Annotated in this window: 52 protein-coding genes (2 of these 52 only partly in view); 28 read left to right on the forward strand and 24 right to left on the reverse strand. The window is 68.6% G+C overall.

Going from position 1 to position 55,475, the window contains the following annotated elements:
* The 6 genes from SFB74_RS08430 to SFB74_RS08455 form a co-directional block, all read right to left on the reverse strand.
* Window positions 1-11 carry the beginning of a MolR family transcriptional regulator gene (locus SFB74_RS08430; protein ID WP_432730342.1) on the reverse strand. 520 nt of this gene lie to the left of the window's left edge, so only the first 11 of its 531 coding nucleotides appear in the window; its start codon is at window positions 9-11; the stop codon falls past the left edge of the window.
* A gap of 1 nt (window position 12) precedes the next feature.
* On the reverse strand, window positions 13-372 hold the full coding sequence (locus SFB74_RS08435; protein WP_432730343.1) for an NIPSNAP family protein: 360 nt from the start codon (window positions 370-372) through the stop codon (window positions 13-15).
* Window positions 373-416: 44 nt separating this feature from the next.
* Entirely contained in the window at window positions 417-800 is a 384-nt protein-coding gene (locus SFB74_RS08440; protein ID WP_432730344.1) for a 2OG-Fe(II) oxygenase, read from the reverse strand.
* On the reverse strand, window positions 797-1,309 hold the full coding sequence (locus SFB74_RS08445; protein WP_432730345.1) for a VOC family protein: 513 nt from the start codon (window positions 1,307-1,309) through the stop codon (window positions 797-799). Before SFB74_RS08445 ends, SFB74_RS08440 begins: the two co-directional genes overlap by 4 nt.
* 172 nt (window positions 1,310-1,481) lie before the next feature.
* Window positions 1,482-2,204 (reverse strand): hypothetical protein, encoded by a 723-nt coding sequence (locus SFB74_RS08450; RefSeq protein ID WP_432730346.1) that lies wholly within the window; start codon window positions 2,202-2,204, stop codon window positions 1,482-1,484.
* 128 nt (window positions 2,205-2,332) lie between these two features.
* Window positions 2,333-8,359 carry an alpha-2-macroglobulin family protein gene (locus tag SFB74_RS08455; RefSeq protein ID WP_432730347.1) on the reverse strand — a complete coding sequence of 2,009 codons (6,027 nt, stop codon included), beginning with the start codon at window positions 8,357-8,359 and terminating at the stop codon, window positions 2,333-2,335.
* A gap of 186 nt (window positions 8,360-8,545) precedes the next feature.
* On the opposite strand from SFB74_RS08455, the gene opgC reads away from it, so the two are divergent.
* Window positions 8,546-9,688, forward strand: a complete 1,143-nt coding sequence (opgC, locus tag SFB74_RS08460; RefSeq protein WP_432730348.1) for an OpgC domain-containing protein — start codon at window positions 8,546-8,548, stop codon at window positions 9,686-9,688.
* 15 nt (window positions 9,689-9,703) lie between these two features.
* On the opposite strand, the gene SFB74_RS08465 is transcribed toward opgC, so the two are convergent.
* The 3 genes from SFB74_RS08465 to SFB74_RS08475 all read right to left on the reverse strand — a co-directional run bounded on the left by SFB74_RS08465 (window position 9,704) and on the right by SFB74_RS08475 (window position 11,943).
* Window positions 9,704-10,462 carry an SGNH/GDSL hydrolase family protein gene (locus SFB74_RS08465; RefSeq protein WP_432730350.1) on the reverse strand — a complete coding sequence of 253 codons (759 nt, stop codon included), beginning with the start codon at window positions 10,460-10,462 and terminating at the stop codon, window positions 9,704-9,706.
* A gap of 115 nt (window positions 10,463-10,577) precedes the next feature.
* The gene (locus SFB74_RS08470; RefSeq protein WP_432730351.1) at window positions 10,578-11,333 is read right to left on the reverse strand and encodes an anti-sigma factor; all 756 of its coding nucleotides are present in this window, start codon (window positions 11,331-11,333) and stop codon (window positions 10,578-10,580) included.
* A 34-nt stretch (window positions 11,334-11,367) separates the two neighbouring features.
* On the reverse strand, window positions 11,368-11,943 hold the full coding sequence (locus SFB74_RS08475) for an RNA polymerase sigma factor (RefSeq protein ID WP_432730352.1): 576 nt from the start codon (window positions 11,941-11,943) through the stop codon (window positions 11,368-11,370).
* Between the two features lie 166 nt (window positions 11,944-12,109).
* On the opposite strand from SFB74_RS08475, the gene SFB74_RS08480 reads away from it, so the two are divergent.
* Both SFB74_RS08480 and SFB74_RS08485 read left to right on the forward strand, forming a co-directional pair.
* Window positions 12,110-12,649: a hypothetical protein gene (locus tag SFB74_RS08480; protein ID WP_432730353.1), complete on the forward strand. Its 540-nt coding sequence runs from the start codon at window positions 12,110-12,112 to the stop codon at window positions 12,647-12,649.
* A gap of 41 nt (window positions 12,650-12,690) precedes the next feature.
* Window positions 12,691-14,013, forward strand: a complete 1,323-nt coding sequence (locus SFB74_RS08485) for a hypothetical protein (protein ID WP_432730354.1) — start codon at window positions 12,691-12,693, stop codon at window positions 14,011-14,013.
* A 12-nt stretch (window positions 14,014-14,025) separates the two neighbouring features.
* Here the strand turns inward: SFB74_RS08485 and SFB74_RS08490 are convergent, their stop codons facing one another.
* Genes SFB74_RS08490 through argH form a run of 3 tightly spaced genes read right to left on the reverse strand, consistent with a single transcriptional unit; the run spans window position 14,026 to window position 17,606 of the window.
* Window positions 14,026-14,694, reverse strand: a complete 669-nt coding sequence (locus SFB74_RS08490; RefSeq protein WP_432730355.1) for a hypothetical protein — start codon at window positions 14,692-14,694, stop codon at window positions 14,026-14,028.
* 4 nt (window positions 14,695-14,698) lie between these two features.
* Window positions 14,699-16,174, reverse strand: a complete 1,476-nt coding sequence (locus SFB74_RS08495) for a rhomboid family intramembrane serine protease (RefSeq protein ID WP_432730356.1) — start codon at window positions 16,172-16,174, stop codon at window positions 14,699-14,701.
* Window positions 16,175-16,208: 34 nt separating this feature from the next.
* Window positions 16,209-17,606 (reverse strand): argininosuccinate lyase, encoded by a 1,398-nt coding sequence (gene argH, locus SFB74_RS08500; protein ID WP_432730357.1) that lies wholly within the window; start codon window positions 17,604-17,606, stop codon window positions 16,209-16,211.
* Between the two features lie 57 nt (window positions 17,607-17,663).
* On the opposite strand from argH, the gene SFB74_RS08505 reads away from it, so the two are divergent.
* The 5 genes from SFB74_RS08505 to SFB74_RS08525 all read left to right on the forward strand — a co-directional run bounded on the left by SFB74_RS08505 (window position 17,664) and on the right by SFB74_RS08525 (window position 23,367).
* Complete coding sequence (locus tag SFB74_RS08505; RefSeq protein ID WP_432731900.1) at window positions 17,664-18,737, forward strand: sensor histidine kinase; 1,074 nt, start codon at window positions 17,664-17,666, stop codon at window positions 18,735-18,737.
* Window positions 18,734-19,480 carry a LytR/AlgR family response regulator transcription factor gene (locus SFB74_RS08510; RefSeq protein WP_432730358.1) on the forward strand — a complete coding sequence of 249 codons (747 nt, stop codon included), beginning with the start codon at window positions 18,734-18,736 and terminating at the stop codon, window positions 19,478-19,480. The genes SFB74_RS08505 and SFB74_RS08510 overlap by 4 nt, the downstream gene beginning before the upstream one ends.
* Window positions 19,477-20,730, forward strand: coding sequence for an AI-2E family transporter (locus tag SFB74_RS08515; protein WP_432730359.1), 1,254 nt, complete (start codon window positions 19,477-19,479; stop codon window positions 20,728-20,730). The genes SFB74_RS08510 and SFB74_RS08515 overlap by 4 nt, the downstream gene beginning before the upstream one ends.
* A 106-nt stretch (window positions 20,731-20,836) precedes the next feature.
* Window positions 20,837-22,018, forward strand: a complete 1,182-nt coding sequence (locus SFB74_RS08520) for a DUF1624 domain-containing protein (protein WP_432730361.1) — start codon at window positions 20,837-20,839, stop codon at window positions 22,016-22,018.
* Entirely contained in the window at window positions 22,015-23,367 is a 1,353-nt protein-coding gene (locus tag SFB74_RS08525; protein ID WP_432730362.1) for an OprD family outer membrane porin, read from the forward strand. Before SFB74_RS08520 ends, SFB74_RS08525 begins: the two co-directional genes overlap by 4 nt.
* Window positions 23,368-23,381: 14 nt before the next feature.
* Here the strand turns inward: SFB74_RS08525 and SFB74_RS08530 are convergent, their stop codons facing one another.
* The 3 genes from SFB74_RS08530 to SFB74_RS08540 form a co-directional block, all read right to left on the reverse strand.
* Complete coding sequence (locus SFB74_RS08530; RefSeq protein ID WP_432730363.1) at window positions 23,382-23,849, reverse strand: winged helix-turn-helix transcriptional regulator; 468 nt, start codon at window positions 23,847-23,849, stop codon at window positions 23,382-23,384.
* Window positions 23,850-23,936: 87 nt separating this feature from the next.
* Window positions 23,937-25,190, reverse strand: a complete 1,254-nt coding sequence (locus SFB74_RS08535; protein WP_432730364.1) for an MFS transporter — start codon at window positions 25,188-25,190, stop codon at window positions 23,937-23,939.
* An 11-nt stretch (window positions 25,191-25,201) separates the two neighbouring features.
* Entirely contained in the window at window positions 25,202-25,735 is a 534-nt protein-coding gene (locus SFB74_RS08540; RefSeq protein WP_432730365.1) for a GNAT family N-acetyltransferase, read from the reverse strand.
* A gap of 49 nt (window positions 25,736-25,784) precedes the next feature.
* Here SFB74_RS08540 and SFB74_RS08545 point away from each other — a divergent pair, with 49 nt between their 5' ends.
* Window positions 25,785-26,708, forward strand: coding sequence for a LysR family transcriptional regulator (locus SFB74_RS08545; protein WP_432730366.1), 924 nt, complete (start codon window positions 25,785-25,787; stop codon window positions 26,706-26,708).
* A gap of 24 nt (window positions 26,709-26,732) precedes the next feature.
* Here the strand turns inward: SFB74_RS08545 and SFB74_RS08550 are convergent, their stop codons facing one another.
* From SFB74_RS08550 to ppc, 4 genes are all read right to left on the reverse strand, one after another.
* Window positions 26,733-27,983 carry an MFS transporter gene (locus SFB74_RS08550; RefSeq protein ID WP_432730367.1) on the reverse strand — a complete coding sequence of 417 codons (1,251 nt, stop codon included), beginning with the start codon at window positions 27,981-27,983 and terminating at the stop codon, window positions 26,733-26,735.
* 182 nt (window positions 27,984-28,165) lie between these two features.
* Window positions 28,166-28,708 (reverse strand): hypothetical protein, encoded by a 543-nt coding sequence (locus SFB74_RS08555; protein WP_432730368.1) that lies wholly within the window; start codon window positions 28,706-28,708, stop codon window positions 28,166-28,168.
* An 8-nt stretch (window positions 28,709-28,716) separates the two neighbouring features.
* On the reverse strand, window positions 28,717-29,118 hold the full coding sequence (locus SFB74_RS08560; protein WP_432730369.1) for a GFA family protein: 402 nt from the start codon (window positions 29,116-29,118) through the stop codon (window positions 28,717-28,719).
* A 130-nt stretch (window positions 29,119-29,248) separates the two neighbouring features.
* Window positions 29,249-32,092: a phosphoenolpyruvate carboxylase gene (gene ppc, locus SFB74_RS08565; RefSeq protein WP_432730370.1), complete on the reverse strand. Its 2,844-nt coding sequence runs from the start codon at window positions 32,090-32,092 to the stop codon at window positions 29,249-29,251.
* A gap of 103 nt (window positions 32,093-32,195) precedes the next feature.
* Here ppc and hemC point away from each other — a divergent pair, with 103 nt between their 5' ends.
* The 4 genes from hemC to SFB74_RS08585 are packed head-to-tail and all read left to right on the forward strand — an operon-like array spanning window position 32,196 to window position 36,279.
* On the forward strand, window positions 32,196-33,101 hold the full coding sequence (gene hemC, locus SFB74_RS08570; protein ID WP_432730371.1) for a hydroxymethylbilane synthase: 906 nt from the start codon (window positions 32,196-32,198) through the stop codon (window positions 33,099-33,101).
* A gap of 16 nt (window positions 33,102-33,117) precedes the next feature.
* Window positions 33,118-33,891 (forward strand): uroporphyrinogen-III synthase, encoded by a 774-nt coding sequence (locus tag SFB74_RS08575; RefSeq protein ID WP_432730372.1) that lies wholly within the window; start codon window positions 33,118-33,120, stop codon window positions 33,889-33,891.
* Window positions 33,888-34,985, forward strand: a complete 1,098-nt coding sequence (locus SFB74_RS08580) for a uroporphyrinogen-III C-methyltransferase (protein WP_432730373.1) — start codon at window positions 33,888-33,890, stop codon at window positions 34,983-34,985. Before SFB74_RS08575 ends, SFB74_RS08580 begins: the two co-directional genes overlap by 4 nt.
* Window positions 34,986-34,995: 10 nt before the next feature.
* A complete protein-coding gene (locus SFB74_RS08585; protein WP_432730374.1) occupies window positions 34,996-36,279 on the forward strand; it encodes a heme biosynthesis protein HemY in 1,284 nt (427 codons plus the stop codon).
* A 7-nt stretch (window positions 36,280-36,286) separates the two neighbouring features.
* On the opposite strand, the gene SFB74_RS08590 is transcribed toward SFB74_RS08585, so the two are convergent.
* Entirely contained in the window at window positions 36,287-37,834 is a 1,548-nt protein-coding gene (locus tag SFB74_RS08590) for an MFS transporter (protein ID WP_432730375.1), read from the reverse strand.
* Window positions 37,835-37,954: 120 nt separating this feature from the next.
* On the opposite strand from SFB74_RS08590, the gene SFB74_RS08595 reads away from it, so the two are divergent.
* A complete protein-coding gene (locus SFB74_RS08595; protein WP_432730376.1) occupies window positions 37,955-38,830 on the forward strand; it encodes a LysR family transcriptional regulator in 876 nt (291 codons plus the stop codon).
* Between the two features lie 47 nt (window positions 38,831-38,877).
* On the opposite strand, the gene SFB74_RS08600 is transcribed toward SFB74_RS08595, so the two are convergent.
* On the reverse strand, window positions 38,878-42,039 hold the full coding sequence (locus SFB74_RS08600; protein WP_432730377.1) for an Rne/Rng family ribonuclease: 3,162 nt from the start codon (window positions 42,037-42,039) through the stop codon (window positions 38,878-38,880).
* A gap of 553 nt (window positions 42,040-42,592) precedes the next feature.
* Here SFB74_RS08600 and SFB74_RS08605 point away from each other — a divergent pair.
* Genes SFB74_RS08605 through SFB74_RS08620 form a run of 4 tightly spaced genes read left to right on the forward strand, consistent with a single transcriptional unit; the run spans window position 42,593 to window position 45,763 of the window.
* The gene (locus SFB74_RS08605; protein WP_432730378.1) at window positions 42,593-43,690 is read left to right on the forward strand and encodes an RluA family pseudouridine synthase; all 1,098 of its coding nucleotides are present in this window, start codon (window positions 42,593-42,595) and stop codon (window positions 43,688-43,690) included.
* A complete protein-coding gene (locus tag SFB74_RS08610; protein ID WP_432730379.1) occupies window positions 43,683-44,354 on the forward strand; it encodes an HAD family hydrolase in 672 nt (223 codons plus the stop codon). Before SFB74_RS08605 ends, SFB74_RS08610 begins: the two co-directional genes overlap by 8 nt.
* A gap of 19 nt (window positions 44,355-44,373) precedes the next feature.
* Window positions 44,374-44,745, forward strand: coding sequence for a Rieske (2Fe-2S) protein (locus SFB74_RS08615; protein WP_176664443.1), 372 nt, complete (start codon window positions 44,374-44,376; stop codon window positions 44,743-44,745).
* Between the two features lies 1 nt (window position 44,746).
* The gene (locus tag SFB74_RS08620; protein WP_432730380.1) at window positions 44,747-45,763 is read left to right on the forward strand and encodes a S49 family peptidase; all 1,017 of its coding nucleotides are present in this window, start codon (window positions 44,747-44,749) and stop codon (window positions 45,761-45,763) included.
* A 16-nt stretch (window positions 45,764-45,779) separates the two neighbouring features.
* On the opposite strand, the gene SFB74_RS08625 is transcribed toward SFB74_RS08620, so the two are convergent.
* The 3 genes from SFB74_RS08625 to SFB74_RS08635 are packed head-to-tail and all read right to left on the reverse strand — an operon-like array spanning window position 45,780 to window position 48,285.
* Window positions 45,780-46,931, reverse strand: coding sequence for an MFS transporter (locus SFB74_RS08625; protein ID WP_432730381.1), 1,152 nt, complete (start codon window positions 46,929-46,931; stop codon window positions 45,780-45,782).
* A gap of 2 nt (window positions 46,932-46,933) precedes the next feature.
* Window positions 46,934-47,707 carry an SAM-dependent methyltransferase gene (locus SFB74_RS08630; protein ID WP_432730382.1) on the reverse strand — a complete coding sequence of 258 codons (774 nt, stop codon included), beginning with the start codon at window positions 47,705-47,707 and terminating at the stop codon, window positions 46,934-46,936.
* Window positions 47,704-48,285, reverse strand: coding sequence for a Maf family protein (locus tag SFB74_RS08635; RefSeq protein WP_432730383.1), 582 nt, complete (start codon window positions 48,283-48,285; stop codon window positions 47,704-47,706). The genes SFB74_RS08630 and SFB74_RS08635 overlap by 4 nt, the downstream gene beginning before the upstream one ends.
* Before the next feature lie 82 nt (window positions 48,286-48,367).
* Here SFB74_RS08635 and SFB74_RS08640 point away from each other — a divergent pair, with 82 nt between their 5' ends.
* The 10 genes from SFB74_RS08640 to rpoE all read left to right on the forward strand — a co-directional run.
* Entirely contained in the window at window positions 48,368-48,925 is a 558-nt protein-coding gene (locus tag SFB74_RS08640) for a YceD family protein (protein WP_432731901.1), read from the forward strand.
* A gap of 164 nt (window positions 48,926-49,089) precedes the next feature.
* On the forward strand, window positions 49,090-49,272 hold the full coding sequence (gene rpmF / locus SFB74_RS08645) for a 50S ribosomal protein L32 (protein ID WP_007830466.1): 183 nt from the start codon (window positions 49,090-49,092) through the stop codon (window positions 49,270-49,272).
* Between the two features lie 61 nt (window positions 49,273-49,333).
* Window positions 49,334-50,431, forward strand: coding sequence for a phosphate acyltransferase PlsX (gene plsX, locus SFB74_RS08650; RefSeq protein ID WP_432730384.1), 1,098 nt, complete (start codon window positions 49,334-49,336; stop codon window positions 50,429-50,431).
* Window positions 50,431-51,408 (forward strand): beta-ketoacyl-ACP synthase III, encoded by a 978-nt coding sequence (locus tag SFB74_RS08655; protein ID WP_432730385.1) that lies wholly within the window; start codon window positions 50,431-50,433, stop codon window positions 51,406-51,408. Before plsX ends, SFB74_RS08655 begins: the two co-directional genes overlap by 1 nt.
* 62 nt (window positions 51,409-51,470) lie before the next feature.
* The gene (gene fabD / locus SFB74_RS08660; RefSeq protein WP_432730386.1) at window positions 51,471-52,424 is read left to right on the forward strand and encodes an ACP S-malonyltransferase; all 954 of its coding nucleotides are present in this window, start codon (window positions 51,471-51,473) and stop codon (window positions 52,422-52,424) included.
* Between the two features lie 27 nt (window positions 52,425-52,451).
* A complete protein-coding gene (fabG, locus tag SFB74_RS08665) occupies window positions 52,452-53,195 on the forward strand; it encodes a 3-oxoacyl-ACP reductase FabG (protein ID WP_019654121.1) in 744 nt (247 codons plus the stop codon).
* Window positions 53,196-53,294: 99 nt separating this feature from the next.
* Window positions 53,295-53,534 (forward strand): acyl carrier protein, encoded by a 240-nt coding sequence (acpP, locus tag SFB74_RS08670; RefSeq protein ID WP_007830471.1) that lies wholly within the window; start codon window positions 53,295-53,297, stop codon window positions 53,532-53,534.
* A gap of 99 nt (window positions 53,535-53,633) precedes the next feature.
* Window positions 53,634-54,878, forward strand: a complete 1,245-nt coding sequence (fabF, locus tag SFB74_RS08675; RefSeq protein WP_432730387.1) for a beta-ketoacyl-ACP synthase II — start codon at window positions 53,634-53,636, stop codon at window positions 54,876-54,878.
* A gap of 13 nt (window positions 54,879-54,891) precedes the next feature.
* The gene (locus SFB74_RS08680; RefSeq protein ID WP_432730388.1) at window positions 54,892-55,374 is read left to right on the forward strand and encodes a hypothetical protein; all 483 of its coding nucleotides are present in this window, start codon (window positions 54,892-54,894) and stop codon (window positions 55,372-55,374) included.
* A gap of 10 nt (window positions 55,375-55,384) precedes the next feature.
* Window positions 55,385-55,475: the start of an RNA polymerase sigma factor RpoE gene (gene rpoE, locus SFB74_RS08685; protein WP_432730389.1), read on the forward strand. The gene runs 581 nt beyond the window's last position; 91 of the gene's 672 nt are visible here — the first part of the coding sequence; the start codon lies at window positions 55,385-55,387; its stop codon lies off the right edge, out of view.

The following is a 55,475-nucleotide window of genomic DNA, read 5'->3' on the forward strand; positions in this document are numbered from 1 at the left end:
TGAAGGGGCATCTCAGGGGGCTCCTGGTTCGTCGGTGGGGTTCAGGGAACGCATGCTGGCGATGGTTTCGTCCGAAACCCACAGCAGCGTGTTGAGGTAAGTCTCGATGCGGTCGACCAGCGCGCCGCGCGGGCCTTCGCGCCACTCGGCCGATCCGTAGAAGGCGGACTGCTGCGCGTCCAGCGCCTGCCGGTCGGCATAGGCACGCACGAGGTGGTAGCTCTCTTCCTCGTGGTCGCTCCGGCCGTAGGTGACCACGTCCATGCCCTTGCTGCGCAGCATGGGCACGGCGCGGGTGTGCATGGCTTCGTGGAACGCGGCGAGCGTGCCGGGCTTGAGCCTGTAGGTGCGGATCTCGATCAGCCGGGTCATGGCGGGGCCTCCTTCGGGTCGATGGTTCCGGGCGGATGCATCGGTCAGCCGGACTTGCCGGCAAGCACCCACCCCAGCGAGAAGACATAGCGGCTGCCGCCCACCACCCGCGTCACGCTGTGCTCGCATGCATCGGGGCGGAACAGCTTGATGCGCCGCGTCGCGAAGATCGGGTCGGCGCACACGAACTCGCCGCCCGAACGCGGCGATTTCAGCACGATGTTCAGCCGGTAGTGCCGCCCGGCCTGCACCGGGTCGGTATGCGGCGGAATCTCCGAACCCTCGGGATAGCGGATGAGATAGCTGTCGAACGGCAGCGGCCAGCGCGCTGTGAGCAGCAGCATCTTGTCGTAGCCCGTGCCCTGGCGGCCGCGCTGCCAGCGGAAGGCCAGCGAGAGGTAGCTGCGAAGAGAAGCGGCGAAGCTCATGCGGGCGGCTGGATCAGGTCCCACTTGTTGCCGCAGAGATCCAGGAAGACCGCCACCGTGCCGTGCGGCTCGTGGCGCGGCTCCTCGAGAAACCGGACGCCGTGGGCCTTCATGTGCGCATGGTCGGCGGCGAAGTCCGCCGTGTGCAGGTACAGGAAGACCCGGCCACCGGCTTGCCTGCCGACGCAGGCCTCCTGCTCCTGCGTGTCGGCCCTGGCCAGCAGCAGCGCGGCGCCTGCGTTGCCCGTGCCGTGCGCAGGCGCGACCACCACCCGGCGCTTGCCCGGCCCGCGCGACGTGTCCTCGACCAGTTCGAAGCGCAGCGCCTCGGTGAAGAAGCGGGCGGCCTCGTCCTGGTCGCGCACCAGCAGGGTGACGGTGACCAACCGGCGTGCAACGGGAGAAAGGGCCATGGCGTCGTCGCGCTCCTTGAAATACGTGCTGTCTTCCGCGATGGCAACGCAGCGATCGAGCAGGCCGGCTGCGTGCACCTGCTGCGTAGTGTCCACCTGAAAGACGTTCCTGCGGCAATCGGCGCAGTAGCGAACGCCGGGCGTGCCGGTTTCCTCGAGCGAGTCCCAGGGTTTGGCGCACGAGAGCGATCCGTCTCCCGGTGCTTGCGATGCCGTGCCCCCGAGAGCGGGGGCGCGGCCGATGCGAACCCTTTTTCTCAGACCGGCCTCAGCAGAAAACGATCGCCGTCCGGTGCTCGATGCTCAGCCGCGCCGATTCGTACAGCAGCAGCCAGGACACGTATTCGCGGTACAGGCCGTTGTCGTCGTCGATGAGCGCGTCGATGCGTTCGGCTTCCTCGTCGGAGAGCTTGCCGTTCTCGAGGCGGATGCCCAGGGCGGGGGCCACGAACACGAGTTCTTCCAGCAGGCGCTGGGAGGAGCCGAGCATGCCGCCGGGCAGGCCGTTCAGCTCTTCGAGGTCGGCGTCGCCTTCGGCCTCGTAGTCCTCTTCATCCTTTTCCTTTTCCTCTTCCTCATCCTCGTCGCTGCCGTCCCCGTCGAACAGCACTTCCTGGAAGTCGATGGGAACGTAGAAGCCTTCGGCGTCCGAGTGGCACAGCAGGTGGCTTTCGGAGCCGTCGAGCAGGGCCTGGATCTTCGGGTCGGCCGTGGGGTCGACATCGTCCGCGAGCGGCGTGGCCACCCAGTCGGGCGACAGCACGCGGTGCGCGTAGGCGCGGCGCAGGTAGTGGATGAAGGAGTAGGGAAACCCGTCGATCGACGCGCGCGAATCGAGTTCGAGCGGGCCGCGCGGTTCCGTGTGAGGGGGAAGCCCCGCGGCGGCCAGCACGCGGTTGACTTCGGCCAGTTCTTCCTCGAAGCCCTCGGCGCTTTCGGGATCGTCCTCCAGCAGTTCGGCGAGCATGCCGACGCAGACAGCCAGGCCCATGGTGTTTTCCTCCAGGTTGTTGGTTCGCCGCGATGGTGACGGCGGCCGGTGAAGGAGCGATGACCGACGCTCCCCACCGCACCCAGAGGCCCGCCTGCCCGAAGGCGCCGGCAGGCCTTCGGGCTTGCTTACTTGGCGGCTTCCACCTTCACCCGTGCGTTCGGCGCCTCGCCGAACATCTCGGGCGCGTACATCGCCTCGACGCGGCTGGGCGGCAGCGCGAAGTCGCCGACGTTGTTCAGCCGCACGGTGTATTCCATCTTCACCACGCCCTTGGGCAGGTACTCGTAGTAGCTGCGGAAGGCCTCGAAGCTGCGTTCCTCGAAGGCGGCCCAGCCGGAGCCGCTCTTCTTCTCTCCCTGGGTGGCGATCTGCGAGTCGCGGCCCAGGCCGCCGCCGAGGATGGTGGCACCGCCCGGGATCGGGTCGCTGATGACGACCCAGGTCATGTCGGCGCTGGCGTTCACCTCCAGCGTCACGCGCAGCACGTCGCCGCGCGTGTATTTGCCGGCGGTGGCCTGCTCGACCGGGGTGATGGTCTTCTTGATGGCGTAGCCGGCCGCGAACGGCGCCTTCAGCTGCACGGCGGCGATGGACTGCAGCGTGAGCCACGGCTTGCCGGTGCCCTGCTGCGTCACCAGCAGCGTGTCGCGCACCGGGGCGCCCGACGGCGATGCAGCCCACGGCAGGAACATCGTGTTGTTCTTCAGGTTGCCCGGCGAGGCGGGCGCGCCGAAGAAGGTGGTCTGGTTGGGCGCACCGGCAGCGTCGCTGGTCTTCACGCGCTCGACCTTGCTCCAGTCGACCTGCGCCTTCACCGCGCCGAGCGTGGCGGCGGTGACGCCGGCCACCGGCGTGCTCTCGAACACCTTGCTGAACTTCTCCAGCGCCAGACCGCCCCACAGGTTGGCGGTGGTGGTGTGCCATGCGCCGTTCTGCTGGCGGCCGATGAAGCCGTTGGCCAGCTTGCCGATGTCGTCCTTCCAGGCCGGGTCATCCATCACGCTGAGCAGCAGGCGGGCGGTGTTGACGTCGCCGTTGGTCATCAGCCACCACCAGTAGTCGTCCTGCTCGGTGCTGAAGATCAGCTTCGTGCCCTGGTACGACAGGCGCGCCTTCAGCACGTTGTTGGCCTCGTCCAGGCGCTGCTGGCGCTGCGGCACGTCGTTCACGCGCTTCAGGATGTTGAGCCAGTCGATCACCGCGCTGGTGGGCCACTGGTTCGGCGCGATGGTGATGCTGCCGACCATGCTGCCCTTGGCCTTGCCGTAGCGCGAGAGCGCTTCGAGCGCGGCCAGCTTGCGCACGTCGAGGTCCTTGCGCGGGCTCCAGAACTCGCGCGTGATGCGGCCTTCGACGAAAGCGATCAGGCCTGACTCCATCGGCGCGCGCACGTCGTCGGCGAGCGCGAAGGCGGGGTTGAGCTGGGCGGCCTCGTTGGTCGCCGCGAGCAGGTACGAGGTGAGGATGTCGCTGCCGCGATTGGCCTCGCCGTCGCGTGGCGGGAAGTAGTTGGCCAGGCCGTCGCTGTCGAGGTAGGTCGGCAGCGTCGCCAGCACGCCCTGCCACATCTTGGCGTCGCGCAGGCCGACCGACTTGCTGGTCTTCTGTTCGAGGCAGATGAAGGGGTAGTTGGCGAACCAGTCGCGCACGCCCGGCAGGCCTTCGGCCAGCTTGGGCTGCAGCGAGAGCTTCAGGCCGCCGCGGCCGGGCAGGGCGTCGGCGGGCGGCGCCACGTCGAGCGTGAACGGACCGTCGACCTGCACCAGCGTGCCCTGCTGCACCGTGAGCGGCACCGAGGGCACGATGCGCTGGCGCACCTTGAGCGCGTCGCGCGCGCCGCCGACGGTGTCCTTCGCTTCGATCTCCCAGATGATGGCTTCGGCGCGCGTCTGCGCGAGCTGCGCGGGCGCGGTCACGGTCCATGCCACTTCGCGCGCCTCGCCGGCCGGGATGTCGACCGTCTGCGGCTCCAGCGTGAGCAGGGTGGCGCGCGGCGTGGCCTCGACCTTCATCGGCTTCTGCGTGGTGTTGCGCAGCGTGACCTGGGCGCGGAACTGGTCGTCCTCGCGCACCAGAGGCGGCAGGCCGCTGATGATCTGCAGGTCTTGCGTGGCCTGGATGCTGGCCTGCCCGGTGCCGAACAGGTTGGCGCCCGAGTCGGCCACGGCCACGATCTTGAAGGTGGTGAGCGCGTCGTTCAGCGGCACCGTCACCACGGCCTGGCCGTTGGCATCGAGAACCACCTTCGGGTTCCACACGAGCAGGGTGTCGAGCAGCTCGCGCGTCTGGCCCTTGCCGCCGCCGCCGCCCGCGGGCACGGCCTTGCGGCCGTAGTGGCGCCGGCCGACGATTTCCATCTGCGCGGTGGAGGTGCTCACGCCCCAGCTGCGTCGCTGGAGCATTGCGTTGAGCAGGTTCCAGCTGTCGTTGGGCATCAGCTCGAGCAGGGCCTGGTCGACCGCTGCCAGCGCCACTTCGGCGCCGGCGGCCGGCTTGCCGTCGGGCAGCTTGGCGCTGATGGTGACCTGCGCCTTGCTGCGGATCGGGTAGCTGGGCTTGTCGCTGGTGACGGTCACGTCGAGCTGGTGGGCGCGCGTGCCGACGCGGATCTCGGCCATGCCGAGGCGGTAGGCGGGCTTGCTCAGGTCGACCATGGCGGTCGGCGCCACGTATTCCTTGCCTTCGTACCAGAAGGCCGTCCACCACTCGCGCGGCGACTTGAAGCCCCAGGTGAAGAAGCTGTACCACGGCACTTCGCGCAGGCGGCCGCGCAGCGCGAGCACGCTCACGTAGGCGTTCGGGCCCCACTCGGGCTTCACTTCGAGGGTGACGGTCGGGTCCTTGCCGTCGAGCTTGACCACGTGCGTCTCGATGATGCCCTCGCGCTCCACCGCGACCAGCGCGGTCGCGAAGCGGAAGGGGCTGCGCACCTGGAACTTGGCGATCTCGCCGGGCTGGTAGCTCTTCTTCTCGGGCAGCACGTCGATGCGGTCGTTGTCCTCGCCGCCGAACCAGAGCTCGCCCTGCTTGGTCACGTAGACCGAGCTCACGGCGCGGGCGTCGCGGCCTTCGCCGTCGGTGGCGCTGGCGATCAGCTCGACCTCGCCGGCCTCCTTCAGCTCCGATTCGCACAGCAGCAGGCCGCGCGCGTCGCTCTTGCCGCTGCAGACGGTGCCGATGTCCTTCGTCTCGGTCTTGTTGTCGTAGGTGTAGAAGCCGCCCACCATGCGCTTGCGGCTGGTGGTGGTGATGCGGGCCACGGCGCGCACGTTGAGCGTCACGTTGGCCTGGGGCTTGCCCGAGAGGTCGAGCGCGAGCGCCTGGAACTTCAGCTTCTGGGCGGTGGAGACCCAGCCCTCGGTCTTGATGCCCGCGATGACCGAAGCCGGCCACAGCGTCTGCGTGCTGCGGATGGTCTGCACCTCGCCGTTCGGGTCGGCATACGTGGCTTCGAGCAGCAGCTCGCGCGCGGCCTTCACCTTCGGCACCTTGTCGATGGTGACCTTGCCGGCGCCGTCCTTGTTCAGCGTGAGCGGCAGCTTGTCGGCGATCACGCGGGTGTCGTTCACGCTGTTGAGGTCTTCCTCGCCCGAGCCGGCCTCGGCCGCTGCGGTGACGGCGGTGGCCGCCTCGCTGCCGTCGCCCTGCGTGGAGCGCGGCGGGTTGAAGCTGAAGGCGTCGTAGTCGGAGAAGCTCAGGCTCTTGCCGCGCACCATGGCCGACACGCGCACCGGCAGGTTGGCCGCGCCGCCGCCCGAGACGTAGTTGATCTGCACGTCGGTGGGCACGCTGGTGGCCGCCACCAACGGCTTCTTGTCGGTGGGCGCGATGCGGCCCTCGAGCACGGGCAGGCGGAATTCCTCGACGCGGAAGCTGCCGGTGGAGAAGCTGCGGCCGTAGCCGTCGTCGCCATCGCCTTCACCCTCGCCGTTGGCGTCCTTGCCGCCGCCGGTGCGCAGCATGACCTCGTACACGCCGAGCTTGGCGGCCGGCGGAATGGCGAAGCTGTTCTCGGCGCTCAGGCCGCCGGTGGCGGTCTTGCGCCAGTTCAGCGGCTGCGTGAAGCGCTGGCCGCTGCCCACGTGGGTGATGACCAGCGTGTCGGGGCGGTTCTCGGGCAAGCCGAAGCCCTTGCTGGTCTGCGTGCGGATCAGGCTCTTCATCGACACCGTCTCGCCGGCGCGCAGCAGCGTGCGGTCGAAGATGGTGTGGGCGACGCGGTCGGCCTCGGCCTGCAGGCTGGTCGGCACGTTGAAGCGCCAGGGCTCGATGCCGCGCTGCCAGTCGCTCCAGGTGAAGGCGAGGTCTTCCACGCCCTTTTCGTCCTTGGCGCGGGCGCTGACGAACCATGCGCCGCTGTCGTATTCGTTCGGGCCGTTGCACGAGGGCGCCTGCGGCGAGACGCCGCTGAGCATGACGACGCCGTTGGCGTCGGTGGTGCCGCTGGCCACGGCCTTGCCGTCGCAGCTGGAGACGCGCACTTCGGCGCCGGCCACGACCTTGCCCTTGTCCAGCGTGGTCACCCATGCCATCGAGTTCTCGCGGCCCAGCTTGAAGTGCACCGCCAGGTTGGTGGCCAGCGCGGTGGTGCGCACGTACATCGTGCGCCCGGCGTTGTAGCGCTCGTCGAGCAGGGCCTCGCCCAGCTTCTGCGAGGCGATCTCGAGCACGTGGAAGCCCGGCGTCAGCGGGATGCCGATGACCTCGAAGGGGCGCGGATCGCCCGAGTCGGCCTTGGGCATGTCGAGCGCCTTCACGCCCGGCTGGCCGGCCAGCAGCGACAGCATGCGGGTCTGCAGCGTGGTGCGGTCGTCCTTGTCGATGACCGGGGGCAGCGGGCCCTTCACGTCCTTGCGCGCCTGTTCGCGCGAGACGGTGAAGTTGTCGTAGCGGCGCACCTTGCGGAACCACGCGATGATTTCCGCGTCGGTCTTCGGGTTCATGTCGCTCACCTTGCCGGGCGCGAGGTCGTTCACCATCAGCTTCGGTTCCACGCGGCGCACGGTGACCGGCATCATGGCCGGCGTGTCGGGCTCGGCCAGGCGCTCGACCACGCCGAAGGGCGAGGCGGCGAACTTGGCCAGCGGCGGCATCGCGCCGGTGGCCACCTTCATCGGGAAGTTGCCGGGCGTGGCCAGCGGGCGGCCCGAGGCGTCCTCGAACTTCGAGGGCAGCTCGATGCTGTATTGCGCGCTCTCGGCCAGCGGCGGCTCGAAGCTCACGCTGTTGACCACGTCGTCGTCGCTCTGCGAACCGCCCTCGTTGTCGAGCTTGGCCTTGATGGTCTTGTCGCCCTTGAGCTGGATCTGCGAGGCCAGCTTGCGCGTGACGGGCGCGTTGAACTGCAGCTGCATCGGGCGCAGCGGCAGGCAGGCGGCCTGCGCGTTCTCGCGCTCGCAGGTGAAGGAGGCGGCGAAGGGCTCGCGCACCTGGAACTCGAGACGGCGTTCCACGTTGTTGGGCACGCCCGAGGGCGTGGCCACGCCCTTGCCGTAGACGATCTGCACCTTGGCGCCGGGCGTCAGCGTGCGGTTGCACTGCATCGTGACGAAGCGCAGCGGGTCTTTCTCGGCCGACTTCTCGCGGCCGAAGGCCTTGAGCAGGCCGGCGCGCTGCTCGCCGTCGAGCAGCTTGACGGGAATGCGCTCGCCCACGCCGTCGGCCGTGCACCAGACGTTCTGGCGCACGCTTTCCAGCGTGGCCGCGCCGTTGAGCTCCAGCATGAACATCTGCTGCTCGTCGATGCGGCTGTAGCTGCCCGGCATGTAGTTGCGCACGAAGGGGCCGCCGGTGTTGAACTGGTAGCGCTCGGGGCCGGTGAGCTCGCCCGAGGCGGGCTTGAAGGTCGGAATGCGGGTGACCGTGCAGCGCACGCCGGGCGGCAGGTCGTTCTCGAAGTCGTAGACCCAGGCCTTGGCGTCGGTCCAGCGGCCTGTGCCCTTGGCGGCCTGGGCGTCGTTGCAGCTCACGGTGAGCGGGGCGGGGGCCTTGGGGTCGCCGAAGTTGACGGCCGGCTGGTCGAACTTGGCGACCACCTGGCGAACGCGCGCCACTTCGCCCTGTGGCGAGAGGCTGACGATCTGGAGGGCATGGCTCGCGCCGGACGCAAGAACGCCGCCGGCAAGGAGCAATGTTGGAAGGAAACGGTTCACTTTTTTGTATCTCCACCTGAGAGGCAGCGCGCAGCGTAGCCGATTTGCACGACGGTTCGGGAGTGCCAACAGTCATAGGCTGTTGGTCCGACTGCCGGGCGCGGCGGGCTTTACACAGCTCTTCTTACAATCGACGCCGTCGTGCGTGCGCCGCGCGGACCGCAATCAAGACCTCGCCGCCGACCGATGAAACGCTACTGGGAAATAGACGCCTTGCGCGGGCTGATGCTCGTGCTGATGACCGTCACCCACCTGCCCACCCGGTTGACCGACCCGCTGGGCCAGCCCTTCGGCTTCGTCTCGGCCGCCGAGGGTTTCGTCCTGCTTTCGGCCTTCGTCGCCGGGCTGGTGTACAGCCGCATCGGGCATGTACGCGGCGTCGATTCGATGCGCCAGGCTTTCTGGCGGCGGGTGCTGAAGGTCTACCTGGCCCAGGCGGCGACCCTGCTGTTCCTGTTCACCGTGATCACCGCGGTGGGCCTGCACATCGACCAGCCGGCGGTGAAGAACCTGGTGTCGTATTACCTGGCGGAGCCGCGCGAGGGCTTCATCTACGGGCTGCTGCTCATCTACGAGCCGGCGCTGCTCGACATCCTGCCGATGTACATCTTTTTCATGCTCATGAGCCCCTGGGTGCTGGCCTTCGCCATGCGCCACGGCTGGACCTGGGTGATGGTGGTGAGCGCCACCGTCTGGGCGGCGGCGCAGTTCGGCATCAGCGAATGGGTCTACGGGCTGGCGGTGCGCTACCTGGGAATGCCGGTGCCGTTCCACGAGATGGGCGCGTTCAACACCTACGCCTGGCAGTTCCTGTGGTTCGCGGGGCTTTGCATCGGCGCGACCCGCAACGACCCCGACGCGCGGCCGCTGCGTTTTCCGGCATGGCTGCTGGCGCTGGCCGCGGGCATCGCGCTCTACGGCTTCTACTGGCGCCACACCGGCATCAACGGACAGGCGCCGTTCGGCGGCGATGTCGAGCTGAACCTGTTGTTCGACAAGTGGCAGCTCGGCCCGCTGCGCCTGGTCAATCTGGTGGCGCTGGGCATCCTGGCGGTGCGCTTCGGGCCCTGGCTGATGCGGCGGATTCCGAGGATGCGCTGGCTGGAGGCGATGGGCTCGGCCTCGCTGCCCGTGTTCTGCGCGCACCTCGTCGCGGTGCTGCTGGTGCTGGCCTTCTACGGCGACAGCCAGACCGCGCGGCCGTGGTGGGGCGACGGCCTGCTGCTGGCGGCGGTGTTCGCGGGGATGTACTTCGTGGCGCGCTTCACGCGCGGCGCCGATGTGCCGCCGCCGGCGGACGACGTGCCGTCCGAGCCCGCGCCGGCCTGACCGGACTCGCCCGGCTCAGGGCAGGCCGGCCGTCGGCGCCGGGGGCGGGCTCGGCAGGTGCGGCGCGATCACCGAGTGCCAGAGCCTGTATCCCTCGTCCGTCAGGTGCAGCCTGTCGCCGCGGAACAGCTCCATGCGCGGGCGTCCGTCGGCGCCCAGCATCGGCGTGTAGATGTCGATGAATTCGCTGTTGGGCAGCAGGTTCAGGTAGGCCGCGACGACGTGGTTGGTCTCGCGGATCTGCGGAAGAAGCTGCTCGCGCGAAGGGCTGGGCTTGACCGAGATGAAGCTGATGCGCGTGTCGGGCAGTTCGGCGCGCACCGCGTTGGCGAAGCGCGCGAAGCTGTCGAGCACCTGCAGCGGCGTGCGGCCCTCGGCCAGGTCGTTGTCGCCCGCATACACCATCACCTGGCGCGGCTTGTAGCGCACCACGAGGTCGCGCGCGAACAGGGCGCAGTCGGCCAGCGTGGAGCCGCCGAAGCCGCGATTGACGACGCCGCCGGGCACGCGCGCGAAATCCTGCGAGAGGCGCGTCCACATACGCACCGTGGAACTGCCCACGAACACCACGCCGCCGGGCGCCGGAAAGCGCTCCTGGTCGGCGCGCGCGAAGGCTGCGAGCTCGTTGTGCCAGCGGTCCTTGGCGGCCAGGTAGTCGCGGGCGGCCGCGGCTTCGGCGGCGGCGGTTTCGGACTCCTGGGGGAAGAAGCTGGCCTGGGCATTCGCGGCGAGCGCCGAGGTCAGCAGTGCGACCGCGGCGAGCGCGGTTTTCATCGGATGCATCGGAAGGACGGAAAAGAAGGGCGGAAGGCGGCGGGAAGGCGGCGGTTGGGCGGATTTTCCCTCACGACGCCCCAGCAGCCGCGATCGTTGACAGCCAGGCCCCCGGCTAGAGGGTTTTCTCGATGAGCGCGCCCTTGAACAGGATCGGCCCCTTCGGCCCGCTGCCCGGCGGCACGCCGCCCTTGGCCTCGAGCGAGATCGCCAGGGCCGGCACGGCCACGTCGGACGCCGACGCCGCCAGGCGCAGGCCCGGCGCGTTGCCGAGCACGCCCAGCGAACGCGGCGCGCCGCCCGGGGGCAGGGCCCAGAGCTGCAGCGACTTGTCGTCGCCCTCCCTGTAGCCGCCCACGCGCTGCAGCACCAGCTGCTTCTTCTTCGGATCGAAGGTCACGAGCATCGAGGCCGCTTCCTTGTCGTCGCTCAGCACGGCCACGTACTGCACCGCCGGGGCGTTCTGCAGCTGGTCGCGCAGGTTCAGGCCGACCGTCACGGCCAGCACGGTGGCCAGCGCGCCGGCGGCGGTGGCGGTGCGCCACAGCGCGAGGCTGCGCAGCCAGCCGCCCTGTCGGCGGGACTCGCCGGCAGCCGTGGCCGCCGCCCGCTGGCGTTCCAGGGCGAGCGCCGCCTGCTCGGCGTCGATCATGTTGCGGATGCGGGTCCAGACGGCCGGATCGGGCACGACCGGCGACTGCAGCTCGGTCATGCTCGCGAGGCGGCCTTGCCACACCAGCGCGGCGGCGCGCACCGGCGCCTGTTCGCGGGCCATGGCCTCGAAGCGGCGGCGGGCGCCGCCGCGCAGGGTGCCGAGCGCATGGCTCGCGGCCAGCAGCTCCAGCAGTTCGGGGTGTGCGATGAGATTCATGATGGGGAAACCGCCTTCTTCTTCGTCACCGCTCTCACGCAAAGCGTCCCATGCAGGTACGCAGCTTTTCCAGCCCGCGCCGTATCCACGTCTTGACCGTGCCCAGCGGCAGCCTGAGCTGCTCTGCCAGCTCGCCGTGGCTCATGTCGCGTAGGTAGGCGAGGCTCACCACCTCGCGCTGCCGGCCCTCGAGCTGGCTCAGGCACTGGTGCAGCGCCCAGGCCTGCTCGCTGGCATCGGCACTGGCGGCCGGGTCGGGCGCGTCCGATTCGAGCTGGTCGGCCATCTGCTCGTCGAATTCCTGCGTGAGCTGGGTCCTGTCGGCGGCGCGGCGGCGCAGCAGGTCGAGTGCCCGGCTGCGCACGATGAGCCCGAGCCAGGCCAGCGGCGGGCTCAGCGAAGCGCGGTAGTCGCCGGCGGCTCGCCAGACGGTCAGGAAGCTCTCCTGGAGCACGTCTTCCGCCCATTCGCGCTGCCGTACCACGCGCATCGCCAGCCCCATCAGGCGGGGGGAGGTGCGGTCGTACAGCTGTCGCAGGGCGGCTTCGTCGCGATGGCCGATCCGGTCGATCAGCGCCATCAGTTCGGCGTCGGGGCTGGGTGCAGGCATCCGCGGATTGTGGGGCATCGATGCGCATGCCCGGTATACGGAGCGGCCCGGCCGCCGGATTCAGTGCCAGGCCCGGCGCGACACGCAAATGAGGTCTTTTGGAAACATTTGTGAACGTATACTGCGCCGCAAAACCGAGGGACCGCGCGTACGCGGACGGAGAAGAATGAAGCAAATTGCGATCGTGATCGCGCTCTGCGTGGGTGCGTGGTACTTCCTTGTCGGCGGCCGCAAGCTCGACGAGCCGATGGTCCACGACTACTACCGCAAGGAGGCGCGCGCCATTTCCGAGCGCGACGCCGAGAAGCTCTGCAAGCAGCTCAGCAAGAAGGCCGTCATCGAGAGCAGGACGACCATGATGGGCCGCACCGAAGAGGCCACGCACGACCGCGACGGCGCCTGCGAGGCTCAGCGCAAGACCTTCGAGACCCTGCGGATGGTCGGCGACCGCATGGGCGCCGTCCTTTCCTTCGACTACGACTACCACATCGATTCCGTCGAGGTGGCTCCCGACCGCAAGAGCGCCGTCGTCAAGGGCACCAGCGTGCTGCAGATGGGCGACTCGGCCTTCCAGGTCAAGACCAGCTTCACCCAGCGCCTGGAGCGCGAGCTCGGGCAGATGCGCCTGGTGCACGCCCAGGAAGCCTCGGTCGTCCGCCTGGGCGGTCGCGGCGCCATGAGCCAGAGCGACTTCTTCCGCAAGTAGGAAGACAACACAACAAGCAAAGAAGAAAGACGGGAGTTGCCATGATCGCCATCAAGGACGCGCCACCGCCGCCACCGCCGTTCTGGCACCGCCTGAACAGCTTCTTCGCGTTTCCGTTCCAGATGCGGCCGTTTGCCTACGGCCTGCTGCTGTCGTTCAGCAGCCTGCTGTTCGACGCGATCTTCTTCCTGCCCCAGGGGCTGGCCCTCTTCGTGATCGAGGTCGGCATCATGCTGGCGGCAAGCCGCTACGGCTTCAAGATCATCGCGCTGGGCGCGCGCGGCATCCGAGACTCGGCCGACTTCGGCCGCGAATCGAGCGACGAGTGGACCTACCTGCCGTGGAAGCTCTTCGCCATCTCGCTGGTGCAGGCCTTCCTGATCGGCTGGCTCGCCTGGTACGCGCCCATCCTCGGTACGGTGGGGCTCTTCGTCATGTCCTTCACCTTCCCGGCGGCGGTGATCGTGCTGGTGCAGTCGGGCAGCTTCTTCCAGGCGATGAACCCCGGCCACGTGATGGACGCGATGCGCACCATCGGCTGGCCGTACGCGCTGCTGTGCTTCTTCCTGTTCCTGCTGAGCACCGGCGCGCAGGTGGCGCTGGCGATGGTGCTGCCGATGTTCGACGGGCGCATCGTGCTGCCTATCGTCAACTTCGCCTTCATCTACTTCGGCTGGGTGATGGCGAGCCTGCTGGGCTACGTGATGTTCCAGCACCACGACGCCTTCGGCTTCGACGCCGTGCCGGGCAGCGAGCTGCCCGACGGCGCGCCGGTCGATCGCCGCACGCCCGCGCAGATAGAGGCGCAGCGCATCGACGCGGAAGTCGCGCAGCTCGTCACCGAAGGCGACCTCGCGGCCGCGCTCGGAACGGCCTACGAGGCGCAGCGCACGGCCGACTCCAACGACCTCGCCGCGCAGCGCCGCTACCACCGCGTGCTGGCGCTGATGCCCGAGAAGAAGGACACCATGCTCGACCAGGCGAAGCGCTTCATACCGCTGCTGATGCGCCGCGACCTGGCTTCGGAGGCGCTGAAGGTCTTCAAGGCCTGCAAGGAGCGCGACAAGGCTTTCGCGCTCGACGATCCGGCCATGGTGATTGCCATGGCGCGCGCCGAATGGCGCAACGGCGACGCGCACGCCACGCTGGCGCTGCTGTCGGGCTTCGACAAGCGCTTCCGCGGCAACGAGGCGATTCCGCAGGCCTACGAACTCGCGGCGCGCGCGCTGGTGCAGGGGCTGGGGCGCTCCGACATGGCGCAGCCGATCCTGACGACGATGGAAGCGCGCTACCCCGACAGCGAGCAGACGCAGGAAGTGCGCTGGCTGCTGCGGCCGGCGGCGCCGCCGGCCCAGACGGCCTGACGAGGCCTTTCGTCAGCCAATCAGGCCGAATTCTTCCCGGCGGTCGAAGAGGAACACGCCTTCTTCGCTCCACCCAGCCGACCAGCCGCCTTGCCAGAGCAGGTATTCGGCTTCGGTAGCGTCGGGTGCACCGGGCCGGGCGCACAGCGGCCAGCAGATCCAGTGCGCGACAGCGTAGGAGGCCGCCAGGCGGTAGAGCGGCTCCGAGAGGAAGAAGTACGCGTCCTTCCCGGCCTCGCCGGTCTCCCGCAGGGCCATGTCGTGCAGAGCGTCGTGGAATTCGATGAAGGGACTGTCGGCTCTGGAGAAGGCGTCGTGCAGCGAAACCTTGCTTGTGTCGAGCACGGCCACGGCGGCATCGGGCTCGGGTGACTCGATGCCGAGTTGCCGCAGCAGCTTCAGCCCGTCGCGCAGGATGCGGGTGGCTTCATCGGCATCGATGGCCGAGGGCGGGGCGGACCGGTGCGCGGCGATCCTCGCGAGCATTCCCTCGGCGTTCGGAAAGATGGAGAAAGCCCGAGCGCGGGCCTCGGCGCTCAGGTCCCAGAGTTCGAACTGCAGCCTGAAGTCGGTGTCGATGTCGTCCGGCAGGGGCTCCCCCGGCGGGCCGTCGGGGCCCAGTGCCGCATCGAAGACTTCGTGCCAGTGGCGCTGCCACTTCCGCTGATCCGGCGAAAGCATTTCCTCAGGCCTTCTGCAGCGCGCGCGTCACCATGTCGTTCGGTGCGACGCGCAACAGGTGGGGCAGCAGGCCGAGCGCCTTGTCGCGCAGGCCCGCATGCAGCAGCCCGTTGGCGCAGGTCGAGAGCGTGTCGGCCAGCTCGGGATGGTCGGGCGCGGTCTTCAGCAGGATGCGGCACAGCCGGTCGGCGTCCTCGAACTGGCGGATGCGGGCGAAGCGGCGCGCGAGCCGGGCCATGTCCTCGGGCTTGAGCCGCACGCCGGGCCGGGCCTGGTCGAGGTAGGTCTGGAAGCTCGCGTGCTGCAGGGCCAGCGTGTCGGCGTCGGTGGCGGGCAGGCGGAAGATGCGGCGGGCGGCCTGGTGGAAGTCGTCGCTTGCGGGCTGCAGCCGCGCGGTGTTGAACCAGGCGCGCAGCGTCTCGGCGTCGCCGGGGCGCAGGGTGGCAGCGGCGCGCCATTCGGCGCAGGCGCGGTCGAACTTCATCGCGGCGCCGTACTTGCGGGCGGCGGCCACGTGCTCGTCGAAGCGGTCGTCGTCGCGCACCATTTCCGACTTCACGGTCTCGGGCGTCTTCACCCGACCCAGCAGCATGGCGCCGTACATCAGCGCGGCGCCCGTCAGCAGGCCGCCGAGGTGGGCCATGTAGGCGATGCCCTGGCCGCCCAGCCAGTGCTGCATCAGCTCGTTGGCGATCCAGGCCGGCAGCAGCAGCAGGGCCGGCGCGGTGACGTAGTTGAAATAGAAGAACAGCTGGTAGAAGAAGCGGATGCGCCGCAGGCGGTACATCACCGCGTACATGCCCATCAGCGCCGACACCGCGCCCGAGGCGCCCAGCCCGTAGGTGCCGCCGGCGTAGGCCCAGCCCGCGAGCACCGAGGCACCCACCGCGCCCAGCAGGTAGAACGCCAGATAGGTGCCGCGTCCCAGCGCCAGCTCGACCGAGAAGCCGAAGAGGAACAGGAACAGCATGTTGCCCAGCAGGTGGCCGGTGCTGCCGTGCAGGAAGGCGTTGGTGAGCCAGGTCCAGGGCCGGAATTCGGCGTCCGTCGCGTAGCTCTGGGCCCAGCGCTCGGTGAAGGGCGCGGGCAGCATGGCCTCGTACTGCTGGCGGGCCTGTTTCCACTCGCCGTACTGCGGATTCGTGGGCGTGATGACCTCGTCGGCCCGCAGCTTCTGCAGGAACTTCCGGTCGTTCTGCAGGCCCTCGAGAAGCTGCGGATAGGCCTCCTCGTGCCGCAGCATGCGACGGGCCAGCTTGCCGCGCTTCGGGTCGGTCTTCTCGAGCCAATCGACGAAGGGCGGCAGCTCCAGCCCGGGCAGGGCGCTCTTCACGTAGAAGGCGGCTGCGCGTTCCTGCCCCTTCTCTTCGCTGCGCTGCGGTCCCCAGAACACGATCATGTTCAGGAGGATCAGCAGCACCGTCATCCACGGCGGATTGCGCCAGCTCGGCTTGTTCTCGAGCGGGATGGCGTAGAACACGGTGCGGCTGCCGCTGCTGCAGTTGCTGCGGCGCTCAGCCGAGGCGGGCGCGGTGGCGGGCGACTTGCGCCTTCACCTGCGCGGGCGCGGTGCCGCCCAGGATGTTGCGTGCGTTCAGCGAGCCGCGCAGGCTCAGCACGTCGTACACGTCCTTCTCGATGTTCGGGTTGAACTGCTGCAGCACGGCCAGCGGCAGCTCGGCCAGGTCGACCTTGTGCGAGGTGGCGGCCTTCACGGCGTGCGCCACGGTCTCGTGCGCGTCGCGGAAGGGCAGGCCCTTCTTCACCAGGTAGTCGGCCAGGTCGGTGGCGGTGGCGTAGCCGCGCAGCGTGGCGGCTTCCATGGCCTCGGGCTTCACGGTGATGCCGCCGATCATCTCGGCGAAGATGCGCAGGGTGTCCTTGAGCGTGTCGACGGTGTCGAACAGCGGCTCCTTGTCTTCCTGGTTGTCCTTGTTGTAGGCCAGCGGCTGGCCCTTCATGAGCGTGATGAGCGCCATCAGGTGGCCCACCACGCGGCCGGTCTTGCCGCGCGCCAGCTCGGGCACGTCGGGGTTCTTCTTCTGCGGCATGATCGACGAGCCGGTGGTGAAGCGGTCGGCGATCTGGATGAAGCCGAAGTTCTGGCTCATCCACAGGATGAGTTCCTCGCTCATGCGGCTCACGTGCACCATGCACAGGCTGGCGGCGGAAGTGAATTCGATGGCGAAGTCGCGGTCGCTCACGGCGTCCAGGCTGTTCTGGCAGACGCCGTCCATGCCCAGCGTCTTCGCGACCAGTTCGCGGTCCAGCGGGTAGCTGGTGCCGGCCAGGGCGGCGGCGCCCAGCGGCAGGCGGTTGACGCGCCTGCGCACCTCGGCCATGCGCTCGGCGTCGCGGCTGAACATTTCGACGTAGGCCAGCATGTGGTGGCCGAAGCTCACGGGCTGGGCCACCTGCAGGTGGGTGAAGCCGGGCAGGATCACGTCGACGTTCTTCTCCGCGATGTCCACCAGCGCCTTCTGCAGCTCGACCAGCAGGTCGCCCACGAGGTCGATCTCGCCGCGCAGCCACAGGCGCACGTCGGTGGCGACCTGGTCGTTGCGGCTGCGGCCGGTGTGCAGGCGCTTGCCGGCGTCGCCGACCAGCTGGGTCAGGCGGGCCTCGATGTTCAGGTGCACGTCCTCGAGGTCGAGCTTCCACTCGAAGGCGCCGGATTCGATCTCGCCGCGGATCTGCGCCATGCCGCGCTCGATGGCGGCGTGGTCTTCCACGCCGATGATGCCCTGCGCGGCCAGCATGCCGGCGTGCGCCAGCGAGCCCTGGATGTCGGCCTGCCACAGGCGCTTGTCGAAGAAGACGCTGGAGGTGTAGCGCTTCACCAGGTCGCTCATCGGTTCGGAGAACAGGGCCGACCAGGCTTCGGATTTCTTGTCGAGTTGGTTTTGGGTCATGGGAGCCGTCCAGGAAGGCAATAATGGGTTGGTCACCCGATGGATCAGATGTCTGCGATGCGCAACCCGGCGATTTTATCGGCCAGCTCTTCCCCTACGCCCCCGTCGCCTTCGGAGCGCGCCCGCGCGCCCGTGCGCGGCGACCCGTCGATCTTCGACGCCTGCCAGATCGGGGTGGTGCTGCGCACGGTGGTGTTCGTCGAGGCGGTGGTCGCCATCGCCACCTTGTTCGTGGTCTCCACGCCCGGCGAATGGCTGGTGCAGACGGCCACCGTCACCGGCGGCGCGCTGCCCGCCACGCTGCTGTGGCTGGTGAGCGCCTGCGGGCTCAAGAAGCCGCTGCGGCGGCTGCCCAAGCACTGGCAATACACGGCCGGCGCGCTGCTCGGCGCGCTGTCGGCTCTCTACGGTTGCGGGCTGCTGCGCCTGACGGGCGTGCTTTCGAGCGCGCCGTGGCTGGCCAGCGCGCTCACCGGAGCCCTGTTCGCGGGGCTGGTGATGGCGGCGATGGTGCTGCGCGCCCGGGGCCAGACGCCCGCCGCCACCACCGCGCGGCTGGAGGAACTGCAGTCGCGCATCCGCCCGCACTTTCTTTTCAACACGCTCAACAGCGCCATCGCGCTGGTGCGCGAGGAGCCGGCCAAGGCCGAGACCATGCTCGAAGACCTGGCCGAGCTTTTCCGCCAGGCGCTGGCCGACCCCGGCGAATCGGGCACGCTGGCCGACGAGATCGCGCTGGCCGAGCGCTACCTGGCCATCGAGCAGGTACGCTTCGGCGACCGCCTGCGCATCCGCTGGGACCTGGACGCCGCCGCCAGCAACGCGCGCCTGCCGCCCCTGCTGCTGCAGCCGCTGGTCGAGAACGCCATCAAGCACGGCGTGGAGCCCAGCCCCGAGGGCGCCAAGCTGCGCATCCGCACCGAGCGGCGCGGCAACATGGTGGTGATAGAAGTGGTCAACAGCCTCCCGCCGCTGCGCTGGGCCGACGAGCCGCTGCCGCGCGGCCACGGCATCGCGCTGGCCAACGTGCGCGACCGGCTGCGGCTGCTGCACGACATGCAGATGCAGTTCAGCGCCGGCATGGATCAGAAAAGCTACAGGGTACGCATAGCCATACCCGCCGAATCATGACCCTCAAGACATTGATCGTCGACGACGAAGCCCTGGCGCGCTCGCGCATGCGCACGCTGCTGCGCGACTGCACCTCGCCCGCCGCCGAAGTGGTGGCAGAAGCCTCGCAGGGCGCCGAGGCGCTGCAGCAGCTGGGCAAGCTGACGCTCGACCTGGTGCTGCTCGACGTGCACATGCCCGGCATCGACGGCATCGAGGTGGCGCGCGAGCTGCGCGCCCGCTCCGACGCGCCGGCCGTGGTGTTCGTGACCGCGCACGCCGCCCATGCGGTGACGGCCTTCGACCTCGAAGCGGTCGACTACCTCACCAAGCCCGTGCGCGCCGAGCGGCTGCAGCAGGCGCTGCAGAAGGTCGAGCGCTTCCTGAAGGAGCGCCGCGCGCTGCAGGCCGAAGCCGCGCCCGAGACGGTGCTGATCCAGGACCGGGGCCGCGCCGAGCGGGTGCCGCTGTCGGAGGTGCTCTACCTCAAGTCCGAATACAAGTACCTCACGGTGCGCACCGCCACGCGCAGCCACATCCTCGACGGCTCGCTCAACGAATTCGAGGAGCGCTATCCGCAGCGCTTCCTGCGCGTGCACCGCAATGCGCTGGTGGCGCGCTCGGCGATCCGCGCGCTGGAGAAATACGACGACGGCGAGGACGCCGAGGGCTGGGCCCTGCGGCTCGACGCCATTCCCGAACCCGTGGCCGTGTCGCGCCGCCAGCTCGCCGCGGTGCGCGAAGTGCTGAAGGAAACGCGATGAGCGACGACAAGCCCGTGCCTGCGCCGCCGCCGTCCGAGCCGGTGGCCGAGCCGCCGCAGCCCGCGGCGGTCGAACCGGCCCCTGAGCCCGAACCGGAGCCGGAGCCGCCGGCACCCGCCCCCGAGCCGCTTGCACCGGCGCGCGAGCGCCTGCTGCTGCACATGCCCGTCGACGTGCGCAGCGCCTCGCTGGTGGTGCTCGCGGTGCTGGCCAGCGTGTTCGCGCTGCAATGGGGGCAGGCCGTCTTCATCCCGCTGATGCTGAGCCTGCTGCTGACCTATGCGCTGTCGCCGCTGGTCGAACTGCTGCATCGCTGGAAGCTGCCGCGCTGGATCGGCGCGGGCCTGATCCTCATGGGCCTCTTCGGCGGCCTGGGCTGGACCGGCTATTCGCTCTCGGGCAGCACCACGCAGCTGCTCGATTCGCTGCCGGTGGCCGCGCAGAAGCTGGGCCAGGCCATGCGGCGCGACAAGGGCGCCAGCGCCACGCCGCTGGACAACGTGCAGCAGGCCGCGGCGCAGCTGGAGAAAGCGGCCGAGGAAAACTCGGCCCGCGTCGCGTCGCGCAAGGGCGTGGCGCGCGTCATCATCGAGCGGCCCAGCTTCAACGTGCGCGACTACCTGCTCAGCGGCACCGTCGGGCTGCTGAGCGCCATGGGGCAGCTCACGCTGGTGGCGTTTCTCACCTACTTCGCACTGTGCTCGGGCGACACCTTCCGGCGCAAGCTCATCAAGATCACCGGCTCGAGCCTGCAGCGCAAGAAGGTGACGGTGCACGTGCTCGACGACATCACGCGCAACATCGAGCGCTACCTGCTGGTGCAGATACTGGTGAGCGCCATCGTCGGCGTGACCACGGGCCTCGCGTTCTGGGCCATCGGCATGGAGAACGCGGCCGTGTGGGGAATCATCGCGGCCGTGACCAACCTCATTCCCTACATCGGCTCGGTCATCGTGCTCGCGGCCGCGGGGCTGGTGGCCTTCCTGCAGTTCAACAGCCTGCAGATGGGACTTGTGGTGGCCGGCATGTCGCTGGGCATCCACACCGTCGTGGGAAATTTGCTGATGCCCTGGCTCACCAGCCGCACCAGCCGCATGAACCCGGTGGCGGTGTTCGTGGGCGTGATCTTCTGGGGCTGGCTCTGGGGCATCTGGGGGCTGCTGCTGGGCATTCCGATCACGATGGTGATCAAGTCGATCTGCGACCGGGTGGAAGACCTGCAGCCGATCGGGGAGCTGCTGGGCGAGTAGCCCGCCTGCATCGCCGGTCCCGGCCATGGGCTCGGATCGGCAAGGACATTAACAAAGGGTGTCTTTTCGGTCGATACGATATTGAGAGTGAATTCTCAATAACGACATGGCCGAAACTCCGAACATTCCCTTGCCATCCCGTGCCGGCGCTGCGGCCCGGCTGCTTTCCATCGACGCGCTGCGCGGCCTCGTGATCCTGTTCATGCTGCTGGACCACGTGCGCGAAACCTTCTACCTGCACCACCAGGTGCCCGACCCGATGCTGGTGGAGCAGACGCCGCCGGAGCTTTTCTTCAGCCGCCTGCTGGCGCATCTGTGCGCGCCGGTGTTCGTCTTTCTCACCGGTCTCTCGGCTTTTCTCTACGGCTCGAAGCATGCGGACGGGCGTGCCTCGGCGTCCTCGTTCCTGTGGAAGCGCGGCCTGTTCCTCGTCGTGCTCGAAGTCACGCTCATCAACTTCGCCTGGACCTTCCAGTTCCCGCCCGCCAAGGTCTTCCTTCAGGTCATCTGGGTGATCGGCTTGTCGATGCTGGCGCTGGCCGCGCTGGTGTGGCTGCCGCGCAAGGCGCTGGTGGTGCTGGGCATCGTGCTGGTGGCGGGGCACAACCTGCTCGACGGCGTGCATTTTCCGGCGGGCCATGCGCTGCATGTGCCATGGGCCGTGCTGCATGACCGGGGCTGGATCGAGGTGTCCGATGCACTGAAGCTGCGCACTTCGTACCCGCTGCTGCCATGGATCGGCGTGATCGCGCTGGGCTACGCCGCCGGGCCGTGGTTCGTGGCCGGAGCCGACGCGGCGCGGCGCCAGCGCCTGCTGCTGGTATGGGGAGTCGCGCTGCTGGCGGGCTTCGTGCTGCTGAGGGCGCTCGATGTCTATGGCGACAAGCCGTGGTCGGCGGGTGACGGGGCCGTCACCACCCTGATGGCTTTCCTCAACATCACCAAGTACCCGCCGTCGCTGCTGTTCATCGCGCTGACCCTGGGTGTCGGCCTGTTGCTGCTGCGGGCCTTCGAGCGCCGGGAGGGCGCGGCATGGCTCGCGCCGCTCGCGGTGTTCGGCGCGGCGCCGATGTTCTTCTACGTGCTGCACCTGTACGTGCTCAAGTTCCTCTACCTTGGCGGGGAGGCGGTCTGGGGGCTCAACCAGGGCAGGTTCTTCGGCTTCGGTGCGATGTGGATGGTCTGGCTGGCTGCGGTCGTGCTCGCCTTCGCGCTGTATCCCGCGGTGCGTGCATTCGCGGCCCTGAAGGCACGGCGCCGCGATATCGCCTGGCTCAAGTACCTGTGAACGCCGTCGCACGCAGATACCCGGTGGCGAGCCGGTTCGGCGGCGCCGCCTTCGCCATGCTCGGCACCGCCGCCATGGCAGCCGAAGGCGGCGGCTTCGTCGAGAACACCCGCTGGAGCCTGCTCCAGCGCAGCGTGTACGAGAACCGCAGCTACCTGCACGGCGACCGCAGCAACGGCGGGCGCAACGCCACGCTGCAGAGGGCACCGCGCAGCAGCTACGCGCAGGAATGGGGCTACGGCCTCATGGGTGCCGTCGAATCCGGATTCACGCCGGGCGTGATCGGCTTCGGCGCCGACGCGCACGTGTCGCTCGCGCACAACCTCTCTGGCGACGACTTCCGCGTCGGCAAGATCCGCATGCTGCCGGTGGACGGCGCGGGCCATGCGCAGGACGGCATCGCTCGCGGCGGCGTCGCGCTGAAGGCGCGCGTTTCCTCCACCGTGCTGAAGGTGGGCGAGCAGCGCGTGAAGACGCCGATCTTCAATTCCTCCGACACGCGCCTGCTGCCCGAGACCATGCGCGGCTGGCTCGTCACCAGCAACGAGTTCGACGGATTCACGCTGCAGGCCGGCCGCTTCACCGGTTCGACCGACCGCAACGCGCGCGGCACGAACAACCCGCTGGTCGTGAACTACCTCGACCCGAAGTCGCCTCGCGGCGATGTGTTCGACTTCGCCGGCGGCACCTGGAAAGGGATTCCTTCTCTCGCGCTCACTGTCTACGCCGGGCGGTTGAAGGACACCTGGCGCACCGGCTACCTGGGCGCCCACTACACGGTGCCGCTGGAGGAAAAGCGCGGGCTGTCCTTCGACCTGCAGGTCTATCGCAGCAAGGACACCGGCCGCGCACTGGCGGGGCCGATCGACAACACGACCTCGAGCCTGATGACCACCTATGCGCACAGGCCCCATCGCGTGGGCCTCGGATGGCAGAAGGTTGCGGGCGACACCCCGTTCGACTACGTGACGCGCGGTGGCATCTGGCTCGGCAACGCGGCGCAGCTTTCCGACTTCAACGCGCCGCACGAGCAGTCATGGCAACTGCGCTACGAAGTCGATGCGGCGCCGTGGGGCGCGCCGGGGCTGAGCCTTGGCGCGGCCTACATCCGCGGAAGCGGCATCGACGGCAGCCGCGTGCCCGCGCGCGGAGGCTATGCGTGGCTGGGCTACGGCCACGGTGGAAAGCACTGGGAGCGCGATCTCTGGCTGCGCTACACGGTCCGCGAGGGCACTGCCAAGGGGCTGGCGCTGTTGCTGCGCTACGGCGAGCACCGCAACAACAGGGCGCAGGCCGAGCTCAATACACGGCAGATCCGGGTGGCCGTCGAATACCCGCTGGGCGGCTGAAAGAGAGCCTTCGCTCAGCGCGCCGTCTTCGCGTTGGCGGGCAGTTTCTTCACGAAGGTCGCAGCCGGATCGAGCGGCTTTCCGTCGCGCGCGCGCAGCTCGATCTTCGGCACCGGCTTGCCGCTGTCGCGCTCGATCAGCACCGAATGCGGCTCGCCCTTGGCGTACAGATGCGCCTCGCCCCAGTGCCGCAGGCCGATCACCACGGGGAACAGGCCCTTGCCCTTGGCCGTGAGCACGTATTCCTGGTAGGCCGATCCGTCGGAGGCCGGCACGAGCTCAAGCACACCTTCCTGCACCAGGTTCTTCAGCCGGTCCGACAGGATGTTCTTGGCGACGCCCAGGCTCTGCTGGAACTCGCCGAAACGCTTCATGCCGTCGAAGGCATCGCGGATGACGAGCAGCGACCACTGGTCGCCGACGATGTCGAGCGCGCGCGCCATCGGGCATGCGTCGGCCTTGAGGCTTTTTCGTTGGGCCATGGGGAGCGTTTCTTTCCGGATCGGGTCTGGCTGGGCCGGCGATTGCCGGCATCAGTTTTATTTTAAAACCCGCAGGGAAGCCCGTATTCAGCGGGCCGTCATGTGCGCACGATGCAGCCGCGAGAAGCGCGCGATCATCAACGGCCCCAGCAGCGCACCCAGCCCGGCCGAGCTCCATGCCGCCACCCAGGCATGCGTGCTGCCGATGCCGAAGCTGTTCTGCCCCCAGTCCAGCGCAAGACCGAAGACCCACGGGCTGAGCGCGCCCGCGCCGAAGCCCATCAGCGAACGCACCGAGAAGGCCACGCCCAGCCGGTGCGGCGCCACCACGTCGGCCAGCGCGGTCGAGTAGACCGACGAGTCCGCGATGGCCAGCAGGTTGTAGATGGCCGCGGCCGCCGCCAGCAGCCACAGCGGCCAGCTCCACATCCAGCCGAAGGCGAATGACATGCACAGGCTCGCGACGGTCGCGATCATCATCACCCGCGCGCGGCCCAGCCTGTCGGATGCCGCGCCGCCCGCGATGCTGCCGAACACGCTGACGAGATGCGCCAGCGCCGCCAGCGCGATGCCCGCGCCCTGCCACGATGCCGCCGTGCCCGAGGAGGCGACCAGATAGGCCGGCAGCCAGGCCCAGAGCGCCATGAGCTCCCAGCAGTGAAAGGCGTAGGCCCAGTTGCCGGCCATCGCGGGCTTGTCGCGCACCGTGGCTGCCAGCGCGCGCAAGGTGCCTTCGCGGACCGTTCCGGGCGATGGAGGCGAGGGCCGCCGCATGCGCCGCAGCGCCTGGATCGTCAGCAGCGCGCCGGCCACCGTGCAGCCCGCGGCCACCAGCAGCCCCAGCCGCCAGTACTGCAGATGGCTGAACGCCGCCACCACAGCGAGCGAGAGCGCATAGCCCATCGACGACGATCCGATGAAGAGGCCCATCGCACGCCCGCGCACGGCGGGCTCGGTGTTGTACGCCAGCAGTTGCAGCCCCGGCGTGTACGAGGCGCCGGCGCACAGCCCGGCCAGGCCGTAGAGCAGCATCGCCGAGAGATGGTCGCGAGCGAAGAGCGCGAAGGCGAGCGCCGCCGCCGCGCTCACCGCGCTGCCGGCGAAGAAGATGCGCTGCGGCCCGAAGCGATCAGCCAGCAGGCCCACCGCGAAGAGCGAACTCATGTAGCCCACATGCCAGGCGCTCTGGATCGAGCCGGCCTGCGCGGCCGTCATGTGCCAGTCGGCCATTGCGAACGGCAGCACGCCCGAGTAGGCGGTGACGATCATCGACTGCAGCAGCCGGCTCGCGCACAGCAGCGCCAGCCAGCCGCGCGCGGGGCCGGCGGTGTTGCCCGACATGGCGACGGGCCTCAGCGCAGCGCGCGCTGCATCAGCACGGTGTCCACCCAGCGCCCGAACTTGAAACCGATGTCGCGCAGCACGCCGACCTGCGCGAAGCCCAGGCTTTCATGCAGCCTCAGCGAGCCCGTGTTGGCGCTGTTGCCCACGCAGGCGACCATCTGCGTGAACCCGGCGTGGGTGCAGCGCCGGATCACCTCGCCCAGCAGCGCCTTGCCGATGCCGTGGCCGTGCATGCCGTGCGCGACGTAGACCGAGTCTTCCACCGAGTGCCGGTAGGCCGAGCGGGCGCGGTAGGCGGTGGCATAGGCATAGCCGGCGACCTTGCCGTCGAGCATCGCCACGAGGTAGGGCATGCCGCGCGCGATGGCGTCGGCGCGGCGCTGCTGCATCTGGTCGACGGAGGGCACTTCCTCCTCGAAGGAGCACAGGTCGTGCAGCACGTAGTGGCTGTAGATGGACTGCACGGCGGCCATGTGATGCGGCATGGCATCGAGGATTTCGACCGTGGCGGAAGCAAGCGGAGCAGGGGATGGCGATGACATGGCCCCGATCTTGACGATGCACCATCGATAAGTGAAGCTTGGGCAGCCTATGCAAGGCATGAGAAATACTTTGGATAAATCGCTCAACCTCGACCAGCTCAGGTCCTTCGCGCTGGTGATCGAAACCGGCAGCTTCTCCGCCACCGCCGACAGGCTGGGCCTCTCGCAGCCGGCCGTGAGCCTGCAGATCCGCCAGCTCGAACGCCGCCTGTCGGTGCGCCTGGTGGAGCGCGTCGGCAAGCGCGCGCAGGCCACGCCGGCGGGCATGGAACTGCTGCGCCACGCGCAGAACATCGAGACCGCGGTGGAAAACGCCATCGACGCGCTGGCCGACCATGCCAGCGGCATCGCGGGCCGCGTGCGGCTGGGCACGGGTGCGACGGCCTGCCTGCATTTCCTGCCGGCCGTGCTGCGCGGGCTGCGCGAACGCTTTCCCGAGCTCGGCGTGGTGGTCAGCACCGGCAACACCGAGGACCAGGCCCGCAAGGTGGAAGAAAACAGCCTCGACCTCGCGCTGGTCACGCTGCCGGTGGCAGGGCGTTCGCTGGCGGTGATGCCGGTGCTCGACGACGAGTTCGTGGCCATCGGGCGGCAGGATCCCGCGCCGCTGAAGGCGAAGGTCTCGCCGGGCGACCTGGCCGCCTTGCCTCTGGTGCTGTTCGAGCCCGCGGCCAACACGCGCAAGCTGGTCGATCGCTGGTTCGCCGCCGAGGGCCTGCAGCCGCAGCCGGTGATGGAGCTGGGCAGCGTCGAGGCGATGAAGGAGATGGTGGCCGCGGGGCTGGGCTATGCCATCGTGCCCGGCATGGCGATGGTGGGGCGCGGCGCGCACCCGGAGCTCAAGACCAGCCGGCTGAACCCACGCATGCACCGTGCGCTGGCTGTCGTGGTCCGGCGCGACAAGCCCGTGAGCAAGGCCTTGCGCGTGGTGCTGGATGCGATCGTGGCGGCCGGGAAGCCCGGCCGCCACTGATTGCGAAGTTGCTGCTGCTTATGCTTACTCGGGCACGGCAGCCAGCGAGGCGCCGCCGCGGGCACGGCCCAGCGTGCCGACGATCAGCGCCGCGATCAGCACCAGCACGCCGCTGAGCACCATCGCGCTGGAGATGCCGAAGTTGTCGACCGTCACGCCGCCGATCAGCGCGCCGGAGGCGATCGCCACCTGGAAGCCGCTCACCAGCAGGGCCTGTCCGGCCTCGGGTGCGTCGGGCACGGCTTCCATCATCCAGCCGGTGAGCGCCACCGGGATCAGGCCGAAGGCCACGCCCCAGATCACGACCACCACCGCGCCGGGCACGAAGCCGGAGCCGATCACCGTCGTCAGCAGCAGGGCCGTGGCGAGCATCAGCGCCGCCAGCAGGGTGGTGGCACGCACGCTGCGGGCTACGAGGCTGCCGCCGAGGAAGGTGCCGATGAAGCCCACCGCGCCGTAGACCAGCAGCAGCGTCGAGACCGAGTTGGGCGCGAGGCCGAACACCTGCTGCAGCAGCGGCTTCAGGTAGGTGTAGGCCGCGAAGTGGCCGGCGATGAAGAACAGCACCGCGAGCAGGCCGACCTGCGCCATGCGGCGCGTGAGCGGCGTGAGCAGGTCGCGTGCGCCGATGGCGCGCACCGGCGGGATCGCGGGCAGCAGCCACAGCTGCACCACCAGCACCGCGGCGGCGAGCGCGCCCGTCACCGCGAACGAGGCGCGCCAGCCGAACAGCGTGCCGAGGAAGGAGCCGGCCGGCACGCCGAGCACCGTGGCGGCCGATACGCCGGCCAGCACGATCGACATGGCGCGTGCCTGCGAGGCGTGCGGCACCAGCTGCGTGGCGGCGGCGGGCGCGAAGGTCCAGAAGCCGCCCACGCACAGGCCGAGCAGCAGGCGGGCCACCAGCATGGTGGCGAAGTTGGGCGCGAAGGCCGCGAGCAGGTTCGACGCGATCAGCAGCGTGGTGAGCGCGATCAGCACGGTGCGGCGATCGAGCTTGCCCGAGGCCACGATGAGTGCGGGGCCAGCGAACGCGGCCAGCACGCCGGGCATGGTGACCATCAGGCCGGCCGTGCCGTCGGACACGTTGAGGCCGCGCGCGATGTCGGTGAGAAGGCCGATGGGCATGAACTCCGTCGAGACCATCGCGAAGGTGCCGACGGCGATGGAGCCGACGGCGAGCCACGCGGAGCGCGAGGCGGGCACGGGCGTGGAAGCCTGCACCGGTGCCCCGAGCTCGTCGATGCACGGGTTGCTGCTGGGTGAATTCATCATGATGGGAAGCTGTCCTTGGAAGCGTCGGCGGCGATGCGCGCACCAATGCCGTTGAAGAGGCATGGAGTGTGCGAGCCGTCGCCTTCGCGACAAAGGTGCCGCGCGGCAGTAGACAGTTTCCCGGGGATGAACAATGGGCCCTTTTGATGGCTATCGCCACCCGGATGCCCGTGCGCGAGGCTCTAGTCCGCGGAGGGACGCAGCTGCAATACCCGCCCGTCGGCGACGAAGGAATCGCCGATGAGTACACGAAAGGTCGTACCCGGCTGGAAGCGCGGCAGCGCGACGGCTGGCGAGAGGAACTCGACTTCCAGCTCGGCGGGCTTGCCGCGCTCCAGCGCGTCGCCCGCCGGCACCATCCAGCGCGCCGAGAAGCCTTCCTTGTCGAGCACCAGTGCGCAGCGGTATTCGCCCGGCGCGATCGGCGTGTCCTGGGATGGCAGCGCAGGCTTGCGGAAGGTGATCTCGGCGAGCACGCTGGGCGCGAAGGCGCCCAGCGCATCGAAACCGGGCGGTGCGGCCGGCGGCGCGCGGCGCGGCCACTTGCCGATGAGCCACGCGATGACGTTGCCGATGATCGGCACCCACAGCACCATCAGCAGGGTCGCGATGTCGCGCGTGGTCGAGCCCGGCGCCGCGTAGTGCCGCACCACGGCGCCACCCACCGCCACGCACAGCAGGATGGCGACGATGAGCCTGCGGCGAGAGCCGATCTTCGTGCTCATGCGTTCGCTCATGCTTTGGGCGGAGGTGCTTCGGGGAAGGACGGAATCCGCGTCTCGTGGTCCAGCCACGGCACCTCGTGAGACGTCCAGATGTGCGAGGCGGGGCGCTGGCCCGGGTCGTCGTCGAGCGAGCCCAGGCGCAGGATGACCTGCGGCTTGTCCACCCATTCGGCCACGAGGTGCGTGCCGCAGCGCGTGCAGAAGTGGCGCAGCTTGCCGGGCGTCGATTCGAAGGAGCCGATGGCCTCTTCGCCGGCGGTCCAGCGGAAGTCGGGGCGGTCGACGCGCGCGGTCGTGGTGAACGCGGCGCTGTGCGCCTTGCGGCAGGTCGCGCAGTGGCAATGGACGATGGGACCGGCGAGGCGCGCGGCCTCGTACCGGACGGTGCCGCACAGGCAGGAGCCCTTCATGGCTTTCTTTCCTTTTAGGTCGCGATGGATTGGATGGGGGAGCGGGGCTGCGAGTCTATGCCCTGTGTCCGCTGCAAAAAGAAAACGGGCCCGCCGAGGCCCGTCTTCGTTCACGGCGTCGCGATGCGCGTCAGCCCGTGTTGCGCAGCCCCGCCGCCACTCCGTTGATCGAGATGTGGATGCCGCGCTGCAGCCGCTCGCCGCCGTCGCCCGCGCGGTAGCGCCGCATCAGCTCCACTTGCAGGTGGTGCAGCGGGTCGATGTACGGGAAGCGGTGGCGCACCGAGCGCTGCATCTCGGCGTTGCCTTCGAGGCGCTGCTTCGCGCCGGTGATGAGCGAGAGCGCGTCCGAGGTGCGGTGCCACTCGGCGTCGATCATCGAGAACACCTTCTGGCGCAGCTTGCGATCGGTGACCAGCTCGGCGTAGCGCGAGGCCAGCGCGAGGTCGCTCTTGGCCAGCACCATGTCCATGTTCGACAGCAGCGTGCGGAAGAAGGGCCACTGCGCGTACATGCGCTGCAGCAGCGCCTGGCGCTCCTTGCGGCCCGCGGCATTGCCGGCGGCGGCCAGGAACTGCTCCACGCCCGAGCCGAAGCCGAACCAACCCGGAATGGTGAGGCGGCACTGGCCCCAGCTGAAGCTCCACGGCACCGCGCGCAGGTCGTCGATCTTGTGGCTGGGGTTGCGCGAGGCGGGGCGCGAGCCGATGTTGAGCTCGGCGATCTCGCGGATCGGCGTGGAGCCGAAGAAGTAGTCGCCGAAGCCCGGGGTCTCGTAGACCAGCTTGCGATAGGCGGCCATGCTCGCCGCCGAGAGCTCGCTCGCGGCCGAGAGGAAATTGGCGGGCGCCGACTTGCCCTGCGGCAGCAGCGTGGCTTCGAGCGTTGCCGCCACCAGCGTCTCGAGGTTGCGTCGGCCGATCTCGCGGTTGGCGTACTTCGAGCCGATGACTTCGCCCTGTTCGGTCAGGCGGATCTGGCCGCGCACCGTGCCCGGCGGCTGCGCGAGGATGGCCTGGTAGCTCGGGCCGCCACCGCGCCCCACCGTGCCGCCGCGGCCGTGGAACATGCGCAGGCGGATCGGGTTGGCCTTCTTCTTGTTCAGCTCGTCGAACAGCGACACCAGCGCGATGCCCGCGCGGTACAGCTCCCAGTTGCTGGTGAAGATGCCGCCGTCCTTGTTGCTGTCGGAGTAGCCCAGCATCACGTCCTGCTCGGCGCCCGAGCGCTCGATGAGCGCCTGGATGTTCGGCAGCGCGTAGAAGGCGCGCACGATGGGCGCTGCGTTGCGCAGGTCTTCGATGGTTTCGAAGAGCGGCACCACGATCAGGTCGCAGGTGGCCTTGCCGTCCATCGCGCCGCGCAGCAGGCCCGCTTCCTTCTGCAGCAGCAGGGCCTCCAGCAGGTCGCTCACCGTCTCGGTGTGACTGATGATGTAGTGGCGGATGGCGGCCGCGCCGTAGCGTGCCCGCGCGGTGCGCGCGGCCGCGAAGATGGCCAGCTCGCTCCTGGCGAGCGGCGAGTAATCGGCATCGGGCACGCGCAGCGGGCGGGCGTCGTCGAGCAGCTTCAGCAGCAGGGTCTGCTTGGCCTCTTCGGCCAGCGATGCGTACGAGGGCTCGATGCGCGCGGTGGCCAGCAGCTCGGCGATGACGGCCTCGTGCTTGTCCGAACTCTGGCGCAGGTCGACCGTGGCCAGGTGGAAGCCGAACACCTCCACCGCGCGGATCAGCGGCAGCAGGCGCGGCGCTGCGAGCACGCTGCCGTGCTTTTCGTCCAGCGACTCCTCGATGGTGCGCAGGTCGGCCAGGAACTCCTCGGCGCTGGCATACGGGTTCTGCGGCGCGACCGCATGGCGCGCGGCTTCGCCGCCGGTGAGTTCGCGCAGCGTGGCCGCAAGGCGCGCGTACACGCCGGTGAGGGCACGGCGATAGGGCTCGTCCTTGCGGTGTTCGCTGGTGTCGGGCGAGCGCTCTGCCAATGCCTGCATTTCCACCGACACGTCGACCAGCGTGGCCGACAGCGAGAGCTCGCCGCCGAGGTAGTGCACCTCGGTGAGGTAATAGCGCAGCGCCAGTTCGCTCTGGCGGCTCAGCGCGTACTCGAGCGTCTCGGCGGTGACGTTGGGGTTGCCGTCGCGGTCGCCGCCGATCCACTGGCCCATGCGCAGGAAGGGCGCCACCGAGGGCGTCTGGCCGCCTTGGGCCAAAGCCTTCTCGAGGTCCGCGTACACGCGCGGGATCTCGCGCAGGAAGGTGGCTTCGTAGTAGCTCAGCGCGTTCTCGATCTCGTCGGCCACGGTGAGCTTGGAGAAGCGCAGGATGCGCGTCTGCCAGATCTGCGTGACGCGGATGCGCATCTGCGTTTCGTTCTCGGCGAACTCGATCGGCGTGAGCGCGTCCTTGGCGCCGGCGTAGGCGCTCTGGCGCAGCCGGATCTCGTCGCGCACCGTCAGCAGCTGCGCGATGGCGCGCTCGGCATCGAGAATGCTCTTGCGCTGCACTTCGGTCGGATGCGCGGTGAGCACCGGCGAGACATAGCTGTGGGCCAGCGAGGCGACGATGTCCTCCGGCTTCACGCCGGCCTTGCGGATGCGCGCGAGCGCGGTCTGCAGGTCGCCGTCGGCGTTCTCGCCGGCACGCTCCGCTTCGGTGCGGCGGCGGATCTGGTGGCGGTCTTCAGCAAGATTGGCCAGGTGGCTGAAGTAGGTGAAGGCGCGGATCACGCGCACCGTCTCGGCGGCGCTCAGCCCCTTGAGCAGGTTCTTCAGGGCCCGGTCGGCCGCCTGGTCCGCATCGCGGCGGAAAGCCACGGAGAGGGTGCGGATCTTCTCGACCAGTGCGTATGTCTCTTCTCCCTCCTGCTCCCGGATCACGTCGCCGAGGATCCGGCCCAACAGCCGGATGTCTTCGATCAGAGGCTGGTCTTCGGCCTGGCGGCGCTTGGGCGGAGCAGGTGTCTTGCTGGCTTTCATTCGATGTTTGTCCTGGACTTCTTGAATGGAGTGCCGTCTTCGTTGTTGCGGCGCAACATGCTAGCATTCCCGCGGTTTGGAACACGTACTTTTGGGACCGGTCTTGAGCAATATCGTCATCGCCACGCGCGAAAGCCGCCTGGCACTGTGGCAAGCCGAACACGTGCAGGCGCTTTTGCAAGAAAGAGGCCACACCGTCAGCCTGCTGGGCCTTACGACCACCGGCGACCAGATCCTCGACCGCACGCTCAGCAAGGTGGGCGGCAAGGGCCTCTTCGTGAAGGAGCTCGAACTCGCGCTCGAGGAAGGCCGTGCCGACATCGCCGTCCATTCGCTGAAGGACGTGCCGATGGACCTGCCCGAAGGCTTCGTGCTGGCCTGCGTGCTGGAGCGCGAAGATCCGCGCGACGCGCTCGTCTCCCCCCGTTTCGATTCGCTCGACGCACTGCCGCAGGGCGCTGTCGTCGGCACTTCCAGCCTGCGCCGCGTGGCGCTGCTGCGCGCACTGCGGCCCGACCTGCGCATCGAACCGCTGCGCGGCAACCTCGACACCCGCCTGCGCAAGCTCGACGAAGGACACTACGATGCCATCGTGCTGGCCGCTGCCGGCCTCAAGCGGCTGGGGCTCGAAAGCCGCATCCGCGTGGCCTTCGACGCCGACACCATGCTGCCCGCCGCCGGGCAGGGCGCTCTCGGCATCGAAGTGCGCGCCGACCGAGAGGACCTCATCGAACTCCTGGGCTCGCTGGCCCACAGGGGCGACTGGCTCTCCACCGCCGCCGAGCGCGCCGTGAGCCGCGCCATGGGCGGCAGCTGTTCCATGCCGCTGGCGGCCCATGCGCGCTGGCAGGCCGACGGCGCGCTGCGCATCGATGCCGCCTGGGGCGACCCGGAAGGCAACGCGCCGCTCGTGAAGGTGCATGCGCTGGCGCGCGCTGGCGATTTCGCCGAGGCCGACGCGCTCGGCGGGCATGCCGCGGCGCTGCTGCGTGCCGCCGGAGCCCACTGATACCGGCGGTCATCGTATGACCGGCCGTCCCGTCATCGTCACGCGGCCGGCGCGCGAAGCCGCGCAATGGGTGAGCGACCTGCGCGGCGCGGGGCTCGACGCGGTGGCGCTGCCGCTCATCGTGATCGAACCCGCGACCGACATCGAGCCGCTTCGAACTGCCTGGCGCCGGCTTGCCGACTACGCGGCGCTGATGTTCGTGAGCGCCACGGCCGTCGAGCATTTCTTCCAGCACAGGAGCGCGGTCGATTCGCTGGCAGGCCGCCGTTTCTGGGCCACGGGCCCCGGCACGAAGCGCGCCTTGCTGCGTGCCGGAGTGCCTCCCGAGTCCATCGACGCGCCACCGCCCGAAGCCACGCGCTTCGACTCCGAGGCGCTCTGGGAGCGCGTCCATGCGCAGGTGTCGAAGGGCGTTCGCGTGCTGATCGTGCGCGGCGGCGACGAAGCCGGCCATCCGGCCGGGCGCGACTGGCTGGCCAACGAGATCGATGCGGCGGGCGGCCATCGCGACACCGTGGTGGCTTATCGCAGGCTGCCGCCGTCGCTGGACGTCGTACAACATCGGCTCGCGATGGACGGCGCCGAAGGCCGCGCGATCTGGCTCTTCAGCAGCTCCGAGGCGATCGGCAATCTGCAGCGCGCGATGCCCGGCGTGCAATGGCATGCCGCGAGCGCGGTCGCCACGCATGCGCGCATCGGCGAAGCCGCGCGTGGCGCGGGTTTCGGGGCGTTGCGTGTATGCACGCCGCTGCTGGATGCGTTGATCGCGTCTATAGAATCCTTGGCATGAGCGCCGCGTCCCCCACAGACGATCTTTCTCCTTCCCCATCCGCTGCCACAGCGCCGGTGCCCGCCCCGCTGGCACCCCACCAGACACCTGCCGCGCAGGCCGCGGGCGCGCTGCTTCTCTCCCGCATCGGTTTCGGCCTCGTGGCCCTGGTGGCGCTCGTCGCGCTGCTGATGTCCATCGCGCTCTGGCAGAAGGTCGGCGGCATGAAGGAGCAGCTGGCGCGCCAGAGCGCCGACGCCATCGCGCAGTCGATGGAAGCGCGCACGCTGGCCCGCCAGGCCAGCGACACGGTTCGCGATGCATCGGCGCGCGTGGCGCTGGTCGAGACCCGCGTGGCCGAAGTCGCGCTGCAGCGCTCGCAGCTGGAAGAACTCATCCAAAGCCTCTCGCGTTCGCGCGACGAGAACCTCGTCGTCGACATCGAGTCGGCCGTGCGCCTTGCCCTGCAGCAGGCGCAGGTCACCGGCAGCGTCGAGCCCCTGCTCGCCGCGCTGAAGGCCGGCGACACGCGCATCGCCCGCGCCGCGCAGCCGCGTCTCACGCCCTTGCAGCGCGCCATGCAGCGCGATGCCGACCGCCTGCGCAGCAGCGCCAGCAACGACGGCGCCGAGGCGCTGCAGAAGCTCGACGAGCTGATGCGCAACGTGGACGACCTGCCCACGCTCAATGCGGTGGCCGTGCGCGGCACCGGCACCAACGCCTGGCAGCCCGAGCCCATTCCCGCCGATGCGCCGTGGTGGCGCCGCGTGCTGCTCACCGTGCGCGGCGAAGCCCGTTCGCTGGTGCGCGTGGGGCGCATCCAGACGCCGGAGGCGATCCTGCTGGCCCCCGAGCAGTCGTACTTCCTGCGCGAGAACCTCAAGCTGAAGCTGCTCAATGCGCGCCTGTCGCTGCTGTCGCGGCAGATGGAAGCCACGCGCAGCGAGCTGTCGCAGGTGACCGCCTCGCTCAACCGCTATTTCGACCCCGCATCGCGCCGAACGCAGGCCGCCGCCACGCTGCTGCAGCAACTGCAGTCGCTGGTGAAGGCGACCGAGCCGGTCCGCATCGACGACACGCTGGCGGCGCTTGCCACCGCAGCGGCAGGACGCTGATCGGACGTACATGCGCGCAGCAATCTGGCTCCTCGCTCTATTCGCCGTCGCCGCGGCAGTCGCTCTTTTCGCCGGCAACAACCAGGGCACGATCACCGTGTTCTGGCCGCCGTGGCGTGTCGATCTTTCGCTGAACCTCGTGCTCGTGATCCTGCTGGTGGCCTTCGTGCTGCTGCATGCGGCGCTGCGGGCACTCGCCGCGCTGTTCTCGCTGCCCACGCAGGCGCGCCAGTGGCGCCTGCAGCAGAAGGAGCGCACGCTGCACTCGGCGCTGCTCGATGCGATGGTGCAGCTGATTTCCGGCCGGTTCTCTCGCGCACGCAAGGCGGCGCAGGCCGCGCTCACGCAGGAAAAAACGCTCGCCGCGCTCGGCGCCAGCCTGCCGCAGGCGCAGCAGGTGCGCGTGCTCTCGCATCTGCTCGCTGCCGAAAGCGCCCAGGCGCTGCAGGACAAGGCTGCACGCGACGCGCATCTGCAGCAGGCCCTGAATGAAAGCGCGGACCGCACCGTGCTCGCCAGCCCCGAGACGCGCGAAGGCGTGCAGTTGCGCGCGGCGCGCTGGGCGCTCGAAGATCGCGACGCGGCCGCCGCGCTCGCACGGCTCGAAGAACTGCCGCAAGGCGCGCAGCGCCGCACGCTCGCGTTGCGCCTGAGGCTCAAGGCGGCGCGCCAGGATCGCCGCACGCTCGAGGCACTCGAAACCGCGCGCCTGCTGGCCAAGCACCGCGCCTTTTCCGAAGCGGCCGCGCAGAGCATCGTGCGCGGCCTCGCCACCGAGCTGCTGTCTGGCGCGCATGATCCGGCGCAACTGCTGCGCGCGTGGACCGAACTCGATGCCAACGAACGCGAGATGCCCGAAGTGGCGATTCACGCCGCGCAGCGCATGGTCGCGCTGCGCGGCGATCTCGCACTGGCGCGCGGCTGGCTGCTGCCGGCATGGGAGCGCATGGTGGCCAATCCGCGCGGACTGGGCGACGCGCTGCGCGTCAAGCTGGCGCGCGCGCTCGAGGCGGGGCTCGACTCGGTGGATGCCGAATGGCTCGCGCGCATCGAAAGCGCGCAGCGCAACAATCCGCGCGACGCGAACCTGCAGTACCTCGCGGGCATGGCATGCATGAAGCGCCAGCTCTGGGGCAAGGCCCAGCAGTTGCTGATGCAGGCCGGGCTGGGGTTGCAGGACACGGAGCTCTATCGCCGTGCCTGGCTCGCGCTGGCCCAGCTCGCGGAAGACCGCGACGACGCCGAGCAGGCCGCCGAGGCCTGGAAACGCGCGGCGCAGGTCGAGAACTCCTGAGGCCGGCCTAGGGGCAGGCGGGCCGCACCGACAGCTTCTTGCTGCCGCTGCCGAAGACCAGCCAGCTGATGCCGGCCAGCAGCCATACGCCGACGCCTCCGTAGAGCATTACCAGCCCGAAGCCGTGCGCCAGCGCGGCATGCACCGTTGCGCCGGACGGATCGAGCTGCGGCAGCGCGGGAAAGCTCTCGCCCAGCGACGCGAAGCTGCCCGCCGCGACTTTCTCCGCCAGCTCGCGCAACTGCGGCGCATCGAACGACGCGGACAGCGCACCGCGCAGATGCGCATGAACGCCCTCGAGCAGCACGAAGCCCATCAGCGCGATGTTGATGGCCAGCGTGATGAGCCGCGCGCTCATGTCCATGCCCGAGGCCATGCCCGCGCGTGCGCTCGGCACCGAGCCGGTGGTGGTGTTGGTGACGGGCGTGTTGGTCAGGCCCAGTCCGATGCCGGCCAGCAGGCAGCCGGGCAGCATCGTCATCCAGCTCGCGTGGGCCATGCCGCTGCCGTAGCGCATGGCCATGAAGCCGAGCCCGATGACGAAGAGCCCCGCCGGAATCACCACGCCCGGGCGGTAGCGCAGCGAGAGCCGCTCCGCCAGCGGCGGCAGCACCAGCGTGGGCAGCGTGTAGGCCAGCAGCGCGGAGCCGGCCACGACGGCGTCGTAGCCCAGCGCACCCTGGAAGTAGATCGGCAGGTAGATCATGAAGGGCCAGAAGCTGAAGTTCATGCCGATGGAGCCGATGATCGAGCCCGAGAAATCGCGGATTCTGAAAACCGAGAAATCGAACATCGGATGCGGGTTGATCTTCTCCACCCACAGGAAGAGAACGAAGCTCGCGGCCGACGCAACGGCGATGCCGATGGCCAGAGGGCTCGCAAAGCCGAGGCCCGGCCCCTGCGTGATGAAGCAGGTCAGGCCCAGCACCGCGAGCGACAGCGTGACGATGCCGGGAAGGTCGAGCCGTTGCGCGTCGGGGTCGCTCGACTCCTCCACGCTGCCGAGCACCAGGGCCAGCGCCACCGCCGCGAGCGGCACATGGACCAGGAACACCCACTCCCAGCTCGACAGCGCCACGATCGCGCCGCCGATGATCGGCCCGAAGCCCAGGCCCATGCCGAAGACCACGCCCCAGGTGGCGAATGCGCGGCTGCGCTCCTTGCCCTGCTGGAACTGGTGCGAGAGCACCGCGAGCTGGCAGATCAGCATCGCGCCGCCGCTCAGGCCCTGCAGGAAGCGCGCGGCGATCAGCACCGGCGCGTTCTGCGCGAGCCCGCAGGCCAGCGAGGTCAGGCCGAACAGCACCACGCTGACGACGAGGATGCGCTTGCGGCCATAGCGGTCGGCCAGCGTGCCGGCGGCCATCAGTACCGTGGTGCAGGCGATGGTGTAGGCATTCATGATCCACTGCATGTCGCTGAAGTCGCCGTGCAGTGCCTTTTCGAGAGTGGGAAGAATGACCGGCACGCTGGAGATTTCCAGGCCGAACATGAGTGCGATGAGGCAGATCGCGGCCAGTGCGACGCGGTTCTTGCCGGTGTGGGAGAGGGGCATCTAAATCTTTCGGAAGTCCTTGGGTCGGGTAGGTCCGGGCGATTCTGGGGAAAGCCTCTTCATGAAGGAAATGATTTAATTTCCTGAAACTCATTAACAGTCATCATTTATTGGTTGCCCATGGACTTCGATCCCGCACTGCTGCGCGCCTTCGTGGCCGTCAAGGAAACCGGCGGCTTCACCCGCGCCGCCCAGCGGCTGCACCTGACGCAGTCGGCCGTGAGCCACCAGATCCGGCGGCTGGAAGAGCAGGTGGGCCGGCCGCTTCTGCATCGCACGACGCGCCGCCTCACCGTGACCGAGGACGGCGAGGACTTCCTGCGCTACGCCCAGCAGATCCTCGAAACGCTGGACGCGATGACCCGGCGCTTCCAGCCTTCGCCGATCGCGGGCGTGGTGCGCTTCGGCGCGCCCGACACCTTCATGGGCGAGCGGCTGCCTCCGCTGCTCTCGCAGTTCGCGCGCTCGTTTCCCGCCACGCGCATGGAGGTCAGCGTGAGCATGCACCTCGACTTCCGCGCCATGATTCGCGCGGGCGAGCTCGACCTTGCTGTGGTGATGTCGCCGCCCGGCTGCGAGGAGGGTACGCGGCTGCGTCGCACGCAGCTGGTTTGGGCGGCGGCCGAATGCTTCGAGCCGAAGCCGGGCGCATCGCTGCCGCTGGCCTTCTTTCCGAAGCCCTGCGTCAACCGTGAGGTGGCGGCCGGGGCGTTGGACGCCACGCCGCGCGATTGGCACGTGGTCTTCACTTCGGCGAGCCAGCACGGCATTCGCGCAGCGGTGCTCGCGGGACTGGCTGTGACGGTGCTCACGCGCGAGGACGTGGAACCGGGCATGAAGATCGTCGACGGCCGCTACGGCCTGCCGTCATTGCCCAGCGTGGATTTCTCGCTGATCTGGAGCGAGAACGGCAGGACCGAGTGCGCCTGCAGGTTCGGCGAGTTGATCCTGGAGATGCCGGAGCTGCCGCCACGCGACAAGGTTGAGCGGGCATAAAAAAACGGCGCCAGAGGCGCCGTTTTTCATTTGCGAGGGGGCGTCGCTCAGAGCGGACGCTGCCCTTGTTGCTGCTGCTGTTCGAACGGCAGCGCCATCGAACCGAGGTCGCGGCGGGTTTCGACCAGCACCAGCGGACCTTCGTCGAGCACGACCACCGGCGGGCGCTCGCGCGGCACGTGCACCGGCTTCGGCTCGGCCTCGATCGCGGCGCGCGCCTGGGCGATGCGCTCGGCGTCCGAGTTGACCCACTGCAGGCCGGAGCTCTCGGCGATCTGCGCGAGCTCGGCCAGCGGCAGCTCGAAAGGCTGGACCTTGGGCAGCGCGCGGCCGTTGGCGGCGGCTGCCGCAGGAGCCTGGGCGGTGGCGCTCTCGATCACGATCTGCTCGGCTGCTGCCGCAGCAACGACCGGCGCGGGGCGCTCGGTGCGGACCTGCTGCGGTGCCTCGCGGACTTCCGTTGCGACGGCAACCGCTTCCACGGCTTCGACGCGCTCGGACACCAGCGGCAGTTGCTGCTGGGGCTCCTGCGACGAGAAGCCTTCGGCAGCCACCGCAGCGCCGGCTTCGGCTTCTTCGCGCGGACCGCGTTCGCGGCGGTCGCGGCCGTAGCGGTCGCGCGAACGGCCGCGGCGCTCTTCGCCGTCGCGGCGCGGTGCCTGCTCGCCGTTGCCGGCGGCTTCACCGGCTTGCTCGACGTCGGCTGCCGCGGCTTCGGCGCCGCGTGCATCCGCTTCGGCTTGTGCCGCATCGCTGCCGCGGCGCTCGCGGCGGCCGTCGTTGCGGTCATTGCGCTCGCCACGGGGGGCGCGCTGTTCGTCGCGGCCGTTGCGGGGCTGGCGCTGCTCGCCTTCGCCAGCCTCGACGGCGTTGCGTTCGCGGTCGCCATTGCGTTCACCACGCTCGCCACGCTCATTGCGCTCGCCGCGTTCGCGACGCTCGCCACGGGCGCGCGGTGCGCGTTCAGCCGTGTTGCCTTCGTCGCCTGCAACGGCACCGGCCAGTTGCTGGGCTTCGAGGTTGGAGCCTTCGAGCGCGTCGGCCGGCAGCACGCTGTTGCGACCTTCGCGGCCTTCACCTTCGCGGCGTTCGCCGCGTCCGTTGCGGCGCTGCTCGCCGTCGCGCGGTGCGCGTGCTTCACGCGGCTCGCGTTGTTCGCGCGGCTGGTTGCCGGCGCCTTCGTTGCGTTGCTCGTTGCGCTGTTCGTTGCCACGGCCTTCGCCGCGACCTTCACGGCGCTCGCCGCCACGGCCGCCGCGGCGTTGTTCGCCGTCGCGACCGCCCTGGCGTCCGCCGTTCTCGCCACGGCCTTCACCGCGGCCTTCACCGTTGCGGCCGCCACGGCGCTGTTCGCCGTCGCGCGCACCGCCGCGTGCTTCGCCATCACGGCCGGGGCGGCCGTCGCGGCGGGGCTTCGGTGCCTCGACCGGGATCGCTGCAGGCGCGGGCGCTGCAACGGGAGCCGGCGTGCCGCCGAACAGGTTCTTGATCCAGGCGAAGAAGCCGGTCTGCGCCGGAACCGGCGCGCTCACCACGGGCGGTGCGACCGGTGCCGGTGCGGCGGGTGCGCGCACGGCTTCGGGCTTGGGCGGCACCACGGGAGCCGGCGCGTCGGGCAGCACGCCCTTGATGACAGGCGTCTGCTTGTTGGTGGGCTCCTGCGAGCGGCGCGTGACCGAGGTCGGGTCCTCGATCTCGTCGGCCATCTTGTAGCTGGCCTCGATGTGGTCCAGGCGCGGATCGTCGTGCTTCAGGCGCTCGAGCTTGTAGTTGGGCGTTTCGAGCGTCTTGTTGGGCACCATCAGCACGCTCACGCGCTGCTTGAGCTCGATCTTGGCGATCTCGGTGCGCTTCTCGTTCAGCAGGAACGAAGCCACTTCCACCGGCACCTGCACGTGCACGGCGGCGGTGTTGTCCTTCATGGACTCTTCCTGAATGATGCGCAGGATCTGCAGCGCGCTCGATTCGGTGTCGCGGATGTGGCCCGAGCCGCCGCAACGGGGGCAGGGGATCGACGAGCCTTCCGAGAGCGCCGGCTTCAGGCGCTGGCGGCTCATTTCCATCAGGCCGAACTTGCTGATCGAGCCGAACTGCACGCGGGCGCGGTCTTGCCGCAGCGCGTCGCGCAGGCGGCTTTCGACTTCGCGGCGGTTCTTCGACTCGTCCATGTCGATGAAGTCGATGACGATCAGGCCGCCCAGGTCGCGCAGGCGCATCTGGCGGGCCACTTCGTCGGCGGCTTCGAGGTTGGTGCGGGTGGCGGTCTCTTCGATGTCGCCGCCCTTGATGGCGCGGGCCGAGTTCACGTCGACCGAGACCAGCGCCTCGGTGTGGTCGATGACGATGGCGCCGCCCGAGGGCAGCTGCACGGTGCGGGCGTAGGCCGATTCGATCTGGTGCTCGATCTGGAAGCGGCTGAACAGCGCCGCGTCGTCGCGGTAGCGCTTCACGCGCGGGGCATGCTCGGGCATGACGTGCGCCATGAACTGCTGCGCCTGGTCGTAGATGTCGTCGGTGTCGATCAGGATGTCGCCGATGTCGTGATTGAAATAGTCACGGATGGCGCGGATGACGAGCGAGGATTCCTGGTAGATCAGGAAGGCGCCCTTGCCGCCCTTGGCCGCGCCGTCGATGGCGCTCCAGAGCTTGAGCAGGTAGTTCAGGTCCCACTGGAGTTCGGGCGCCGAGCGGCCGATGCCGGCGGTGCGCGCGATGATGCTCATGCCCTTCGGGTACTCGAGCTGGTCCATCGCCTCCTTGAGTTCGGCGCGGTCGTCGCCCTCGATGCGGCGCGAGACGCCGCCGCCACGGGGGTTGTTCGGCATCAGCACGACATAGCGGCCGGCCAGCGAAATGAAGGTGGTGAGGGCCGCGCCCTTGTTGCCGCGTTCTTCCTTTTCGACCTGGACGGTGAGTTCCTGGCCTTCGCGGATTGCGTCCTGGATGCGGGCCTGGCTGGCCGACACGCCCTCGGCGAAGTACTGCTTGGAGATTTCCTTGAACGGCAGGAAGCCGTGGCGGTCTTCGCCGTAGTCGACGAAACAGGCTTCGAGCGAAGGCTCGACGCGGGTCACGACCGCCTTGTAGATGTTGCCCTTGCGCTGTTCGCGCCCTTCGATTTCGATTTCGTAGTCGAGCAGTTTCTGCCCGTCGACGATGGCCAGGCGGCGTTCTTCGGCCTGCGTGGCATTGATCAGCATCCGCTTCATGATGCGTTGTCCTTATATGTATCGTTCTACCGGCCCTTGACGAGCCAACGATGCACGGACGACGCCCGCGAAACCAGGGAATTGCCGCTTGGGCCCCGGATGCTGTCTCTGCCGCGCAGGGCGCGGGCAGGCTTCTCGAGCGTTAGCTCAAGAAGACAGCCGGGGTGGGGGCGCGTGGATGGGCGCGAGCCAGATTCGGTGTTGGTTGGCTATCTTTTTGATAGCCGGTTGCGCAAGGGTGGCGCGCGCTGCGGACGATTGAATGGCAGAAGCCACCGGCGCAAGCCAGTGCAGGCACATTCGAATCAGCAGCATCAACACAACAAGGGACTCGCTTCGATCCGCCGGCAGCTTGGAAGCTGCAGGCTGGGGTATTCCGTATCGGTGTTTCGTGGGTGTCGGCTTGACTTGGGCGCCTGGTCTGCCACTTTGCGCGATTGCGCGGGGTTTGCAGCTCGGCGCCAAAGCGGCATCGACCTCACAGCGCCGCCCTGGGTATTTGATGGCAGTGGACTAAACTTCTGTCTAATCAAGCACTTACATGACCGCGCTGGTGAAAAACATTATAGGTGCGAAGCAAGGGCCCGCGGCTGCTCGAAATCCCGCAGGCTCCAAGGCCCCCGACGAAGCCGGGGCGCCGCATTCGGCCATCAGATTCCTCACGGTCGATGCCGAATCCGCCGGGCAGCGGCTCGACAACTTCCTTTTTCGCCATCTGAAAGGCGTTCCGAAGACGCACGTCTACCGGATCATCCGGTCGGGCGAGGTGCGCATCAACAAGGGCCGGGTGCAGGCCGAAACCCGTATCGAGGCCGGCGATGTGCTGCGGCTGCCGCCGATCCGCATTTCGCAGCGCGCGGAAGACGATGCGGCCCCGCCGGCGCCGGCCCGCGAATTTCCGGTCCTTCTCGAGGACGAGGCCGTCCTGGCCGTCGACAAGCCGGCCGGTGTGGCCGTCCACGGCGGCAGCGGCGTGAGCTTCGGCGTCATCGAGCAGCTGCGCACGGCGCGACCCGCGGCGAAATTCCTGGAACTGGTGCACCGGCTCGACCGCGAAACCTCCGGCATCCTGCTGCTGGCCAAGAAGCGCAGCGCGCTGGTCGCGCTGCAGGATCAGTTCCGCGAGCGCGAAACCGGCAAGACCTATCTGGCGCTGGTCGAAGGCGCCTGGCCTGCCAACAAGAAGGTGCTCGACGCGCCCCTGGCTAGATACCTGCTGCCCGACGGTTCGGCCGGCGCGGGCGAGCGCCGCGTGCGCGTGGTCGCCAAGGACCATCCCGATGCGATGCGCGCCGTCACGCTGGTGCGGGTGCTCGCGCGGCTCTCGCTTCCTGGCGAGGCCGAGCCGATGTCGCTGCTGGCGGTGACCATCAAGACCGGCCGCACGCACCAGATCCGCGTGCACCTCGCCTCGGCCGGTCATCCGATCGCGGGCGACGACAAGTACGGCGAATCCGGGCGCCAGCGCGTGCTGCACAAGCTGGGCCTGCGACGCATGTTCCTTCACGCGTGGCGGCTGCAGTTCAATCACCCGGCCAGCGGCCAACGCGTGGCGCTGCAGGCCGGCCTGCCGCCCGAACTGCTCGCGCTGATGCCGCCAGCCGCCCTCGAGGCGATGGCCCAACATCCCACTCCCACGGCTCATGACTGACTCCAACAGACCTCCACGCTTCGACCTGATCGCATTCGACTGGGACGGCACGCTCTACGACTCCACCCGCCTCATCGTGCGCTGCATCCAGGCCGCGGTGATCGACGTCGGCGGTGCCAAGCCGAGCGAGAACGACGCCGCCTGGGTGATCGGCCTCGGCCTGGCCGAGGCGCTCGCGCGCGCGGCGCCCGACGTGCCGAAGGAAAAATACCCCGAGCTCGGCGCGCGTTACCGCTATCACTACCTGCAGCACCAGGACGACCTCGTGCTGTTCGATGGCGTGCTGCAGATGCTCGACGCGCTGCGCGCGCGGGGCCACAAGCTCGCCGTGGCCACGGGCAAGTCGCGCCGCGGCCTCAACGAGGCGCTGAAGTCCGTCGCGCTGCGCGACCGCTTCGACGCCTCGCGCACGGCCGACGAGACCTTCGGCAAGCCGCATCCGCGCATGCTGCTGGAGCTGATGGAAGAACTCGACGTGCCGCCCGAGCGCACCCTGATGATCGGCGACACCACGCACGACCTGCAGCTCGCGCAGAACGCCGGCTGCGCCAGCGTGGGCGTGAGCTACGGTGCGCACGAGCCCGCGAGCTTCGACGAATTCAAGCCGCTGCACGTCGCCCATTCGGTGGCCGGGCTCGAAGCCTGGCTCCTCGAAAACGCCTGACCCGAACGAAGATGCCGCCATGAGCGATCAAGAACGCATTCCGCTGTGCAATGCCTCCGACCTGGCCGAAGGCGGCCTGGCGGTGCCTTTCGACGTGGTCTATGGCGGCGAGACCTGCCGCGCCTTCGCCATACGCTTCGAGGGCCAGCCGCATGCGTTCCTGAACCGTTGCAGCCACGTCGCGATGGAGCTCGACTTCCAGCCCGACCGTTTCTTCGACGACACCGGCCAGTGGCTGCTGTGCGCGACGCACGGCGCGGTCTACAGGCCCGACACCGGTGAATGCGCGGGCGGCCCGTGCCGCGGCGGCCTCGTGAAGATCGCGCTGAGCGAGCATGACGGCGTGGTGCACTGGCATACTGACTGGAACCTTCACCCCCTGACTTTCTGACATGACCGACCCGAACCGAACCGAACCCGCGGGGTTCGAGCCATTTGAGCCGGCTCCTTCCACGAACATGGCCAAAGATCCCACGCAGCGCCCCGGCTGGGAGCGCGCAACCCTCGAGAAGCTCGCCTTCGCATCGCTGAACGAACAGAAGGCCGCGCGCCGCTGGAAGACCTTCACGCGCCTGGCCTGGCTGGCCTTCTTCGTTTTTCTGGCCTGGGCCGCGTTCTCGCGCAGCACGCCGAGCACGGCCAAGACCTCGGCCCACACGGCGGTCGTCGAGATCAAGGGCGAAATCGCCAACGGCGGCGACGCCAGCGCCGAATTCGTGGTCGCGGCCATGAAGACGGCCTTCGAGGACGAGGGCGCCAAGGGCGTGGTCCTGCTGATCAACTCGCCCGGCGGCAGCCCGGTGCAGGCCGGCATCATCAACGACGAGATCAAGCGCCTGAAGGCCAAGTACAAGAAGCCGGTCTATGCCGTGGTCGAGGAAACCTGCGCATCGGCGGCGTACTACATCGCCGCCGCGGCGGACAAGATCTACGTCGACAAGGCCAGCATCGTCGGCAGCATCGGCGTACTGATGGACGGCTTCGGCTTCACCGGCGTGATGGAAAAGGTGGGCGTCGAGCGCCGCCTGCTGACGGCCGGCGAGAACAAGGGCTTCCTCGATCCGTTCAGCCCGATGAGCGACGCGCAGCGCGCGCATGCGCAGACCATGCTCAACCAGATCCACACGCAGTTCATCAATGTGGTGAAGGCGGGGCGCGGCGACCGGCTCAAGCTCGACACTCCGGGCCTGTTCAGCGGCCTCTTCTGGAGCGGCGAGCAGGCTGTCGAATACGGCCTGGCCGACCAGCTCGGCAACGTCGACTACGTGGCGCGCGAAGTCATCAAGGCCGAAGAGGTGATCGACTACACCCGGCGCGACAACGTGGCCGAGAAGCTGGCCAAGAAGTTCGGCGCGGCGATGGCAGAGACCACCGTGCGCCTTATGCACACAACGCCGGCGCTGCGCTGATCCTTTTCTTTCTTGACTACCTGGCTTCGCCGCCGGCCGTGTAACGCGCCGATGCCGCCAGCGCCGCGGCGAAGACCACCACCACGTAGAGCGCCGCCGTCAGCGAGGTAGCGCGCGCCAGCAGCCCGATCACCGCCGGGCCTGCCATGAATCCCAGATAGGCCACGGCCGAGACCGACGCGATGCCGCGTGCGGGCTCGATGCCGGGCACCCTCGCCGAGGCCGAGAACAGGATCGGCACCACGTTCGCGAAGCCCACCCCCACGCCCGCGAAGCCGACCAGCGCCAGCCAGGGCAGGTCGGTGACGAGCACCAGCGTCATGGCGCCGGCGGCAAGCAGGCCGCTGCCGAGCAGAAGCGCGCGCGGCGAGAAGCGGGCGCGCAGGGCGTCGCCGCCGAAGCGCGCCGCAGCCATCGCTGCCGAGAAGCTCGCATAGGCCAGTGCGGCCTGCTGCTGCGGGCTGCCGATTTCCTGCTGCATGTAGAGCACGCTCCAGTCGTAGATCGCGCCTTCGGCGATCAGGCCCAGCGCGGCGAGCACGCCCAGCACCGCGAGCGCGCCGCGGGGCAGCAGGAAGCCGTGATCGGCCTCCGTGGCGCCGCTGGTGGCGGGCCGGGGCAGCATGCGCGTGGCGGCCAGGGCGACGAGCGCCGTCATCGCGGCCGCGACCACCAGAAGGTGCGCCTGGGGGGCGAGCCCTGCCGCCAGCGCCGCGCTGCCGCTCGCCGCGCCGGCCATGCCGCCCAGGCTGAACATGCCGTGCATGCCGCTCATCAGCGGCGTGTCGCCGTGCAGCTCGAGCTGGGCCGCCTCGGTGTTGATGGACACGTCGAACACGCTGGTCACGAGGCCGAAGGCGGCCAGCAAGACCAGCAGCGCGGCATAGCCCGGCATGGCGATCAGGCCGGCCAGCAGCAGCGCATAGACGACGCCGCAGATGCCGGCCATGCGGCGCGGGCCGTGGCGGCCGATCCAGCGGCCCGCGCTGGTCAGGCCGAACATGGCGCCGGCACCGGCCGCGAGCATCGCCAGGCCGAGCTGGGCCTCGTCGATGCCATAGTGCGCCTTGACCGTGGGCACGTGCACGCCCCAGGTCGCGAAGATGAAGCCGGCTGCGAAGAATTGCGCGCGCGAAGCCCAGCGCGTGGCTGCAGTGATGGCCACCATGATCAGCGGCCGATCGCGAACACGGCGGGCAGGCGTTCGTCGGTGGTGGCCTGGGGCTTCGCGGCGCGCCAGGACTTGACCGTCTCGCTGCGCACATGCGCGGTGGCGAGCGTCAGGCCGCGCGCCACGGCGAGGCGGGTGTTGTGCTGCAGCGTCTGCACGAGCGCCTGCAGCAAGGCGGCGTTGCGATAGGGCGTCTCGATGAAAAGCTGCGTCTGGCCCGACTTGAGCGCCAGCGCCTCGAGCTCGCGAATGCGGGCCTGGCGCTCGCCGGCGTCCTGCGGCAGGTAGCCGACGAAGGCGAAGTTCTGGCCGTTGAGCCCGCTCGCGGCCAGCGCGAGCAGCAGCGAGACGGGGCCGGTCAGCGGCACCACGGCAAGGCCGAGGTCGTGCGCGGCTCGCGCCACCGACGAGCCCGGATCGGCCACGGCCGGCATGCCGGCCTCGCTCAGCAGACCGACGTCGTGGCCCTCGAGCGCGGCGGCGAGCAGAGGGCGGGCGTCGAACTGGCCGGCGTGGTCGCCTTTCTTGTGCACTTCGCGCGGCAGCTCCTGGATGTTCTGGGCCTGGAGGGGCGCCGCGAGCGGCGCGACGGCATCGATGCGCTTCAGGTAGGCGCGCGCGGACTTCGCGTTCTCGCAGATCCAGTGCGTGATGCCGGCGGCGGTCTGCAGCGTGCCCAGCGGAAGCGCGTCCTGCAGCGGGGCCTGTACCTCGCAACCGAAATCGAGCGGCGCGGGAACAAGATAGAGCTTGCCTTTTTCCTTCTGCGTCATAGGAGGTCGACTCCCGCGGCGCGGAGCATCCGGCAGGTTCTTATCAGCGGCAGGCCGACCAGCGCGGATGGGTCGTCGCTGTCGATGGAATTCAGCAGCGCGATGCCCAGGCCCTCGCTCTTGGCGCTGCCAGCGCAGTCGTAGGGCTGTTCGGCCTGCAGGTAGTGCTCGATGGCGGCGTCGCTGAGGTCGCGGAAAACCACGCGCACGGGCGCGATGTCGCGCTGGACGAAGTTCGTCGCCTTGCAGACGACGGCCACGGCCGTCTGGAAGATCAGCGTCTGGCCGCGCATGCGGCGCAACTGGGCGGTGGCCCGGGTGTGGTCGCCGGGCTTGCCGAGCGCTTCGCCGGCGAGGTCGGCCACCTGGTCGGAGCCGATGACCACGGCTTCCGGGAAGCGGGTGGCTACGGCGTTCGCCTTCTCGAGTGCCAGGCGGACGGCGAGGTCATGCGGCGTTTCGCCGGGCAGGGGTGTTTCGTCTACTTCCGGCGAGTGCACGTCGAATGGCAGGCGCAGGCGGGTGAGCAGTTCGCGGCGATAGCGCGAGGTTGAGGCAAGGATCACGGTGCGTTGCATGGCGACGATTGTGCGTGAGGTGCCTAAAACCCTCAGGCTTGCCCCATGCCGACGGGGCGGCCGGCGCGCTAGACTGGCGTGGATGAAGAGAGAATTCGCCCCCGAACGGCTCAACGTGCCCGGCTTCGCCGCGGCAGCCGCTACCCTGGAAGCCGCCGATCCGGTCCCGAAATACGAACGCCTGGTTGCCGAACTGGCAGTTCCCGCGCCCGACGTGGTTGTGAACTGGACGGCCCACGGCGAGGAACGCCCTGGCGCTGACGGCAAGCCGGTGCCCTGGATGCACCTGGAGGCGGAGGCCGTCGTGCCGCTGGTCTGCCAGCGCTGCCTGTCGCCTGTAGACACCTCGCTCACGGTGGATCGCTGGTTCCGCTTCGTGGCCAACGAGGAAGTTGCCGAGACGGAAGACGAGGAATCCGACGAAGACCTGCTCGTCGTGAGCCGGGATTTCGACCTGCACGCCCTGATCGAGGACGAGCTTCTGATGGAAATTCCCGTCATGCCGGCCCATGACGTCTGCCCGACGCCCGTTCAGCTTTCGTCCAGCGACGAGGACTTCAAGGCGGCCGAAGAGGCCAAGCCGAACCCCTTCGCAGTGCTCGGCGCGTTGCGTTCGCGCAAGCCGGAAGAGGGAAAGTAGCCCTTTGCCTCAGGCTGGGCTATAATCATGGGCTTCGCGCGCGCCGCCGTGAGCAGCGATACACGAAACGACAACAGGGGCATTCCATACATGCCGCCAAGTTTTTTGTATTGCCACCGCTTGAGCCCGCATCCAATCACCAACCTAACAGTCCAGGAGCCATCATGGCCGTCCAGCAAAACAAGAAGTCGCCTTCCAAGCGCGGCATGCACCGTTCCCACAACGCCCTGGTCGTTCCCGGCATCGCCGTGGAGCCGACCACCGGCGAAACCCACCTGCGCCACCACATCAGCCCCAACGGTTTCTACCGTGGCCGCCAGGTGCTCAAGAACAAGTCCGAAGCCTGATCTCGCATCCCAAGGCCAAGGCCCGAAGCTACTTTTGCTGTAGCGTCGGGCCTTTGTTTTGATGGCTACGCCTTCTTCCCCCGAAAACACCGCTGCGCCTTCCGCAATCACGCTCGCCGTGGATTGCATGGGAGGTGACCATGGGCCGCGCGTCACGCTCGCGGCCTGCCGCGCGTTTCTCGAGCGGCGCAGCGACGCTTCGTTGCTGCTCGTCGGCGCGCCGGCCGCGCTGGCCGGGTTTGCCGCTCACCCGCGTGCCCGCATCGTCGCTGCAAGCGAAGTCGTGGGCATGGACGATCCGGTCGAAATCGCCCTGCGCAAGAAGAAGGATTCTTCGATGCGCGTTGCGATCCAGCAGGTCAAGGACGGTGCCGCCCAGGCGGCAGTCTCCGCCGGTAACACCGGCGCCTTGATGGCGATCGCTCGCTACCTGCTCAAGACGCTCGAAGGCATCGATCGCCCGGCGATCGCGCCGCAGCTTCCGAATGCCAAGGGTGGCGCTACGACCGTGCTCGATCTGGGCGCGAACGTCGACTGCGACGCCGAAGACCTGCTTCAGTTCGCCGTGCTCGGCTCGGCGCTGGTGTCGGCATTGACCGGCAACGAGGCGCCTTCGGTCGGCCTGCTCAATATTGGCGAAGAAGCCATCAAGGGCAGCGAAACGATCAAAAAGGCGAGCCAACTGCTGCGTACGGCTGCCAATTCCAAGGATCTGAACTTCTACGGCAACGTGGAGGGCAACGATATCTTCAAGGGCACGACCGACATCGTCGTCTGTGACGGTTTCGTCGGAAATGTGGCGTTGAAGGCCAGCGAAGGTGTGGCTTCGATGATCGGCGAGTTCATTCGCGTCGAATTCTCGCGAAGCGTTTTCACCAAACTGGCGGCAATTGTTGCCTACCCGGTTCTAAAAGCGTTCAAAAGTCGGCTGGATCATCGTCGGTACAACGGCGCGGCCTTGCTGGGCCTGCGCGGGCTGGTTTTCAAGAGCCATGGCTCGGCCGACGAAGTGGCTTTCGGCCACGCCCTGGATCGCGCTTATGATGCCGCTCGCAACAACCTGCTCGATCGCGTGCGGGCCCGCATCGCCCACGCCGCGCCTTTGCTTGCGCGGCAGGAGCCGGCGGCGCCGGTCGACGCGACGGCCCTTCACGTTTGATGACTCCTTACTCACGCATTACCGGCACCGGCAGTTACCTGCCCCCACGCCGCGTGACCAACGACGATCTCGCCAAGGATCTGGCAACGCGAGGCATTGAAACCTCGGACCAGTGGATCGTCGAGCGCACCGGCATTCACGCCCGGCATTTCGCCGCGCCGGATGTCACCAGCAGCGACCTCGGGCTAGAGGCTGCCAGACATGCCCTGGAAGCCGCCGGCCGCAAGGCCAGCGACGTCGACCTGATCATCGTCGCGACTTCCACGCCCGACATGGTGTTTCCGTCGTCGGCCGCCATCCTCCAGAACAAGCTTGGCATTGCCGGCTGCCCGGCATTCGACGTGCAGGCGGTCTGCAGCGGCTTCGTCTATGCACTCACCGTCGCCGACGCGATGATCCGCACCGGTACCGCGCGCTGCGCGCTGGTGGTGGGTGCCGAAGTGTTCTCCCGCATCCTCGACTTCAATGACCGCACCACCTGCGTGCTGTTCGGCGACGGCGCGGGTGCGGTGGTGCTCGAGGCCAGCGAAGAGCCCGGCATCCTGGCCAGTGACCTGCATGCGGACGGGAAGCACGTCGGCATTCTTTGCGTACCGGGTCATGTGTCGGGCGGCAACGTGCTGGGCACGCCGCTGCTGCACATGGACGGTCAGGCCGTCTTCAAGCTCGCGGTCCGCGTGCTCGAGGAGGCGGCGCGCGCCACGCTGGCCAAGGCCGGCAAGGTCGATACGGACATCGACTGGCTCATTCCGCACCAGGCCAACATCCGCATCATGGAAGGCACCGCAAAGAAGCTGAAGCTTCCGCGCGAGAAGCTGATCGTCACGGTCAACGAGCACGGCAACACTTCCGCCGCCTCAATTCCGCTGGCGCTCGACGAGGCCGTGCGCTCTGGCAAGGTGAAGAAAGGCGAAACGCTCATGCTCGAAGGCGTGGGCGGCGGCTTCACCTGGGGCGCGGTGCTGCTGAATCTGTAAGTTAGCTAGTGCGTTGCGGTGCCCCCAGAGGGTGCCTGCGATGCGAGACGACGCATAAAACAATGAAATCCTTTGCATTTGTCTTTCCGGGGCAGGGCTCGCAGGCGGTCGGCATGCTCGACGCCTGGGGCGACCATCCGGCCGTGGCCGAAACGCTGCGCGAGGCGTCCGATGCGCTCGGCGAAGATGTCGGCGCCCTGATCAAGAACGGCCCGAAGGAAGAGCTGGCGCTCACCACGAACACCCAGCCGGTGATGCTGGTGGCTGGTGTGGCGGCATGGCGCGCCTGGCTGGCGGAAGGTGGCGCAACGCCCTCCGTCGTGGCGGGTCATTCGCTCGGCGAGTACTCGGCGCTGGTGGCTTCGGGCGTGCTCACGCTCGCGCAGGCCGCGCCGCTCGTGCGATTCCGCGCGCAGGCGATGCAGCAGGCGGTGCCTGTCGGAGTCGGCGCAATGGCTGCGGTGCTCGGCATGGAGTCGGGCAAGGTGGTGACGGGCTGTGCGGAAGCCACGGCCAGTTTCGGCGCCGGCAGCGCGGAAGTCGTCGAGGCGGTGAACTTCAACGACCCCATGCAGACGGTGATCGCCGGCAGCAAGGCTGCCGTGGACAAGGCCTGCGAACTGCTGAAGGCCAACGGCGCCAAGCGCGCGCTGCTGCTGCCGGTTTCGGCGCCATTCCATTCGAGCCTGATGAAGCCCGCGGCGGAAGCGCTGCGCGAAAAGCTGGCTTCGATCGTGCTGGCTGCGCCGCAGATTCCGGTGCTGAACAACATCGACGTCGCCGTCGAAACCGACGCCGACCGCATCCGTGACGCCCTGGTGCGCCAGGCCGCAGGCCCCGTGCGCTGGGTCGAGAGCGTGCAGGCCTTGAAACTGCGCGGTGTAGCCGCCATCATCGAGTGCGGCCCCGGCAAGGTGCTGGCCGGCATGGTGAAGCGCATCGCCCCCGATCTGGAAGCCGCGTCGGTGTACGACCCGGCAACGCTCGCGGACACCCGACAATCGCTCGCCGGCTGACCGGCGCAAGGCCCCCATACTTTTTCTATGAGCATTCCCAAATTCGAAGGGCAGGTTGCCCTGGTCACCGGCGCGACGCGCGGCATCGGCGCGGCGATCGCGCTGGAGCTGGCCCAGCGCGGCCTCAAGGTCGTGGGCACCGGCACCACCGATGACGGCGCGGCCAAGATCACCGCGGCCCTGAGCGCGTACGACGGCCGCGGCCGCGCGCTCGACGTCAATGACGGCGCCGCCGTCGAAGCCCTGATCGACGAGATCGTGAAGGCCTACGGCGCCATCCACGTGCTGGTGAACAACGCCGGCATCACGCGCGACACGCTCGCCATGCGCATGAAGGACAGCGACTGGGACGCGGTGCTCGACACAAATCTCAAGGCCGTCTTCTCCCTTTCGCGGGCGGTGATCCGCCCGATGATGAAGCAGCGCTATGGCCGAATCATCAGCATCACCAGCGTGGTGGGCGCTTCCGGCAATGCCGGCCAGGCCAACTACGCGGCAGCCAAGGCCGGTGTCGCGGGCATGACCCGCGCGCTGGCCCGCGAACTGGGCAGCCGCAACATCACCGTCAACTGCGTCGCGCCCGGTTTCATCGAGACCGACATGACGGCCAGCCTCCCCGAAGCCCAGCAACAGGCGCTGCTCCAGCAGATCCCGCTGGGTCACCTGGGCAAGCCGGCCGACATCGCGCACGCGGTGGCGTACCTCGCATCGCCCCAGGCGTCCTACGTCACGGGGCAGGAGCTGCACGTCAACGGCGGCATGCACATGTAGCCGCAAGGCGCAAGTTTTCTCCGCACCGGGGGCACGGCAAATGCCACAATGCGCCCGGCTAAAATCCACCGATTACCTACAACCCTCAGAGGGAACCAAATGAGCGATATCGAAGCACGTGTCAAGAAAATCATCGCCGAGCAGCTCGGCGTGGAAGAGTCCCAGGTGACGAACGAAAAGGCTTTCGTGGCCGACCTCGGCGCCGACTCTCTCGACACGGTCGAACTCGTGATGGCACTTGAAGACGAATTCGGCATCGAAATTCCCGACGAAGATGCCGAGAAGATCACCACGGTGCAAAACGCCGTCGACTACGCCACCAAGAATCAAAAGGCCTGATAGGCCAGCTGACAAGATTGCGACTGCGGCCGGCGGCTTTTTCTTGAACCGCACGCGCCGACAGGCAACTGTCCAGCGCTTCCAGAAAGGTTTGCCGGCATGACCAAACGCCGCGTCGTCGTTACCGGACTCGGTTGCATCGCTCCTGTCGGAAACTCCGTAACCGAATCCTGGGCCAACCTGTTGGCCGGGAAGTCGGGCATTGCGAACATCACCGCGTTCGATGCAAGCGCCTTCGCCTGCAAGTTCGCAGGTGAGGTCAAGGGTTTCGACATCACCCAATACATCTCGGAGAAGGAAGCGCGTCACATGGACCGCTTCATTCATCTGGGGCTCGCCGCCGCCATCCAGGCGGTGCAGGACAGCGGACTGCCGACCGGCGAAGCGCTTTCCTATGAAGAAGCCGTGCGCATCGGATGCAACATCGGCTCCGGCATCGGCGGCCTGCCGATGATCGAGGAAACGCACGGTGAACTGATGAACCGCGGCCCGCGCCGCGTGTCGCCGTTCTTCGTGCCGGCGTCGATCATCAACATGATCTCCGGCCACGTCTCGATCAAGTACGGCTTCAAGGGCCCGAACATCGCTGTCGTGACCGCCTGCACCACCGGCCTGCATGCCATCGGCACGTCGGCACGCATGATCGAGTACGGCGATGCCGACGTGATGATCGCGGGCGGTGCGGAATCCACCATTTCCCCGCTCGGCATCGGCGGCTTCACCGCGCCTCGCGCGCTGAGCACCCGCAACGACGATCCCGCCACGGCCTCGCGTCCGTGGGACAAAGATCGCGACGGCTTCGTGCTGGGCGAGGGCGCAGGCGTTCTGGTGCTCGAGGAGTACGAACATGCCAAGGCGCGCGGCGCCAAGATCTATGCAGAAGTCGCGGGCTTCGGCCTGACGGGCGATGCGTATCACATGACTGCACCCGACGTGGACGGCCCGCGCCGTTCGATGGCCATGGCACTGTCGAACGCAGGCGTCAACGCCGACCAGGTGCAATACCTGAACGCGCACGGCACTTCCACGCAGATCGGCGACGTCAACGAGACCAATGCGGTCAAGCTGGCCTTCGGCGATCACGCGAAGAAGCTCGTCGTCAACTCGACCAAGTCCATGACCGGCCACCTGCTGGGCGGCGCGGGCGGCATCGAGTCGGTGTTCACCGTGATGGCGCTGCACGAGCAGACGAGCCCGCCGACCATCAACATCTTCAACCAGGATCCGGAGTGCGATCTCGACTACTGCGCCAACGAGGCGCGCGATCTGAAGATCGACGTCGCGGTCAAGAACAACTTCGGCTTCGGCGGCACCAACGGCACGCTGGTGTTCAAGCGCGCTTGAGCGTCGCTCTGTCATGCACAGCGCGCCGTCGGTGACCTATCCGGTGGGGCGCTCGCGTGGCGCAACCCGGATTCTTCTCGTTCTCTGGGCCTTGGGGGCTCTGTGCGCGGGCGCGGCCTGCTATCTCTTCGATAGCGTCGGATGGCGTCATCTCCTGCTGGTTCTCAGTGTCCTGTTCGCGGGTGTCGCTGCGGGCTTCGGCCTGCGGCAGGAGGGCGCCGGCGTCCTGCATTTCGATGGCCTCTACTGGTCGCTGACGGGCGGCCATGCCTCCCGCGGCGTGCACGCCGCGAGGGCGTCCGTGGCGCTCGATTTCCAGTCGCTGATGCTGCTGCGGCTCAGCGAACCGGGCCGCGCCGGGCGCTGGATCTGGATCGAGCAGAGGGCCATGCCCGAGCGCTGGCGAGACCTGCGGCGCGCGGTATATTCGCGCCCCCCGGCTGCCGCCCGCGCAGCCGACCCCTGGCGCGCGACAGCTCCGGCCGACGCGCCCTGAACCTTCTTCGATGACCACTTCCCCGCCCGTGCCGCCGGATTCCGGCCTGACCGACGCGCCCGCCGTGGCGGCGCGTCCGGGCGAGGTCGACTTCCAGCTGG

The organism is Variovorax xiamenensis (genome assembly GCF_050916385.1).
Classification (GTDB): Bacteria; Pseudomonadota; Gammaproteobacteria; order Burkholderiales; family Burkholderiaceae_C; genus Variovorax.

What these genes read in the sequence shown, in the direction of transcription:
- SFB74_RS08435 (WP_432730343.1), bottom strand. Translation starts at nt 372, where the DNA reads ATGACCCGGCTGATCGAGATCCGCACCTACAGGCTCAAGCCCGGCACG.
- SFB74_RS08440 (WP_432730344.1), bottom strand. Translation starts at nt 800, where the DNA reads ATGAGCTTCGCCGCTTCTCTTCGCAGCTACCTCTCGCTGGCCTTCCGC.
- SFB74_RS08450 (WP_432730346.1), bottom strand. Translation starts at nt 2,204, where the DNA reads ATGGGCCTGGCTGTCTGCGTCGGCATGCTCGCCGAACTGCTGGAGGAC.
- opgC (WP_432730348.1), top strand. Translation starts at nt 8,546, where the DNA reads ATGAAACGCTACTGGGAAATAGACGCCTTGCGCGGGCTGATGCTCGTG.
- SFB74_RS08465 (WP_432730350.1), bottom strand. Translation starts at nt 10,462, where the DNA reads ATGAAAACCGCGCTCGCCGCGGTCGCACTGCTGACCTCGGCGCTCGCC.
- SFB74_RS08470 (WP_432730351.1), bottom strand. Translation starts at nt 11,333, where the DNA reads ATGAATCTCATCGCACACCCCGAACTGCTGGAGCTGCTGGCCGCGAGC.
- SFB74_RS08475 (WP_432730352.1), bottom strand. Translation starts at nt 11,943, where the DNA reads ATGCCTGCACCCAGCCCCGACGCCGAACTGATGGCGCTGATCGACCGG.
- SFB74_RS08480 (WP_432730353.1), top strand. Translation starts at nt 12,110, where the DNA reads ATGAAGCAAATTGCGATCGTGATCGCGCTCTGCGTGGGTGCGTGGTAC.
- SFB74_RS08485 (WP_432730354.1), top strand. Translation starts at nt 12,691, where the DNA reads ATGATCGCCATCAAGGACGCGCCACCGCCGCCACCGCCGTTCTGGCAC.
- SFB74_RS08490 (WP_432730355.1), bottom strand. Translation starts at nt 14,694, where the DNA reads ATGCTTTCGCCGGATCAGCGGAAGTGGCAGCGCCACTGGCACGAAGTC.
- argH (WP_432730357.1), bottom strand. Translation starts at nt 17,606, where the DNA reads ATGACCCAAAACCAACTCGACAAGAAATCCGAAGCCTGGTCGGCCCTG.
- SFB74_RS08505 (WP_432731900.1), top strand. Translation starts at nt 17,664, where the DNA reads ATGCGCAACCCGGCGATTTTATCGGCCAGCTCTTCCCCTACGCCCCCG.
- SFB74_RS08510 (WP_432730358.1), top strand. Translation starts at nt 18,734, where the DNA reads ATGACCCTCAAGACATTGATCGTCGACGACGAAGCCCTGGCGCGCTCG.
- SFB74_RS08515 (WP_432730359.1), top strand. Translation starts at nt 19,477, where the DNA reads ATGAGCGACGACAAGCCCGTGCCTGCGCCGCCGCCGTCCGAGCCGGTG.
- SFB74_RS08520 (WP_432730361.1), top strand. Translation starts at nt 20,837, where the DNA reads ATGGCCGAAACTCCGAACATTCCCTTGCCATCCCGTGCCGGCGCTGCG.
- SFB74_RS08530 (WP_432730363.1), bottom strand. Translation starts at nt 23,849, where the DNA reads ATGGCCCAACGAAAAAGCCTCAAGGCCGACGCATGCCCGATGGCGCGC.
- SFB74_RS08535 (WP_432730364.1), bottom strand. Translation starts at nt 25,190, where the DNA reads ATGTCGGGCAACACCGCCGGCCCCGCGCGCGGCTGGCTGGCGCTGCTG.
- SFB74_RS08540 (WP_432730365.1), bottom strand. Translation starts at nt 25,735, where the DNA reads ATGTCATCGCCATCCCCTGCTCCGCTTGCTTCCGCCACGGTCGAAATC.
- SFB74_RS08545 (WP_432730366.1), top strand. Translation starts at nt 25,785, where the DNA reads ATGCAAGGCATGAGAAATACTTTGGATAAATCGCTCAACCTCGACCAG.
- SFB74_RS08550 (WP_432730367.1), bottom strand. Translation starts at nt 27,983, where the DNA reads ATGATGAATTCACCCAGCAGCAACCCGTGCATCGACGAGCTCGGGGCA.
- SFB74_RS08555 (WP_432730368.1), bottom strand. Translation starts at nt 28,708, where the DNA reads ATGAGCACGAAGATCGGCTCTCGCCGCAGGCTCATCGTCGCCATCCTG.
- SFB74_RS08560 (WP_432730369.1), bottom strand. Translation starts at nt 29,118, where the DNA reads ATGAAGGGCTCCTGCCTGTGCGGCACCGTCCGGTACGAGGCCGCGCGC.
- ppc (WP_432730370.1), bottom strand. Translation starts at nt 32,092, where the DNA reads ATGAAAGCCAGCAAGACACCTGCTCCGCCCAAGCGCCGCCAGGCCGAA.
- SFB74_RS08575 (WP_432730372.1), top strand. Translation starts at nt 33,118, where the DNA reads ATGACCGGCCGTCCCGTCATCGTCACGCGGCCGGCGCGCGAAGCCGCG.
- SFB74_RS08580 (WP_432730373.1), top strand. Translation starts at nt 33,888, where the DNA reads ATGAGCGCCGCGTCCCCCACAGACGATCTTTCTCCTTCCCCATCCGCT.
- SFB74_RS08585 (WP_432730374.1), top strand. Translation starts at nt 34,996, where the DNA reads ATGCGCGCAGCAATCTGGCTCCTCGCTCTATTCGCCGTCGCCGCGGCA.
- SFB74_RS08590 (WP_432730375.1), bottom strand. Translation starts at nt 37,834, where the DNA reads ATGCCCCTCTCCCACACCGGCAAGAACCGCGTCGCACTGGCCGCGATC.
- SFB74_RS08595 (WP_432730376.1), top strand. Translation starts at nt 37,955, where the DNA reads ATGGACTTCGATCCCGCACTGCTGCGCGCCTTCGTGGCCGTCAAGGAA.
- SFB74_RS08600 (WP_432730377.1), bottom strand. Translation starts at nt 42,039, where the DNA reads ATGAAGCGGATGCTGATCAATGCCACGCAGGCCGAAGAACGCCGCCTG.
- SFB74_RS08610 (WP_432730379.1), top strand. Translation starts at nt 43,683, where the DNA reads ATGACTGACTCCAACAGACCTCCACGCTTCGACCTGATCGCATTCGAC.
- SFB74_RS08615 (WP_176664443.1), top strand. Translation starts at nt 44,374, where the DNA reads ATGAGCGATCAAGAACGCATTCCGCTGTGCAATGCCTCCGACCTGGCC.
- SFB74_RS08620 (WP_432730380.1), top strand. Translation starts at nt 44,747, where the DNA reads ATGACCGACCCGAACCGAACCGAACCCGCGGGGTTCGAGCCATTTGAG.
- SFB74_RS08625 (WP_432730381.1), bottom strand. Translation starts at nt 46,931, where the DNA reads ATGGTGGCCATCACTGCAGCCACGCGCTGGGCTTCGCGCGCGCAATTC.
- SFB74_RS08630 (WP_432730382.1), bottom strand. Translation starts at nt 47,707, where the DNA reads ATGACGCAGAAGGAAAAAGGCAAGCTCTATCTTGTTCCCGCGCCGCTC.
- SFB74_RS08635 (WP_432730383.1), bottom strand. Translation starts at nt 48,285, where the DNA reads ATGCAACGCACCGTGATCCTTGCCTCAACCTCGCGCTATCGCCGCGAA.
- SFB74_RS08640 (WP_432731901.1), top strand. Translation starts at nt 48,368, where the DNA reads ATGAAGAGAGAATTCGCCCCCGAACGGCTCAACGTGCCCGGCTTCGCC.
- rpmF (WP_007830466.1), top strand. Translation starts at nt 49,090, where the DNA reads ATGGCCGTCCAGCAAAACAAGAAGTCGCCTTCCAAGCGCGGCATGCAC.
- plsX (WP_432730384.1), top strand. Translation starts at nt 49,334, where the DNA reads ATGGCTACGCCTTCTTCCCCCGAAAACACCGCTGCGCCTTCCGCAATC.
- SFB74_RS08655 (WP_432730385.1), top strand. Translation starts at nt 50,431, where the DNA reads ATGACTCCTTACTCACGCATTACCGGCACCGGCAGTTACCTGCCCCCA.
- fabD (WP_432730386.1), top strand. Translation starts at nt 51,471, where the DNA reads ATGAAATCCTTTGCATTTGTCTTTCCGGGGCAGGGCTCGCAGGCGGTC.
- fabG (WP_019654121.1), top strand. Translation starts at nt 52,452, where the DNA reads ATGAGCATTCCCAAATTCGAAGGGCAGGTTGCCCTGGTCACCGGCGCG.
- acpP (WP_007830471.1), top strand. Translation starts at nt 53,295, where the DNA reads ATGAGCGATATCGAAGCACGTGTCAAGAAAATCATCGCCGAGCAGCTC.
- fabF (WP_432730387.1), top strand. Translation starts at nt 53,634, where the DNA reads ATGACCAAACGCCGCGTCGTCGTTACCGGACTCGGTTGCATCGCTCCT.
- SFB74_RS08680 (WP_432730388.1), top strand. Translation starts at nt 54,892, where the DNA reads ATGCACAGCGCGCCGTCGGTGACCTATCCGGTGGGGCGCTCGCGTGGC.